61 protein-coding genes, 1 tRNA gene and 1 pseudogene (1 of these 63 only partly in view) are annotated in these 56,166 nt (G+C 48.9%); 32 read left to right on the top strand and 31 right to left on the bottom strand.

Features of this window, described 5'->3' with window-relative positions; all coding sequences use genetic code 11:
- Positions 1–894, bottom strand: the 5' portion of a protein-coding gene (locus IEW74_RS07100; RefSeq protein ID WP_188663191.1) for an HD domain-containing phosphohydrolase. Its footprint begins 249 nt before the window's first position; only the first 894 of its 1,143 coding nucleotides appear in the window; its start codon is at positions 892–894; its stop codon lies beyond the left edge, outside the window.
- Between the two features lie 154 nt (positions 895–1,048).
- A complete protein-coding gene (locus IEW74_RS07095) occupies positions 1,049–3,007 on the bottom strand; it encodes an acetoacetate--CoA ligase (protein ID WP_188663189.1) in 1,959 nt (652 codons plus the stop codon).
- A 169-nt stretch (positions 3,008–3,176) separates the two neighbouring features.
- Here IEW74_RS07095 and IEW74_RS07090 point away from each other — a divergent pair, with 169 nt between their 5' ends.
- On the top strand, positions 3,177–3,737 hold the full coding sequence (locus IEW74_RS07090) for a gamma-glutamylcyclotransferase (protein WP_188663187.1): 561 nt from the start codon (positions 3,177–3,179) through the stop codon (positions 3,735–3,737).
- A gap of 260 nt (positions 3,738–3,997) precedes the next feature.
- Here IEW74_RS07090 and IEW74_RS07085 read toward each other — a convergent pair whose 3' ends face one another.
- Complete coding sequence (locus IEW74_RS07085; RefSeq protein WP_188663185.1) at positions 3,998–4,984, bottom strand: 2-hydroxyacid dehydrogenase; 987 nt, start codon at positions 4,982–4,984, stop codon at positions 3,998–4,000.
- Positions 4,985–5,158: 174 nt separating this feature from the next.
- Here IEW74_RS07085 and IEW74_RS07080 point away from each other — a divergent pair, with 174 nt between their 5' ends.
- Positions 5,159–5,650 (top strand): SH3 domain-containing protein, encoded by a 492-nt coding sequence (locus IEW74_RS07080; protein WP_229734266.1) that lies wholly within the window; start codon positions 5,159–5,161, stop codon positions 5,648–5,650.
- Position 5,651: 1 nt separating this feature from the next.
- Here the strand turns inward: IEW74_RS07080 and IEW74_RS07075 are convergent, their stop codons facing one another.
- Positions 5,652–8,072, bottom strand: coding sequence for an ATP-binding protein (locus tag IEW74_RS07075; RefSeq protein WP_188663181.1), 2,421 nt, complete (start codon positions 8,070–8,072; stop codon positions 5,652–5,654).
- Between the two features lie 121 nt (positions 8,073–8,193).
- Here IEW74_RS07075 and IEW74_RS07070 point away from each other — a divergent pair, with 121 nt between their 5' ends.
- Entirely contained in the window at positions 8,194–8,454 is a 261-nt protein-coding gene (locus IEW74_RS07070) for a 4a-hydroxytetrahydrobiopterin dehydratase (RefSeq protein ID WP_188663179.1), read from the top strand.
- A gap of 16 nt (positions 8,455–8,470) precedes the next feature.
- Here the strand turns inward: IEW74_RS07070 and pap are convergent, their stop codons facing one another.
- Positions 8,471–10,009, bottom strand: a complete 1,539-nt coding sequence (gene pap, locus IEW74_RS07065; protein WP_188663177.1) for a polyphosphate:AMP phosphotransferase — start codon at positions 10,007–10,009, stop codon at positions 8,471–8,473.
- A gap of 83 nt (positions 10,010–10,092) precedes the next feature.
- Entirely contained in the window at positions 10,093–11,931 is a 1,839-nt protein-coding gene (locus IEW74_RS07060; RefSeq protein WP_188663175.1) for a GGDEF domain-containing protein, read from the bottom strand.
- Between the two features lie 203 nt (positions 11,932–12,134).
- Between IEW74_RS07060 and IEW74_RS07055 the strand changes: the two genes are divergently transcribed.
- Genes IEW74_RS07055 through IEW74_RS07025 form a run of 7 tightly spaced genes read left to right on the top strand, consistent with a single transcriptional unit; the run spans position 12,135 to position 18,830 of the window.
- Positions 12,135–13,907 carry a SpoIIE family protein phosphatase gene (locus tag IEW74_RS07055; protein WP_188663173.1) on the top strand — a complete coding sequence of 591 codons (1,773 nt, stop codon included), beginning with the start codon at positions 12,135–12,137 and terminating at the stop codon, positions 13,905–13,907.
- Complete coding sequence (locus IEW74_RS07050) at positions 13,904–14,239, top strand: STAS domain-containing protein (protein WP_188663171.1); 336 nt, start codon at positions 13,904–13,906, stop codon at positions 14,237–14,239. Before IEW74_RS07055 ends, IEW74_RS07050 begins: the two co-directional genes overlap by 4 nt.
- A 28-nt stretch (positions 14,240–14,267) precedes the next feature.
- The gene (locus IEW74_RS07045) at positions 14,268–15,086 is read left to right on the top strand and encodes an MlaE family ABC transporter permease (protein ID WP_188663169.1); all 819 of its coding nucleotides are present in this window, start codon (positions 14,268–14,270) and stop codon (positions 15,084–15,086) included.
- Positions 15,083–15,922, top strand: coding sequence for an ABC transporter ATP-binding protein (locus IEW74_RS07040; RefSeq protein WP_188663167.1), 840 nt, complete (start codon positions 15,083–15,085; stop codon positions 15,920–15,922). Before IEW74_RS07045 ends, IEW74_RS07040 begins: the two co-directional genes overlap by 4 nt.
- Entirely contained in the window at positions 15,909–16,877 is a 969-nt protein-coding gene (locus IEW74_RS07035) for an MlaD family protein (protein WP_188663165.1), read from the top strand. Before IEW74_RS07040 ends, IEW74_RS07035 begins: the two co-directional genes overlap by 14 nt.
- 21 nt (positions 16,878–16,898) lie before the next feature.
- Complete coding sequence (locus IEW74_RS07030) at positions 16,899–17,483, top strand: ABC-type transport auxiliary lipoprotein family protein (protein ID WP_188663163.1); 585 nt, start codon at positions 16,899–16,901, stop codon at positions 17,481–17,483.
- Positions 17,484–17,486: 3 nt separating this feature from the next.
- The gene (locus tag IEW74_RS07025) at positions 17,487–18,830 is read left to right on the top strand and encodes a class I SAM-dependent RNA methyltransferase (RefSeq protein WP_188663161.1); all 1,344 of its coding nucleotides are present in this window, start codon (positions 17,487–17,489) and stop codon (positions 18,828–18,830) included.
- Positions 18,831–18,875: 45 nt separating this feature from the next.
- Here IEW74_RS07025 and IEW74_RS07020 read toward each other — a convergent pair whose 3' ends face one another.
- Both IEW74_RS07020 and cimA read right to left on the bottom strand, forming a co-directional pair.
- Positions 18,876–19,688, bottom strand: a complete 813-nt coding sequence (locus tag IEW74_RS07020) for an RNA methyltransferase (protein ID WP_188663159.1) — start codon at positions 19,686–19,688, stop codon at positions 18,876–18,878.
- On the bottom strand, positions 19,675–21,285 hold the full coding sequence (gene cimA, locus IEW74_RS07015; RefSeq protein ID WP_188663157.1) for a citramalate synthase: 1,611 nt from the start codon (positions 21,283–21,285) through the stop codon (positions 19,675–19,677). The genes IEW74_RS07020 and cimA overlap by 14 nt, the downstream gene beginning before the upstream one ends.
- 202 nt (positions 21,286–21,487) lie before the next feature.
- On the opposite strand from cimA, the gene IEW74_RS07010 reads away from it, so the two are divergent.
- Positions 21,488–22,009 (top strand): hypothetical protein, encoded by a 522-nt coding sequence (locus tag IEW74_RS07010; RefSeq protein WP_188663154.1) that lies wholly within the window; start codon positions 21,488–21,490, stop codon positions 22,007–22,009.
- 113 nt (positions 22,010–22,122) lie between these two features.
- On the top strand, positions 22,123–24,126 hold the full coding sequence (locus IEW74_RS07005) for an adenylate/guanylate cyclase domain-containing protein (RefSeq protein ID WP_188663152.1): 2,004 nt from the start codon (positions 22,123–22,125) through the stop codon (positions 24,124–24,126).
- Here IEW74_RS07005 and IEW74_RS07000 read toward each other — a convergent pair.
- The 3 genes from IEW74_RS07000 to IEW74_RS06990 form a co-directional block, all read right to left on the bottom strand.
- Positions 24,123–24,950, bottom strand: a complete 828-nt coding sequence (locus IEW74_RS07000) for a carbon-nitrogen hydrolase family protein (RefSeq protein ID WP_188663150.1) — start codon at positions 24,948–24,950, stop codon at positions 24,123–24,125. The genes IEW74_RS07005 and IEW74_RS07000 overlap by 4 nt on opposite strands.
- A gap of 16 nt (positions 24,951–24,966) precedes the next feature.
- A complete protein-coding gene (gene grxC, locus IEW74_RS06995; protein ID WP_188663147.1) occupies positions 24,967–25,224 on the bottom strand; it encodes a glutaredoxin 3 in 258 nt (85 codons plus the stop codon).
- 109 nt (positions 25,225–25,333) lie between these two features.
- Positions 25,334–26,050 (bottom strand): ComF family protein, encoded by a 717-nt coding sequence (locus IEW74_RS06990; protein WP_188663145.1) that lies wholly within the window; start codon positions 26,048–26,050, stop codon positions 25,334–25,336.
- Between the two features lie 69 nt (positions 26,051–26,119).
- Here IEW74_RS06990 and IEW74_RS06985 point away from each other — a divergent pair, with 69 nt between their 5' ends.
- The 7 genes from IEW74_RS06985 to IEW74_RS06955 all read left to right on the top strand — a co-directional run bounded on the left by IEW74_RS06985 (position 26,120) and on the right by IEW74_RS06955 (position 30,633).
- A complete protein-coding gene (locus tag IEW74_RS06985) occupies positions 26,120–27,037 on the top strand; it encodes a methyltransferase domain-containing protein (RefSeq protein ID WP_188663143.1) in 918 nt (305 codons plus the stop codon).
- Positions 27,034–27,732: a DNA/RNA nuclease SfsA gene (gene sfsA, locus IEW74_RS06980; RefSeq protein ID WP_188663141.1), complete on the top strand. Its 699-nt coding sequence runs from the start codon at positions 27,034–27,036 to the stop codon at positions 27,730–27,732. The genes IEW74_RS06985 and sfsA overlap by 4 nt, the downstream gene beginning before the upstream one ends.
- Positions 27,733–27,803: 71 nt before the next feature.
- On the top strand, positions 27,804–28,598 hold the full coding sequence (map, locus tag IEW74_RS06975; RefSeq protein WP_188663139.1) for a type I methionyl aminopeptidase: 795 nt from the start codon (positions 27,804–27,806) through the stop codon (positions 28,596–28,598).
- A 79-nt stretch (positions 28,599–28,677) separates the two neighbouring features.
- Positions 28,678–29,358, top strand: coding sequence for a RadC family protein (gene radC / locus IEW74_RS06970; RefSeq protein ID WP_229734265.1), 681 nt, complete (start codon positions 28,678–28,680; stop codon positions 29,356–29,358).
- 12 nt (positions 29,359–29,370) lie between these two features.
- Complete coding sequence (locus IEW74_RS06965) at positions 29,371–29,691, top strand: hypothetical protein (RefSeq protein ID WP_188663136.1); 321 nt, start codon at positions 29,371–29,373, stop codon at positions 29,689–29,691.
- A gap of 74 nt (positions 29,692–29,765) precedes the next feature.
- A complete protein-coding gene (locus tag IEW74_RS06960) occupies positions 29,766–30,128 on the top strand; it encodes a DUF3887 domain-containing protein (protein WP_188663134.1) in 363 nt (120 codons plus the stop codon).
- Between the two features lie 82 nt (positions 30,129–30,210).
- On the top strand, positions 30,211–30,633 hold the full coding sequence (locus tag IEW74_RS06955; RefSeq protein ID WP_188663132.1) for a metal ABC transporter ATP-binding protein: 423 nt from the start codon (positions 30,211–30,213) through the stop codon (positions 30,631–30,633).
- Positions 30,634–30,640: 7 nt separating this feature from the next.
- On the opposite strand, the gene IEW74_RS06950 is transcribed toward IEW74_RS06955, so the two are convergent.
- Complete coding sequence (locus IEW74_RS06950) at positions 30,641–31,099, bottom strand: Lrp/AsnC family transcriptional regulator (RefSeq protein WP_188663130.1); 459 nt, start codon at positions 31,097–31,099, stop codon at positions 30,641–30,643.
- A gap of 291 nt (positions 31,100–31,390) precedes the next feature.
- Between IEW74_RS06950 and IEW74_RS06945 the strand changes: the two genes are divergently transcribed.
- The 6 genes and pseudogenes from IEW74_RS06945 to IEW74_RS06920 form a co-directional block, all read left to right on the top strand.
- Positions 31,391–31,756: an AtpZ/AtpI family protein gene (locus IEW74_RS06945; protein WP_188663128.1), complete on the top strand. Its 366-nt coding sequence runs from the start codon at positions 31,391–31,393 to the stop codon at positions 31,754–31,756.
- A gap of 26 nt (positions 31,757–31,782) precedes the next feature.
- Positions 31,783–32,511, top strand: a complete 729-nt coding sequence (locus IEW74_RS06940; protein WP_188663126.1) for a F0F1 ATP synthase subunit A — start codon at positions 31,783–31,785, stop codon at positions 32,509–32,511.
- 119 nt (positions 32,512–32,630) lie between these two features.
- Positions 32,631–32,855 (top strand): ATP synthase subunit C family protein, encoded by a 225-nt coding sequence (locus tag IEW74_RS06935; protein ID WP_069189405.1) that lies wholly within the window; start codon positions 32,631–32,633, stop codon positions 32,853–32,855.
- A gap of 74 nt (positions 32,856–32,929) precedes the next feature.
- Positions 32,930–33,418 (top strand): F0F1 ATP synthase subunit B family protein, encoded by a 489-nt coding sequence (locus IEW74_RS06930; RefSeq protein WP_188663124.1) that lies wholly within the window; start codon positions 32,930–32,932, stop codon positions 33,416–33,418.
- On the top strand, positions 33,418–33,957 hold the full coding sequence (locus IEW74_RS06925; protein ID WP_188663122.1) for a F0F1 ATP synthase subunit B family protein: 540 nt from the start codon (positions 33,418–33,420) through the stop codon (positions 33,955–33,957). Before IEW74_RS06930 ends, IEW74_RS06925 begins: the two co-directional genes overlap by 1 nt.
- Positions 33,958–34,274: 317 nt before the next feature.
- Positions 34,275–34,637: pseudogene (locus tag IEW74_RS06920) on the top strand (transposase); the annotation flags it as partial.
- Here the strand turns inward: IEW74_RS06920 and IEW74_RS06915 are convergent.
- Together IEW74_RS06915 and IEW74_RS06910 are read right to left on the bottom strand one after the other, a co-directional pair.
- On the bottom strand, positions 34,628–34,981 hold the full coding sequence (locus IEW74_RS06915) for a carboxymuconolactone decarboxylase family protein (protein WP_188663118.1): 354 nt from the start codon (positions 34,979–34,981) through the stop codon (positions 34,628–34,630). The pseudogene IEW74_RS06920 and the gene IEW74_RS06915 overlap by 10 nt on opposite strands.
- 77 nt (positions 34,982–35,058) lie before the next feature.
- The gene (locus tag IEW74_RS06910) at positions 35,059–36,096 is read right to left on the bottom strand and encodes a M23 family metallopeptidase (RefSeq protein ID WP_188663116.1); all 1,038 of its coding nucleotides are present in this window, start codon (positions 36,094–36,096) and stop codon (positions 35,059–35,061) included.
- Positions 36,097–36,220: 124 nt separating this feature from the next.
- Here IEW74_RS06910 and IEW74_RS06905 point away from each other — a divergent pair, with 124 nt between their 5' ends.
- On the top strand, positions 36,221–36,649 hold the full coding sequence (locus IEW74_RS06905) for a MaoC family dehydratase (protein WP_373283790.1): 429 nt from the start codon (positions 36,221–36,223) through the stop codon (positions 36,647–36,649).
- A 12-nt stretch (positions 36,650–36,661) separates the two neighbouring features.
- Positions 36,662–37,042 carry a hypothetical protein gene (locus tag IEW74_RS06900; protein ID WP_188663112.1) on the top strand — a complete coding sequence of 127 codons (381 nt, stop codon included), beginning with the start codon at positions 36,662–36,664 and terminating at the stop codon, positions 37,040–37,042.
- Here IEW74_RS06900 and IEW74_RS06895 read toward each other — a convergent pair.
- From IEW74_RS06895 to queC, 4 genes are all read right to left on the bottom strand, one after another.
- Positions 37,039–39,069, bottom strand: a complete 2,031-nt coding sequence (locus IEW74_RS06895) for a YgiQ family radical SAM protein (RefSeq protein ID WP_229734268.1) — start codon at positions 39,067–39,069, stop codon at positions 37,039–37,041. The two genes, IEW74_RS06900 and IEW74_RS06895, sit on opposite strands and share 4 nt — an antisense overlap.
- Positions 39,070–39,229: 160 nt before the next feature.
- Positions 39,230–39,943 (bottom strand): 7-carboxy-7-deazaguanine synthase QueE, encoded by a 714-nt coding sequence (queE, locus tag IEW74_RS06890; protein WP_229734264.1) that lies wholly within the window; start codon positions 39,941–39,943, stop codon positions 39,230–39,232.
- Positions 39,940–40,296 (bottom strand): 6-pyruvoyl trahydropterin synthase family protein, encoded by a 357-nt coding sequence (locus IEW74_RS06885; RefSeq protein ID WP_188663105.1) that lies wholly within the window; start codon positions 40,294–40,296, stop codon positions 39,940–39,942. The genes queE and IEW74_RS06885 overlap by 4 nt, the downstream gene beginning before the upstream one ends.
- Before the next feature lie 5 nt (positions 40,297–40,301).
- On the bottom strand, positions 40,302–41,009 hold the full coding sequence (queC, locus tag IEW74_RS06880; RefSeq protein WP_188663103.1) for a 7-cyano-7-deazaguanine synthase QueC: 708 nt from the start codon (positions 41,007–41,009) through the stop codon (positions 40,302–40,304).
- Positions 41,010–41,217: 208 nt separating this feature from the next.
- Between queC and IEW74_RS06875 the strand changes: the two genes are divergently transcribed.
- The 3 genes from IEW74_RS06875 to IEW74_RS06865 are packed head-to-tail and all read left to right on the top strand — an operon-like array spanning position 41,218 to position 44,296.
- Positions 41,218–42,177: a CorA family divalent cation transporter gene (locus tag IEW74_RS06875; protein WP_188663094.1), complete on the top strand. Its 960-nt coding sequence runs from the start codon at positions 41,218–41,220 to the stop codon at positions 42,175–42,177.
- Between the two features lies 1 nt (position 42,178).
- Positions 42,179–43,015: a mechanosensitive ion channel family protein gene (locus tag IEW74_RS06870; RefSeq protein WP_188663092.1), complete on the top strand. Its 837-nt coding sequence runs from the start codon at positions 42,179–42,181 to the stop codon at positions 43,013–43,015.
- 3 nt (positions 43,016–43,018) lie between these two features.
- Complete coding sequence (locus IEW74_RS06865) at positions 43,019–44,296, top strand: cation:proton antiporter domain-containing protein (RefSeq protein WP_188663090.1); 1,278 nt, start codon at positions 43,019–43,021, stop codon at positions 44,294–44,296.
- Here IEW74_RS06865 and IEW74_RS06860 read toward each other — a convergent pair.
- The 13 genes from IEW74_RS06860 to aroA form a co-directional block, all read right to left on the bottom strand.
- Positions 44,277–44,828 (bottom strand): GNAT family N-acetyltransferase, encoded by a 552-nt coding sequence (locus IEW74_RS06860; RefSeq protein ID WP_188663089.1) that lies wholly within the window; start codon positions 44,826–44,828, stop codon positions 44,277–44,279. The genes IEW74_RS06865 and IEW74_RS06860 overlap by 20 nt on opposite strands.
- Before the next feature lie 12 nt (positions 44,829–44,840).
- Positions 44,841–45,377 carry a hypothetical protein gene (locus tag IEW74_RS06855; protein ID WP_188663087.1) on the bottom strand — a complete coding sequence of 179 codons (537 nt, stop codon included), beginning with the start codon at positions 45,375–45,377 and terminating at the stop codon, positions 44,841–44,843.
- 80 nt (positions 45,378–45,457) lie between these two features.
- Positions 45,458–45,730 carry a hypothetical protein gene (locus tag IEW74_RS06850; RefSeq protein ID WP_188663086.1) on the bottom strand — a complete coding sequence of 91 codons (273 nt, stop codon included), beginning with the start codon at positions 45,728–45,730 and terminating at the stop codon, positions 45,458–45,460.
- 121 nt (positions 45,731–45,851) lie between these two features.
- Positions 45,852–46,298, bottom strand: coding sequence for a GNAT family N-acetyltransferase (locus tag IEW74_RS06845; protein ID WP_188663084.1), 447 nt, complete (start codon positions 46,296–46,298; stop codon positions 45,852–45,854).
- Positions 46,299–46,302: 4 nt separating this feature from the next.
- Entirely contained in the window at positions 46,303–47,757 is a 1,455-nt protein-coding gene (locus tag IEW74_RS06840; RefSeq protein ID WP_188663082.1) for a RimK family ATP-grasp domain-containing protein, read from the bottom strand.
- A 148-nt stretch (positions 47,758–47,905) separates the two neighbouring features.
- A complete protein-coding gene (locus IEW74_RS06835; protein WP_188663080.1) occupies positions 47,906–48,757 on the bottom strand; it encodes a LysR family transcriptional regulator in 852 nt (283 codons plus the stop codon).
- 34 nt (positions 48,758–48,791) lie between these two features.
- Entirely contained in the window at positions 48,792–49,139 is a 348-nt protein-coding gene (locus tag IEW74_RS06830) for a lipopolysaccharide assembly protein LapA domain-containing protein (RefSeq protein ID WP_188663079.1), read from the bottom strand.
- A gap of 102 nt (positions 49,140–49,241) precedes the next feature.
- Positions 49,242–49,520 (bottom strand): integration host factor subunit beta, encoded by a 279-nt coding sequence (gene ihfB, locus IEW74_RS06825; RefSeq protein ID WP_188663077.1) that lies wholly within the window; start codon positions 49,518–49,520, stop codon positions 49,242–49,244.
- A gap of 63 nt (positions 49,521–49,583) precedes the next feature.
- Entirely contained in the window at positions 49,584–50,495 is a 912-nt protein-coding gene (gene sppA, locus IEW74_RS06820) for a signal peptide peptidase SppA (RefSeq protein WP_188663075.1), read from the bottom strand.
- Between the two features lie 208 nt (positions 50,496–50,703).
- Positions 50,704–52,395: a 30S ribosomal protein S1 gene (gene rpsA, locus IEW74_RS06815; protein WP_188663073.1), complete on the bottom strand. Its 1,692-nt coding sequence runs from the start codon at positions 52,393–52,395 to the stop codon at positions 50,704–50,706.
- A 195-nt stretch (positions 52,396–52,590) separates the two neighbouring features.
- A complete protein-coding gene (gene cmk / locus IEW74_RS06810; RefSeq protein WP_188663071.1) occupies positions 52,591–53,229 on the bottom strand; it encodes a (d)CMP kinase in 639 nt (212 codons plus the stop codon).
- A 12-nt stretch (positions 53,230–53,241) separates the two neighbouring features.
- On the bottom strand, positions 53,242–53,970 hold the full coding sequence (locus IEW74_RS06805) for a methyltransferase domain-containing protein (protein ID WP_188663069.1): 729 nt from the start codon (positions 53,968–53,970) through the stop codon (positions 53,242–53,244).
- Position 53,971: 1 nt separating this feature from the next.
- Positions 53,972–55,303, bottom strand: coding sequence for a 3-phosphoshikimate 1-carboxyvinyltransferase (gene aroA / locus IEW74_RS06800; RefSeq protein ID WP_188663067.1), 1,332 nt, complete (start codon positions 55,301–55,303; stop codon positions 53,972–53,974).
- 261 nt (positions 55,304–55,564) lie between these two features.
- Here aroA and IEW74_RS06795 point away from each other — a divergent pair, with 261 nt between their 5' ends.
- Together IEW74_RS06795 and IEW74_RS06790 are read left to right on the top strand one after the other, a co-directional pair.
- Positions 55,565–55,915, top strand: a complete 351-nt coding sequence (locus IEW74_RS06795; protein ID WP_188663065.1) for an FYDLN acid domain-containing protein — start codon at positions 55,565–55,567, stop codon at positions 55,913–55,915.
- A 76-nt stretch (positions 55,916–55,991) separates the two neighbouring features.
- Positions 55,992–56,067 (top strand) — tRNA-Ala (locus IEW74_RS06790).
- Positions 56,068–56,166 lie beyond the last annotated feature (99 nt).

Below are 56,166 nucleotides of genomic sequence, written 5' to 3'. Positions count from 1 at the left end.
ATGGTGCTGGCCTGCGATAATCGCAACACCGCGTGGGATACCGTGGGTATTCTCCAAAAAACTGATGGTTTCCGTCACATGAGAGCGCATAACGACCAATTCATCATCATTCAATTTACCCGGTTTATTAAGTACCTGATGCGGGATCATCATTTTACCGACATCATGTAACACGCCCCCGGTCGCCAGAATCTTCATATCATCGCCTTTGATCCCCAGAAAATCGCCAAACAGGGTCAAAAATGTCGCCACACGTAAAGAATGAACGTAGGAATAGTTGTCATGCCCCTTCACCCCAGCCAGCAACTCTTTGTAACTGCCGCTTTGAATGGCCGTGACCAAAGGGGTGCAGCTATCCTGAATGTCATTATAGGGTAAGGGTTTTCCTTCTGCGATCAGGTCTGCAACCGAATTAAAAGACGATAACGTATTTTCCAACGCTGCCTTTTGCACAGGTTGCAAGGTTTCCCATTGCGACTCGACATGTGCATTCACCTGATCGGAAATGGCCTTCAACAAGGCACTGAACAGATAAGGTTTGACCAAAGTACGCACCAAGGGCATGGTCTTGCTGGCCTTGATTTGTTCCAGCGCCCCTTTGCGGGCTGTAAAAACAACCGGGATCAAGCTCAAAACCTTTACAGTTCGCAGACTTTGAATAAAGCGCAAACCACCACCACCGGATGCCAGTTCTTCATCCACAATAATCGCGGTCGGATGAAAAGCATGCAACGCTTCTGAAATCTCGTTCACATCCTGAAAGGCATGCACAATATAAAAGGACTTCAGTGCCTCACTCACATCACGCAGATGTTTGGTGTTGCCTGAAATAAGAAAGATATCGGTCTTATTGCTTTTTGCAATTCCCGCCCCTTCCTGAGTTGACATGTCCATATGCGCACCACGCCCTTAAATTCCGTTTATCGGAAAATAGTATATAGGTTTTCTCTTCTACATTTGAATCAGAAAAAATGAATTTTTCAACAAGAAACTAAAACCTGTAGTTTATATTCGTAAAAAGATTATAAAGGCGTGGTGTCGTCCGCAATTAGTCTTCCTGCAATTGAGCAATACCCTTGTAAAGATCCAACGCTTCCGGGTTTGCCAGTGCGGTTTTATTTTTGACCTCCCGCCCATGAACCACATCACGCACAGCCAATTCGGTAATTTTACCGGATTTTGTGCGCGGAATATCTTTCACCGGGATTACTTTGGCCGGGACATGTCGCGGGGTGCAGCCGGTTTTCACCTTGGACTTGATCGTTGTGATTAAGTCCTCAGTTAAAACGTTATCCCCTTTCATAACGACAAACAGGATAACACGCACGTCCCCTTTCCAGTCTTGCCCGATCACGATACTTTCCTGAATTTCTGGCAAGGCTTCGACCTGGCGATAAATTTCAGCCGTCCCAATACGAACGCCGCCCGGATTCAAGGTTGCATCCGATCGACCATAAATCACGATCCCGCCGGTTTCCTTATCAATCGAAACAAAATCGCCGTGGCACCAGATGTTGTCGTACTTTTCAAAATAGGCGGCTTTGTAACGCGCATTGTCCGGGTCGTTCCAAAACCCAATCGGCATGGACGGGAATGCTTTGGTACAGACCAGTTCGCCTTTATCACCTGTGATCGGCTTGCCATCATCATCAAACGTTTCAACCGCCATGCCTAACGCCCGGCATTGAATTTCACCACGATAAACCGGGGCAATCGGATTGCCCAAAACGAAACACCCTAAAATATCCGTCCCCCCGGAAATGGAGGCCAAATGCAAATCATCCTTGATTGCGTCATAAACATAATCAAAACTTTCCGCCACCAAAGGCGAGCCTGTCGATGTCATGGACAGAACACTGGAAAGATCGTGTGTTTCTTTGGGCTTCAAATCTGCTTTATTCAAGGCATCAATATATTTTGCAGACGTGCCAAACATGGTCATTTTTTCGGCATCGGCAAAATCAAACAAAATATTGCCGTTCGGATAAAACGGTGACCCATCATACAGCAGCAAGGTTGATCCGGCCGCCAAGCCCGCCACCAACCAGTTCCACATCATCCAACCGCATGTGGTGAAATAGAAAACACGCGACCCATCCCCATTATCACAATGCAGCAGATGTTCGCTGACCTGTTTCAGCAGGGTTCCGCCCGTTCCATGCACAATACACTTCGGCTTCCCTGTCGTGCCGGATGAAAACATAATGTAAAGTGGATGATTGAAATCCACATATTCAAATTCAATTTCTTTCGGGTCGAATTCAGCCACAAAATCATCCAGAAGAACGGCTTTATCAACCGCTGAAATATCCGGATTTTCCCGCGTATAAGGGACGATGACACAACGTTCCAATGTTGGGAGTTGATCAACAATTTCCTGAACTTTTGACAGGCAATCATGTGATTTAGCGTTGTAGTAATAGCTTTCAACCGCAACCAGAACAGTCGGTTCGATTTGACCGAAACGGTCCAAAACCCCGTTCACACCGAAATCAGGTGATGTAGACGACCATGTTGCCCCAATGGAGGTCGCCGCCAGCATGGCAACAATCGTTTCCGGCATATTGGGCATGAAAGCACAAACGCGATCGCCTTTTTTCACACCCATATGTCGCAAAGCTTGTGCAAAGACGGACACTTCTTCATTCAGGCTTTGCCAGCTTAAAGACCGTTTGACCTTATCTTCACCCCAGAACACCAGTGCTTCAGACCCATCATTTTTGCGCAACAGGTTCTCAGCAAAATTGATCTTTGCTTCCGGGAAGAACCGCGCCCCCGGCATCTTGTCACCATCGACAAGAACCCGCTCCCCCCATGTTTGGGCTTTTAGTCCTGCAAAATCCCGAATGCTTGTCCAGAATTTCTCCCGCTCGTTAATCGAAAAGGCATGCAAACTATCGTAATCTTGAAGATCAACGGACCAATCCTCATTTACACGTTGCATAAAGGCTTTCAGGTTTGAGGCATCGATACGATCCGCAGACGGGGTCCAAAGGCAGGCATTCATTGTAAAAGTCTCTCTGTTAAATGAAATTTTGGGCGTATGTTAGCAGAAAATGCGCCGACAGAAATTTAAGAAGTGTAAAATTATCATATTTGATTTCTTCCGAAACCATTTTCTAACCTTGCCTTTTCAGTCCACGCTCTTTAAGACCGAGGGAAAGGGGATACATCACATGCAGAAAGATTTTTGGGTTTTCGGCTATGGATCACTGATGTGGCGACCGGGCTTTTCATTTGAAAAAGCCGAACCCGCAACCCTGCACGGGTACAACCGGTCTTTTTGTGTCTATTCCCATTATTATCGCGGAACACCGGACCGCCCCGGCCTCGTCTTAGGACTGGACCCGCAAAAAGACGCCGATTGTCGCGGCGTTGCCTTTCGCATCAGCCTTGAACAAAAAGACGCCGTTGTCGCCTATCTGACAGAACGTGAACTTTGCGGCTATGCCTATCAGGCGGCAACTTTACCGGTCTTGCTTGATTGCGGTACAGAAATTGAGGCTTACACCTTCGTTGCCGACCCGAGCCACGCACTTTATGCCGGGGATCTGGGACTGGATAAAGCCGCCGAGGTTATTATGCAGGCAGAAGGCAAAACCGGCTTGAACCGCGACTATTTGATCAATAGCGTGCGCGAGCTTGAGGCCAACGGCTATGCCGATCCTCATCTGCATGAACTTTTGAAAAAAGTCGAATATCTCACCGGTATTATCGAAGCCGGTGCAGGGATTTAACCCCAGATCTGAAAAAAGCCCTCTCCGCATGGAAGAAGGTTTTCAGACTGCTGACAAAGTGTTTTGGATAACTTGCCAATCAAAAAATATCCCGCACTTGATGCGGGATACATTTAAAATCAATGGATTAGATGTTACTCATTGGACAAAGATGGATCCCCGATCAGGGTCGGGGATGACAGTTTGGAGGCTTTGTCAATAACCGGAAAGCCCTCTCCACAATGGAAGAGGGCTTTTTCTTTTATCACATCTCATAGAGATCAATAGAACGCATCGATCACACGGTCCGGCGGTGTATGACCATCAATAAATGTTTTCATATTGATGATGACTTTTTCGCCCATATCCAAGCGGCCTTCGATGGTGGCAGAGCCCATATGCGGCAGGAGAACCACATTTTTCATCTTGCGCAGTTTCGGATTGATCGCCGGTTCATTCTCAAACACGTCCAAGCCAGCCCCTGCCAGATCCCCTTTTTCCAGCATGCGGATCAAGGCCGGTTCATCAAGCACTTCGCCACGCGCGGTATTGATGATGTAAGCATGTTTTTGCATCAGCTTCAAACGACGGGCCGACAGCAGGTGATAGGTTGCCGGTGTATGCGGGCAGTTGACGGAGATGACATCCATACGGGCCAACATCTGATCCAGACTTTCCCAATAGGTCGCCTGTAATTCGTTTTCCAGATCCGGGTGAACGCGGTGCTGGTTGTGATAGTGGATGGACATGCCAAAGGCTTGCGCACGGCGGGCCACGGCCTGACCGATCCGGCCCATCCCGACGATGCCGAGACGTTTGCCATTAATCCGGTGCCCCAGCATGGAAGTCGGTGCCCAACCTTCCCATTCGTCACCCTCAATCAGTTGCACGCCTTCCACAATACGGCGCGGTACAGCCAAAATCAGCGCCATTGTCATATCGGCGGTATCTTCGGTCAAAACACCGGGCGTATTGGAAACGGTAATGCCGCGTTGGCGCGCCGATTTCAGGTCGATATGATCGATCCCTGTCCCGAAGTTTGCAATCAAGCGCAGATTCGGACCCGATTGCGCCAAAACGGAAGCATCGATTCGATCCGTCAGGGTGGGAACAAGGATATCGGCTTCTTTCACCGCTTCGATCAATTCTGTCTTGCTCATCGGTGTATCGTCCACGTTCAGACGGGCGTCAAACAGCTCCATCATGCGTGTTTCGACGGCATCCGGTAATTTACGTGTTACGATAACAACGGGTTTTTTTTGAACCATGGTTTCCTTCCCCTGGGAACTTTTTTCTAATTTGCCCTCAATTTTTAAGGGCCACGGCAATTTTTTTCAAGAACGTTTATAATACGTCAACTATTTCATTGGTACAGTGGACTCGTAACTTTTTCACCTTTTTTTCGACAAAAGAACGTTTTTACCATGAACAGCAAAAAACTAATGACTTCAATTCTGCTGATAAGCCTCATCGTATTGGGCGTTTCTTCTGCGGTTGCGCAGGCCAGAAGCGGCTCGGGGCTTCCCCTTCCCCGCTTTGTGACATTGCGCGCAGGCGAGGTTAATTTACGCGCCGGACCGGGTGTGCGTTATCCGGTGGAATGGGTTTATAAAAAACGCAACCTTCCTGTTGAAGTGGTTGCCGAATATGACACATGGCGCAAAATTCGCGATTGGCAAGGCACGCAAGGCTGGGTCCATCAAGGGATGCTGTCGGGAAAACGCAGCGTCATTGTGATGGGGGATTTACGCACCTTACGGCGCGAACCCAAAACATCAGCTTCGCCTTCAGCACGACTGGAAGAAGGCGTCATCGCACGCTTGCTGGAATGCCCGCAAGGCACAACCTGGTGCAAAATCGATGCGGATGGCTATGAAGGCTGGTTACGCAAAGCCGAATTCTGGGGTGTCTATTCCGAAGAAAGCCTCAAATAACTCAACCGGAACTGGCACGCGTCATTTCAAACCAGCGGCGGTTGAAGGTTTTTAACCGGACAGCCGCCAACCGATTAATCGTGCCGATTGGATATTGACCATTTTCATCCATCTCACCAGCCGGTATTCCGGTTAAAAGTTCGATCCCCTGATCGATGGTGTCCACCGGATAAATATGGAAATCGCCCCGTTCACATGCATCGACCACATCGGCGCGCAACATTAAATGTTTCACGTTATCTTGCGGGATCAAGACCCCTTGTTTACCATTTAATCCCCGCGCCATACAAACATCGAAAAATCCTTCGATCTTTTCATTCACCCCACCGATCGCCTGCACATGACCATATTGATCAACCGATCCGGTCACAGCCAAAGATTGACGAATCGGCACATCGGCCAAGGCAGATAGCAAACTGTAAAGCTCCGTCGATGAAGCACTGTCCCCGTCGATATTGGAATAGGATTGTTCAAACACGATATTGGCCGTCAAACTCAGTGGACGGTCTTTGGCAAAACGTTGTGCAAGGAAAGAGGTCAGGATCAAAACCCCTTTGGAATGAAGAGGGCCGGACAAGGCGACTTCGCGTTCGATATTCACAATCTCCCCACGTCCCATACGCACGGTGCAGGAAATACGCGATGGCCTGCCGAACATAAAATGATCCAACTGCAAAACAGCGAGACCGTTGATTTGTCCAACCACTTCGCCATCCGTATCAATATGAATGGTGCCGCGATGAATTTCATCCAGAATCCGTTCCCGAATACGATCGGACCGATAAACCTTGGCATCAATGGCCCGTTCCACATGCCTGCGCGAAATGACCTTGGCCCCATCTTCACGCATCCAGTAATCCGCCTCGCGGACCAGATCGACAATACTTGCCATGTGCGTGGTTAAGCGTTCGCTATCTTCACAAAAACGCGACCCTTGTTCAACAATGCGGGCAACGCCACTGGCGTCCAGCGGGGCAAGTCCTTCCTGACGGACATATGTCCCCAACAACTGGGCATAGGTTTTCATGCTGTTATCATTGCGTTCCATTTGATCGTCAAAATCAGCAGCAACCTTAAACAGTTCGTGGAAATCAGGATCCAGATGGTTCAGTAGATAATAAATTTGCGCATCCCCGATCATTACGACCTTTACATCCAGCGGGATCGGTTCCGGTTCCAGCATCATCGTCGGGCCAACACCATAACTTTCCGCCGCTGACTCAATACGGATACGCCCGGTATGGAGAATACGTTTCAAAGCCTCCCATGCAAAAGGCTGGGTCAGAATTTTATGGGCATCGACGATCAAATATCCCCCATTGGCTTTATGAAGCGCACCGGCCTTGATCAAGGTAAAATCAGTCATCGCCGTACCATACATAGAAACGGTTTCCACCCGTCCAACCATATTGGGCAGGGTCGGGTGGTCTTCTTCTACAATCGGGGCGCCTTCCACCACGTGGCAGCCTTTTTCATCACAGGTCGCATAATCAACGATGACATTGACCTCATAACGGCGAAAATCCCTTTGCCCGCCCCCCATTATTGCCGCCACGGCGGGGACTTGCGGGGCTTGTTCTTCCGGCAGAAAATCATCGGCATTTTCAATGACATCGGCTTCCACCGCATCCAGATAAGATTGCACACCATCGTGATCACAAAAGTTTTTGCGCAATTCCATAATCTGATGACGCACCGCAAATTGTGTGACCTCGCGATTTAAATCACGCACACTGACGCGATACTCTTTTTCCATACGCGGTAATTCTTCGACGATTTGTTCCAGTTCTTCCTGAAAGATATCAATTGCCTGCTTATGTTTCTCTTGCTCTTCCTCGCTCAATGCCTTGAACTCATCGGGCTTAAGAATTGTACCTTCTTTTAAGGGAACCAAGGCAAATCCGGTCGGGGTGCGCAATAAACCGACATTTTGTGCCTCGGCCCGTTCCTGAAAATCCCCAAACGCCTTGTCTTGAATTCCTTTGAACTTCGCTTCCAACGCATCACGGCGTTGACGATATTCGTCTTTTTCAAACGCCTGGGGGATCGTAGCTTTCAAATCATCGACCAATTGCACCATCGCATCGGCAAAGACACGCGCTTTACCCGCTTCAAACGCCAGCGCGCGCGGTTTATGCGGGGCATCAAAATTATTGACATAAACCCAGTCACGCGGCACGCCCATATTCTTGACACGTTCGTTCAACAGACGGCGCACCAAAGAACTTTTGCCTGTTCCATGTGGACCAAAGGCAAACAGATTATAACCACGCCCTTTCATCCCAAAGGCGAATTTAGCCGCCTGCAAGGCGCGATCCTGCCCCACGAAATGATCCAGATCGTCTAACTCATCTGTTGTTTCAAAATCAAACAGAGAAGGGTCGCAGACCCGATAAAGATCCTGACGTTTCAGTGCTTTCATCCTGCATCCCCTTTTATTTAAATTCAGCCTCAACGGCTTGTTTTTATGTAATTATAGTACTCTTTTTTTGCAAAGACGCAAAACAAACCCCATATAAAACCCATCAAGGAGGTCCATAATAATGCAGGATATTTCCGAACTTAAAAACTGGCAATACGTTGACGGGCGTGATGCTATTTCACGCTGCTTTCAATTTGATGATTTTATGAAAGCCTTTGCCTTTATGACCCAAGTTGCCCTTAAGGCCGAAAAAATGAACCATCACCCGGAATGGCTCAACGTCTATAACCGGGTCGAGGTGACACTCACCACCCACGATACGAACGGGGTCAGCAAAAAAGATATCGAATTGGCAAAATTTATGGACGGGCTCGTTGACTAGCCCGTCCACAAAGGTTCTATTTATCTTGCAGGCGCGCTTCCAACGCGTTGCAAACTGTGCGCAAGACCTTAAGACGGGCATGTTTTTTGTCATTGCCTTCCACCAAGGTCCACGGCGCATTCGATGTACTGGTTTTTTCAACCAGATCGTTGACCGCTTCCTCATATTGCGGCCATTTTTCCCGGTTGCGCCAGTCCTCATCCGTTAGCTTCCATTGTTTCCACGGCGTGACCTCGCGCGCCTTGAAACGCGCAAGCTGTTCGTCCGGGTCGATATGGATCCAGAACTTCAACAAGACCGTGCCATGATCAACAATTTGGTCTTCAAAATCGACAATTTCACCATAGGCACGGCGCCATTCATCCTCGCGCGCAAACCCTTCGCAACGTTCAACCAGAACCCGTCCATACCATGAACGATCAAAGATCGTCAGGCGACCGGCGCGAGACATATGACGCCAGAACCGCCACAAATAATGATGCGCCCGTTCTTCATCATTGGGCGCGGCAAAGGGCAAAACCTTATAACTGCGGGCATCCAGTGCCGAGATAATACGCCGGATATTGCCGCCTTTGCCTGCCGCATCTGATCCTTCAAAGACCAGAATGGTCGATACGCCGCGTTCCGTGGCCTTGCGCGCCAGTTGACTGAGGCGGCCCTGCAGGGATTTGAGTTCCGTCTTGTATGCCTCTTTTTCAACCGTCAAAGACATATCCAAGCGGCTGAGAACTGTTGGATAAGGCAAGGTTTCAATCGGGGCATCCTTGTTGATTTTTTCCTCAGGGGCTTTTTTTATCGCCTGATCCTTTTTCGCCAATTGAACCAAGGCTTCTTTTTGCGAAGTTCGCAGGGCGGCATGGCGAACAATCGCATCGCGAATTTGCTGCGCAACCGTCAACGACCCGTAACGGCCATCTGCCCCTTCCACAATCGACCAAGGTGCATGACCCTTGGATGTCCGCATGATCAGACGCTCGGCGCTGTCGATAAATTTATCGTACATGCGCCAATGTTCCCAGTCACTTTCATTGACCCGCCACGCCTGAAGTTCGTCTTTTTCCAATTTTTTAAGGCGCTTTTTCTGTGCATCCTTGCCCAAATGCATCCAGAATTTCAAAATCAACGCGCCATCATCGGCCAGTGTTTTTTCAAACGCTTTGATCCGGTCCAGTCTTTCGTCATATTCAGCTTTGCTAATTTTGTCATACACATGATCCAGAAACGGCGAACTGTACCAGGAGCTCAGGAAAATGCCGATCTTGCCTTTTGCCGGTAAATCGCGCCAATACCGCCAATAACGGGGACGCTCCGACTCTTCATCGCTATGGCGGACATAGGCATTGTTATCGATCCAGCGCGAATCCATCCATTCATTTAACAGATTAACCGTTGCCCCTTTGCCTGCGCCATCCACACCGGCCATGACAATAATGACGGGAAAGTCGTATTGTCGTAAATCCTGCTGGATCGCCAACAATTCAGTCCGTAAACTTTCAACTTGTTCTTCAAATTCCTTCTTCGGGATCGAACGTCCCAATTCAGCCGTTTCAAACATATGCCCCTCCGTTACCTCATAATTCCCTGTTCACGAAAAAAAGAGTAACGGATTGGACATACATGCGCAAATGATTGAATAGGCTAAAAGCGATAAAATGCGATATGACTATCGTTGCCTTTTGCTTCTTTCTTCAATTTTGCCAGAACAACATCCAGATTTTCAAAACTGGGGGTGTTTTCTTCACGCCCCGCCGTTAAATGCACCACGGCGGCACTGCAACTCATCAAGGGGAAACGCCGAACTTCCCCATGACGGTCCTTGCCTTCCAGAAAACCTTGTTCCCGGGCTTCTGCGTCATAGAAACTTTCCACATCGCGGGCAAAATTGGCCAAGAGATCGGCCACCTCCCGGTCTACATCTCCTGTGTAGGATTGTTCCGCACCGATAAAAAAATCATCGCCGCCGACATGACCGAGAAAAACATCGTCACGTTCGAATTTTTTGCGCATCAATTCCGCAAACAACATAATGGCACGGTCACCTTGACGGAACCCATAGGCGTCATTAAAGGCCTTAAAGTTATCCAAATCCAGATAAATAAGGACACTTTGGCTATTTTTATCACTACAGGCTTGTGTCACAAAATTGGCAATGGACGAATTCCCCGGCAGTTTTGTCAGCGGGCTGCTATCACGGGCCTGTGCCAAGTTCTTTTCATTAATCACACGCAATAAAGAGCCTGCCGATAGAAAACCAAGATAGCTGAATTCTTTCACCAGAATGATTCCGTCCGGGCTTTCCGACAGACTGAAATTTTCCAAAATCGTCTGTGTCCCAGATTGGACATCAGCCATCGGGCACGGACTGATAAACTTACGCAAGGTCAATCCGGTTCCCCGGTTCGCGATCAAATCCTTACCAAACGGGGAATAGGCATATTCCTTCAACATATGTTCCCGAATGATGCCCAGCGGACTGCCGCTTTCATCCACCACGGGGAAGAAGGTCATCTCCTTGTTACGGCGAAAGGCTTCAAAGACCGTATCCATTGTATCCGTCACCTTCAAAGGCGGGCGATATTCGATCTGTTCATAAATGATCTGTGTATCGTGATCTTTTTCCTGAGATTTTCGCCGCCCGACATGCACAAGACTGGTATATTGCAGTTTTAAAGAGCCGATTTCCGTTTGCGGTCTTTCCACATAATAGCCTTGCACCAAATCACAACCGATTTCCTTGCAAATCACAAGCTCGGCTTCGGTTTCCACCCCCTCGGCAATAACAAAAATCCCCAGCACATGAGCCAAGTCTACAATAGTCGCGACCATCAGCTTGCACTTTTTGTCTTTTTCAATGCCACTGATAAAGGATCGGTCGATCTTGATAAAATCCGGATGATGTTCATGCAGCAGTTTCAGTCCTGAATAACCGGCCCCAAAATCATCAATCGCCGTACTGTAGTCTTCATCATAATAAAGGGCGAGGTTTTGCGCCGCCTGTTTCATGGATACTTCATGACGTTCCGATATTTCCAGACAAAGGGCAGATGGCGGCAAACCGACTTCACGCAATAACGCCTTAGTTCCCCCCCTAAAATAATCAGGTGATGCGATAATGCGGTTATCCAAATTATAAAATAGTTTGGTTCGGCTGGAGCGGGGCAAAGCGGCATATTTCGTAATCGCAAGGGACCGCATCATCATATCGAAACGATGCAGGATTTTCAGTTCTTCTGCGCGATCAAAAACTTCAAAAATGCTGGAAACGCCAAGTTTTTCATGCCCGCGCAACAAGGCCTCATAACCAAACACAGTTCCGTTATTGATATCCACAATCGGTTGAAAAGCGTAATCAATCTCGCTTTTTGCAAGTTCCAAATATGCCTTTGCCTCAAAGGTAGGGTCTTCATGCCCCATAGGGGCAATATCGTCAAAATCAAACATCAGCGGTTCTGGGTTATGGTTATTTGTAAAGTCCAAGGGAGCCTCGTTAAGCCTTCTTCCATACCTGCAAAGAAAGCGATCTAGAAGCCAAGGTCAATTGCGTAACCCACGTTGTCACAGGACTATAATAAATCTGAAACAGAACAATCACGAGACTCGGACTTTACGTGCATAAAGGCCTTAAACTTATCCTTTGCGTTTACAAATAATCCGGTCATAGTATGCATATGGAAACGAAGTTGAACGAATCGATAGCTTTTAGCATCGACAGACAGGTCAGCCTGCTGGCCAACATGACTGCTCAATTCGCCAACACGCTGAATGTTGACGAAACCCTGCGCAATGCCCTGTGCGAAATTACGAATTATATGAATGCTGAAGGCGGCGCGGTCTTTCTCATGGACGAAGCCACCCAAATCATCACCTGTGTCGCCTGTTACGGTGCAACGGAAATCACCGGGCTTAAACTGGAATACGGTCAAGGGATCGTTGGAAAATCCGTTGCCAGCAACCAAGGTGCCTTGGTGCGCGATGTTAAAAACGACCCCGATTTTTATGGGGCGGTCGATGATCAAACCGGTTTCACAACCAAATCCATTCTCTGCGCACCCTTAAGCGTCAAAGACCGCTGCGTTGGCGCGATTGAACTGGTCAATAAGAAAAAAGCCGACGAGCTGTTCGATGAAACAGACCTGAAAGTCTTGGAAACCCTCGCCTCATCGGCTGCTCTTGCCGTTATCAACGCCCGCATGGCACGCGCCTTGGTCGAACAGGAACGGGTGAAACGCGAGCTGGAACTTGCCGCTGAAATTCAACGCCGTTTTCTCCCTGATGCGCACGAGGCAGGCGACACTATTTTCGGCATCAACAAGGCCGCACGTGGAGTTTCCGGTGATTTCTTTGATTATTTCAAGCTTCCCGATGGTCGTATTTATTTTGGACTGGGCGATGTCTCTGGCAAAGGGATTAATGCCGCCCTGCTGATGTCAAAAACAGCTTCGCTGTTTCGATGTCTGGGCAAAACGGTTCGTGATCCCGGTAAACTGTTGGGCCGCATCAACGCCGAACTTTGTGAAACGGCGACACATGGTATGTTCGTCACGATGGTTGCCGGTATTTATGATCCCCGCCCGGGGTGCGAAGGTTTAATCCGTCTGGCCAATGCCGGTCACGAACCCGTCCTGTTATTTCAGAACGACACCTTCAAAACCTATGGCGCAGATGGTCCGCCCTTGGGGATCGTTCCGCCCCTACCCGGCGAAGATGGTGCCTATGACGAGGTGCAAGTCTTCCCGCAAGGTGGATCGCTTTATATCTATACCGATGGATTGACCGAAGGCTACACCCTGACAGGACATCCCTTGGAAGCAGAAGGTGTGCAACACATCTTGCGACAATATGCCCATGAGAGTTTAACCACCCAATTGGACCGGCTAGTCGAAGCCGTTTCCCCTGACCCCAGCGCCCTGCGCGATGACGTGACCGTTCTCGCCCTGACCGATGCCTTGCGCCCCGTCCATGACAGCGAAACCAAGGTCGGACAAAACGAAACAGACCATGGCGCCGAACAAGACGGGGATTGGTTGATTGATTTCAAATTCCCCGCACGCCCCGGCTGGATGAAACTGGCCCGCGCTTGTGTGCGCGAATCCTGTCAAAAGGTCGGCTGTAACGAAACGGACACAAGCGATATCGTTTTAGCCGTCGATGAAGCCTGCCAAAATGTGATCCGCCATGCTTATGGTGGTCCCAGCGATGAAGAAATTGAACTGACGGTGCGTCAACGCCCCGGTCGGCTGGTCTTTCGCCTGCGTGATTTCGCACCTATGGTCCCGCCCGGTTTTATCAAACCGCGCAACTTGGAAGATATCCGCCCCGGCGGGCTGGGCACGCATCTTATTCAGGAAGTTATGGACGATGTCCAGTATTTACGCCCCACCCAAGGCGAGGGTAACTTGCTGAGACTGGTTAAAAATATCGATGTAAACAAAAAGGGCACATCCAAACAATGAAAATAGAGACAAAAGAAGTAAACGACATTGTCATTTTCGAACTGGACGGCGAAGTGGATCTGGAAACCTCGCCCACTTTGCGCAAAAATTTGTTGAAACACGTCAATGTCGGCAAATCCGTCATCGTCGGTATGAACGGCGTTGCCTATATCGACAGTTCCGGCATTGCCAGTCTGGTCGAAGCCTATCAAACCAGTCGGCGCAACAGCTCTGGTTTTGTTCTGGCCGCCATTTCAGACAGCGCCATGCGCGTTCTACAATTGGCACGACTGGATAAAGTCTTTACAATACAGGCGACAATTGACGATGCTGTACGTTCACTCAACAGCTAGAGGGCCGTCTTTTCGGGGATAATGAAACATGAGCGAACAAGAGGCTGAACAAAGCCCGGTTGCAAAAAAAATAGAGGATGTCGGACGGACCACCCTGATCGGTGTGTCCGAAATCGGCTATTGTGCCTCTTTGATCTGGGAAAGCCTCTATTGGGCCTTCATGGGAAAATCCATGGGCCAGCCCGTTCGCCTGCAATCCGTGTTCGCACAAATGATGGAAACCGGCATCCGCGCCATTCCCATTGTTGCCATGTTGGCGGTTACGGTTGGTATGATGCTGGCCATTCAGGGCATCTATACCATGCGGATTTTCGGGGCCGAAAGCCATGTCACCATCGGCATTGCTTTTTCCGTTGTGCGGGAATTTGCCCCCTTGATTACCGGAATTTTGGTGGCAGGACGATCCGGTTCGGCACTGGCCGCGCGCATCGGAATTATGAACATCAATCAGGAAGTCGATGCCCTTTCCGTCATGGGGATTAATCCTGTGCGCTTTCTTGTCGCACCGGCCTTACTGGCGATGGTGATCATGGTGCCTTGCCTGACGTTCTTTTCCGATGTGATCGGGTTATTGGGGGCCGGGATCTATGTCTCCCTTGATTTGGGGGTCAGCCTTGCCGCCTATTGGGATCAGGTCTTTGAATGGCTGCGCGTGGATGATGTTATGCATGGGCTGGGAAAAAGTGTGCTTTTTGCCATCTTGATCGCCGTCATCGGGGTCGCCAACGGCGCCGGGGTACGCGGCGGGGCCGAAGGGGTGGGCAAAGTCACCACCCGCGCGGTTGTTCAATCCATTTCAGCCATCGTTTTGACCGATATGCTGTTTGCCTTCATGGTGACACGATGACAAAACCGACAGAAGCAGAGTTACTCGCACGCCCCAAAGTCATCGAAGTGGAAGATCTCGTCACCCATTATGGCGAACGTATGATCCTCAAGGGGATTTCAATGGATGTGCGCGAAGGCGAGATCATGGTCATTATGGGGGGATCGGGTTCCGGTAAATCCACCTTGTTGCGCCATTTAATGAGTCTGGAACACGCCACATCCGGCACCATGAAACTTCTGGGAAAAAACATCGCCGATCTTGGTCTTAAAGACACTTATGCCCTGCGCAGAAAAATCGGCGTTGCCTTTCAGGGCGGTGCTTTATTCAGTTCCATGACCGTTGGCGAAAACATCAAACTGCCATTGCGCGAACATACCGATCTGGATGAATTCACAATGGACATCATGGCGCGTATGAAACTGGAAGTGGTCGATCTGGCGGGCTTTGAAGATTTGACCCCGAGCGAACTTTCCGGCGGAATGCTGAAACGCGCCGCCGTTGCCCGCGCCATTATTATGGACCCTAAATTATTATTTTTTGATGAACCCAGCGCAGGGCTTGACCCGGTTGTTGCCGCCCAGTTGGATGAATTAATCCTGCGTCTGCGCGATGCAATGGGCATGTCCATCGTCGTCGTCACCCACGAACTGGACAGCGCCTTTCGCATTGCCGATCGTATTACCATGCTGGATCACGGTCATATTTTGATGATTGATACACCGGAAAAAATGAAAAATTGCGACAATACCCGCATTCAAAATCTGCTTAATCGACGTATTGAGGAAGAAGAACTCGATCCCGACGCCTATCTTCGTCGCCTAACCGGAGAGGACAGACAACATGAGCGCCCTTAAAAACGCCAAGATGAACTATATGATCGTTGGCAGTTTTGTCATCGCCTGTATTGTGTCATTGATCATTGCCGTTGCCCTTTTAAGTGGTCGCACGGGGGTGGTCGATACCTACTACACCTATTACGCAAAAGTGCAGGGCCTGAAATTTGGCACGCAAGTCGTCTATGAAGGCTATCCGGTGGGGCAGATTGAACAAATCATTCCCGAAAAACACAACGGGCGGATGCGTTTTAAAATTGAAATGAGCATTGCTGAAGGTTGGGATATCCCGGATGACAGTATTGCCGCTGTATCCTCAGCCGGTTTACTCTCCGCCCTGACCATCAACATTCGTGCCGGCACCAGCAAAATACCGCTTAAGCCCGGGGATAATATCAGCGGTGTTGAAAATGCCGATCTTTTTGCCGCCATGTCCTCGCTTGCGGAACAAATCAGTTCCCTGATGGAAAGCGATGTCCGTCCCCTTTTGCTGAATTTGAACACCGCCGTCAACAGTGCTGCAATCTTGCTGGCAGAAGACGGCAATGACATGGCGAAACAGTTAAAAGGTATTCTTGATCAAATCGGCACACGCACGCCTGAAATTGCGGATAATCTGACCCGTTTCAGTCAGGATCTCAACAGTTCAGGCAATGAACTCACCCAGATTTTATCTGCATCCAATCGCGAAAAGATCAATCAAACCATCACCGAACTGGGTCAAATCGGATCATCCTTGCAAAAAGCCGATCATATGATGACCAATATGGATAGCATGGTGACCAACGGCAAACCGGAAATGGAAAAAGCCATTTCCGATTTGCGCTTTGTTATGGAAACGCTGGCCCGCCATATTGATACAATTTCACAGAACCTTGAAGGCACCAGCCGAAATATGTATGAATTCAGCCGTCATATCCGACAAAATCCGGGGTTATTGCTTGGGGGCACACCGCCCAAAGACCGGGCAGAATAAAAGGCAGGGGAGAAGATCATTATGAGAAAGCATTTTCTGACAGGCACGATCATCGGCGCAACCGCCCTGATCTTATCGGCCTGCACACAACCGGAACTGCCCCAGGATCATTATTACAGATTAGAAATAACCCCACCCAGCGCCGGTGAACTGAAACTCAACGGTGTGTTGGAAGTTGAACGATTTCGCGCGGATGGTCTGATTTCCGGTCGTCCGATTGCCTATAGCGAAGGTCATGGGCATCTGTCTGAATATCATTACCATTTCTGGGTGGAACCGCCGGTCGATCTTTTGCAGGACGCAATGGTTACTTTTTTGCGCAAGGCCGGTCTCGCCACCCATGTCGTCACACCGGAATTGCGCATGAATGAAGACTACCTTCTAACCGGCAAAATCAAACGGCTGGAACGCGACCTTTCCGGGGACCCCAAAGTCGTTGTTGAACTGGAAATCGGATTAAAACAAGTCGCCGACGATAAGATACTGGTTCTCAAGACCTACAAACGCGCGCTTGCACAAACCGGGGAAGGTGTGCATGGTAGCGTCGAAACGATCAATCGGGCCTTGTCCGATATCTATACGCAATTCCTCAATGATGTGAGATAACCTGTGCCCAAACCGCCCATTCAACGCCGCCGTGGACGTCATAGTGCCAAACCGCAAGGACCGTCCCTCCCTAAAGATCCGATGGAAGTTACCATCTTCGGCATCGGTACAAAAGGCGATGGGATGGGCAAAGACGACACCGGGCACGGTTATTACGTCCCCTATAGCGCAGAAGGCGATGTCTTAAAAGTCCGCATCACCGGTAAACGCGAAAATGACTATGTCGGTGAAATCAGCGAAATCATCACCCCAAGTGAACACCGCATTGAAGCCCCCTGCCCGCATTATACCAAATGTGGCGGCTGCAACCTGCAACATATCGACCCGGAAACCTACGCCCAGTGGAAAAGTCACAAAGTTGCCGATATCCTGAAACGCAGTCAAATCAGCATCAATCTGGATAAACCCGTTCTCGTTGGCCCCAATTGCCGCAGACGTGCCTCTTTCGCCGTTATGAAAAAAGGCAAAAAGATTATTTTTGGTTTCAATGCCAAAGGCAGCCACCGGATTGAAGAAATCGACCACTGTCTGTTACTAACCGATCCGTTGAATGCGCTGATCAGCGCCCTGCGCGATTTGATGCCCTTAATTATGAAACGTGAAGGTCGCGGCGATATCATCGTCAATTATCCCGGCGAAGCCGCCGATATCGTTCTTGCCTTGCCCGGCCCAATGGAATTAAAGGCCCATCAACATCTGGTAACATTTGCAGAAAAACACAATATTGGTCGCCTGTCCTGGCAACAAGACGGCAAAGGCACACCGGAAACCATCATCCAGCGTTGCGCAGTCACCACACAATTCGGCGATGCGTTGGTTGAACTGCCCACAAGTCCTTTCCTGCAACCCAGTAAAGAAGGCGAAGTCGCCCTTGTTGATTTTGCCTTATCCGCCCTAAGGAACGAGAAAAAAATTCTTGATCTTTATGCCGGGTGCGGCAGTTTCACCTTCGCCTTGGCAAAAGTCGGTATTGTGCATGCGGTTGAAAGTCACGCCCCCGCCCTGAAAGCACTGGAATTATCCGCCGGCCGCGCAGGTTTAGGCGGGCGCATCACAACAGAAGTCCGCGATCTGGATCGTCAGCCTTTAATGGGTAAGGAACTGTCCAAATTCGACGCAATCCTGTTTGATCCACCCCGTGCCGGTGCCCGTGAACAAGCCCGTTTTTTGGCCGAAAGCAACATTCCCGTCATCATCGCGATTTCCTGTAATCCGGCCACCTTCGGGCGGGATGCTGTCGCCCTGATCGAAGGTGGTTATACGCTTGAACGGGTGATGCCTGTTGATCAATTCACATGGTCGGATCACGTTGAAGTCGCGGCTATTTTCAGAAAAGCCCCCAAATAAAAAATCACCGCCATTCTCTTTACTCAAAAATGGCGGTGATATAGATCAGTCCTGATCTTTTTTCCCCGGACCGCCACTGCGCCCATTGGCTAAAAACGCGACAATCCCACGCAGGGTCTGGACTTCCTGCAAGGTCAAATCAATCCGGGCAAAGATATTGCGGATGTTGCGCACCATCGACGGGCGTTTGGCTTCAACCCGCAAAAAACCCGATGCATCCAGTTCACGTTCCAAGTGTTCATAAAAACCGATGACTTCATCCTTGGTTGCCGGACGGGCCGCTTTGCCCCGCCCTTGGGGGATATAGCGTCCTTCGGTCTCGTCATTCATGGTGAACCATTCATACCCGATCAGCAGAACAGCTTGCGCCAGATTTAACGAGGCAAAAGCCGGATTTAACGGCAAATGTAAAATCGCATCCGCCAAAGCCACATCGTCATTATGCAGGCCTTTGGCTTCTTTACCAAACAGCACCCCGGTCTTCAGCTTTCTTGTTGCCAGCTCCACCGATTCGGTGGCGGCTTGACGCGGGGTCACCATCGGCTTGACCATATCGCGCGGACGTGCCGTTGTCGCATAGACAATTTCGAGATCCGCAACCGCATCCGCAGTCGATGTATAAAAGCGCGCACGCTCCAGCACCATTGTCGCACCGGAACTGCTTTTTTCCGCTTTATCACGGTCCCAGCCTTCACGTGGATTAACGATCCGCAGATCAATTAAACCACAATTAAGCATGGCCCGTGCCACCATCCCGATATTTTCACCCAATTGGGGTTCTACCAGAATAATCGCCGGGGCATCCTCCCGACAAAAATCAGCCGCTTCGGATTTGCGGCGACGATCAGTTCCCGCCATAAGCTTTCACACCCGCTTTATACAATCTGTAAACCAAACTATCGCGCAAGGCCTCATAGGACGCATCAATTATGTTGGATGACATGCCAACTGTGGTCCATGTATTGCCTTCGCCATCAACACTTTCAATCATAACCCGCGTAATCGCCTCGGTTGCTTTGTCGCCATTCAGGATACGCACCTTAAAATCAACCAAATGCAGCTTTTCAAGCTGTGGATAAAACGGGATGAGAATTTTGCGCAAGGCCGCATCCAACGCATTGACCGGGCCGTTCCCTTCGGCAACATCCATGATCCGTTGATCACCGATATAAAGTTTCACGGTCGTTTCCGACATCTGTTTGACATGAACGTGTTTTTCATCCCATACCCGTTCGTCAATCACACGGAAAGATTCAAGATGGAAATAGTCCGGCACATTTTCCAGCTTGCGCCGCGCCAACAATTCAAAACTCGCGTCCGCCCCGTCATAGGAATAACCGTTGCTTTCCAGTTCTTTGATCTCATCCAGCAAGGCGTTCACCTTGGCATCTTTGGGATCGACCTCTAACCCAACCTCGCGGAATTTGGCCACTAGATTGGAGCGCCCCGCCTGATTGGACATAATGATTGTACGTTCGTTACCGACACTTTCCGGTGTGATATGTTCATAACAGCTTGGATCTTTTTCAATGGCAGAGACATGCAACCCGCCTTTATGCGCAAAGGCAGATTCCCCCACATAAGCCGCATTGCGGGCCGGAGCGCGATTAAGACGTTCATCCAGCATGCGCGACACATGCACCAGACGGGTCAATCCGTCTTTACTGACGCCCGTTTCAAAACCCATTTTCAACATCAGGGACGGCAGGATGGAAATCAGGTTTGCATTGCCACAACGTTCCCCAAGGCCATTTAATGTCCCCTGAATTTGACGAACCCCGGCGCGCACCGCCGCCAGCGAATTAGCGACCGCATTACCGGTATCATCATGGCAATGGATGCCCAGATGCGTCCCCGGAATATGTTTGGTTACCTCACCGACAATTTTCTCAATCTCATCCGGCAAGGTGCCGCCATTGGTATCGCACATAACGATCCAGCGCGCGCCCGCTTCATAAGCCGCCTTGCAGCATTGCAATGCAAATTCCGGGTTCGCCTTGTAACCGTCAAAGAAATGTTCCGCATCGAACATGGCCTCACCCGCCTTGTTTTTTACATAGGCGATTGAATCGGCGATCATGGCAACATTTTCACTGCGTTCGATTTCCAGGGCAACATCGACTTGAAAATCCCAACTTTTGCCCACCAGCGTTACGGTTTTAACGCCTGTATTCACCAGCCCGTTCAGCCCCGGATCATTATCCGCACTGCGCCCGGGGCGCCGCGTCATGCCAAAAGCAGACAGAATTGCTTTTTTCAGGACAGGCGGCTTGGCAAAAAATTTGTCATCGGTGGGGTTGGCACCGGGCCAGCCGCCTTCAATATAATCAATACCCAAACGATCCAGTTCAATCGCAATGGCAATTTTATCGGCTGTCGAAAAATCTACACCTTGCGTCTGTGCGCCATCGCGCAACGTGCTATCGTAGAGATAGACTCGGTTATCGTTGGTCATCTTTTTTGTCCTATTTTTATCGAAGACGGGGAGAATGCAAAATTATTGGCACTTTCTCAAGTGTTCCTTTGATTTTTCACCCATCTTTGCACTTTAAAACTTGTATGTTGTTTATACATTTGTATTTATAATAACGGTGGTTTAAAAAATAATTGAAGCAATAACCAGAGAATAATAAACGGATAACCGAGAGGACTAAAGAGTGACGGAGGGCTTGAGCCCAGAATTTGCGGCCTATCAGGAAAAGGTCAAGGGCACCAATATCAGTGAAGAAACACTGCTGGCGACAGATTATCTGAACCACTTCAACGAAGTTGTTATGATGATCGATATGTTGCCGGACATGCCCGATTGTCTGGATATGGTCAAAGAATGGCAACCCAAACCCTATAAAGATCATTTTCGCGACAGTACCATTGCGGATAAAGATCTCGCCATTGAAGTCTACGATCATGTTCCCCCGCTTTATAAACAAGCTTTTGAAGATACCATCGCCCTTGTCGATATGAATATTTTTCAGGCCATTGTAGATGCTGAAGAGGCACTGGCCACTGGCGATATGGAATATTTACGTTTTAAAGTCAGCGAATCGGCACAGGAAATTCACCGCCTTCAAGACCGCCTAAGCGCCATTATTCACGGCACCGCCGATCTCAGCGGGGAAACGGAAAACGAAAGTCAGGTTACGATGGATCAAAGCGATATCGATGCCTTGTTCAATTAGGCCAACCATCTTATATCCTTCAAACATTCAGCTTTTTCATACTTAAACGCATGTCAGTCTTTTCTTTCGGTGTTTCTTAGTCCATGCTACTAAAGTAGTAGCGAGGTTTCATAATGGGTACAAACGACAATCAGACCTATGAGGTCCAGATTTATATAAGCGGGCGCTGGCAAGTCCATGCCCGATACCCTTATCACGAACGCATCCTCGCCGTTCGCGAAGCCAAGGATTTGGGCCTTGAAAAAAAAGCCTATCCCGTGCGCGTTGTTCTGGAAGACTACAACCCCAGAACCGGACGTCACGAAGAACGCCTGATCTATAAAAATGGGATCAGCCCTTCCGATGTAGACAAAATTGCCAAAACCAAGCGTGCAAACAGTTGGGCCAATATTGCGGTTTCCAGTAACGGGCGTGTCGGATATCTGAATGAAGATATAGACATGTATCTGGACAGTTCCGAAGATCTGCAAACGGCCCCTAAGGCCAAAGTTTCCGCCCCGATGTTTCTGGGCATCTGGCTGACGATTATCGGCATCGGTGCCGGGGCCGGTGGGGCCGCAACGGCAATGTTATACCTGCTTATTCGCGCCTTTGATATTTCTCAGGCCGACAGTATTCAGAAATTCCTGCTGATGGGGATGTTCGCACTGGTGTTTATGATTGCGGCCAGTTCCAGCTATGCCCATTACACCAACCGTTTCGACCTGAATATTTTCAAAAAACGTATCCGCAAGGCAACACCACCGGAACCGACCAAGATTTCACGCGACATGGCCAAAGCGGCAGAAGCAATTGACAAGGTCAAACCTGTCGTCATCCTGCAGGAAACGGAAAAACAGGATGAAGAATTTAATATTTTTGACTTAAATCCTGCGACCGAAGAAACCGCCCCGCCGACACAGGGCGAAGTCGAATTATCACAAGAAGCCCAGCAACAGAAAATGTTTCTGATCAACTTTTTAGGAACCTGCCTCGGTGCCCTGAAAGGTCCGGACAGCGGTATGGAAAACCTGAACAGGTTCGGGCTCAACATGTTTATGACCGGAGCGGTTTTGCGGCTGGCCAAAGACCACAACCTGCGCGCAGACGAAACACAAGTCATCCTGCACCGTATTATCGAGATGTTAGGGGCCAAACCCGATCAGGCCCAACGGTTTGAAGAAGAATACGAAAAACACCTGCAACATCCCCGTCATTTGGCTTTGTTTGAAGCAAGCGGAAAAATCGCTGCCCGGTTCGCTGATGGTGATCAATCGGCACCGCTTTATATTCGCTCCGTCATGGAAGAATGGGTCAATTGGAAACCTGCTCAGGAAATGCCACAAAACCCCAATTTGTTAACCATTATGTTTACCGACATGGTCGGTTCCACCGATCTGGCCACAAAACATGGGGACTACGCGGCACAAGAAGCCTTGAGAAACCATGACCTTACCGTTCGAACCGCCCTGACCAATTTTGAAGGTAAGGAAGTCAAACATCTTGGGGACGGCATCATGGCATCGTTTCAGGATTGCGATCTGGCTTTACAAGCAGCCATCGAAATTCAAAAACGCGTAGAAGGCAATAACAACGCCAACCCGGAATTCCCCTTCCAACTGAGGATCGGCTTACATATGGGGGAACCGATTAAAAAGAATAACGACTTGTTTGGTTCTGCCGTTCAGTTGGCAGCACGCATTTGTAACAAAGCAGAAGGTAATCAGATTGCAATCTCCCAAGATCTAAAAGATGTCTTTGGTGATCAGCCGGTTTATACCTTTATGGATCAGGGCCTGCAAAAATTAAAAGGGTTTGAACAGCCGCAACCGATCTATCTGCTGGACTGGAAAGCACCGCCCCTTACCTATGAGGACATTCATCTAGAGGAAGTCATTCCCCCGCAAGAAGGTGAGACAGATGACGAAGAAAACTTTCCTGCGCACCTCAGCGCACCTGTCAGCATAGAAGGTATCGCCCCGGACATGAGCGTTCATGTCCTCAAGCCCGCTAAAAAACAGGACACGGGGTTCAATATGGGTTTTCCAATGACCCCGCCCAAGGCAAAACCGGCACAAACACCCGCAGACAACGCCCCTGCAGAACCTACGCCAGATAAAACAAAACAGGCAGATTAAGACCGATCCAATTGATAGGCACGATCATGTTTTAAGGATGGAATTTTCCCGCGCGTTGCCGCCACCGCATCCACATCAATATCGGCAATCAACACACATGGTTCATCTGCCCCTTCAGCCAAAACTTCGCCCCACGGGTTGATGATCAGCGAATGCCCGTATGTTTGGCGGCCCCCTTTATGCTCCCCACACTGCCCGGGTGCAATCACGTAGCAGCCTGTTTCAATGGCGCGTGCACGCAAAAGGACTTTCCAATGAGCCTCGCCCGTTTGCTTGGTGAAAGCGGCAGGAACCGTAATAATATTGGCCCCCGCCTGTGCATAATCGCGATAAAGATGAGGGAAACGGACATCGTAGCAAATGCTCATGCCCAGTGGACCCCACGGGGTTTGCGCCAGAACCGCACGATCCCCACCATCAAATGTGTTGGATTCCCGATAGCTTTCGCCACCGGCCAGATCCACATCGAACAGATGAATTTTATCGTATTGCCCGACAATTTCGCCCTGATCATTCAGCAAAAAACAGCGGTTGGCGACTTTGCCATTTTCCAAACGGACGGCGAGTGACCCGATTAAAATCCAGCTTTTCGTTTCAACGGCTAAATCACGAAAGGCACTCAGGCCGGGGTGTTCGGCTTGCGGATAAGATTTCGCAATAACGTTTTCACCGCCGAATTCCATCATGGCAACATTTTCCGGCAGGCAAATCAGGTGCGCGCCTTGCGCTGCTGCTTCGCGTACCATATCGCCAGCTTTGGCAATATTGGTATCCATATCATTGCTGGCATTTACCTGTACACAGGCGGCTTTGAATAACGTCATTTTCTTCATTCACCTTTTATGAGGCCAATTTCGGGTCCAGTTTTCCGGCGCGGTCCAATGCATACATTTCATCACACCCGCCGATATGTTCATCATTGATAAAAATCTGCGGAACGGTATAGCCCCCGTTGGCCCGCTTCATCATATCCTGTCGCAAATTCGGCGCGGAGTTTACATCAATTTCTTTATATCCCACACCCTTTTCCTGCAACAACGCCTTGGCGCGCAGGCAATAAGGACACGTGCGGGTCGTATATATTTCGATTTTAGTCATTCGTATCTCTGTATCTTGGTCTGTTTGTGTATCTGATATAGCATCATTGACAACTTTTGCCAGATCAAGTTCGCGTGATTGAAGAGATGCGAAAAGCGGTCCAGTTTGCTTAAACGGTTTTATTAGGAAGCACACGGGCCAATGTAACGACACGGACCTCCTTGGCCCCTGCCCCTAATAACGCTTTGGTACAGCCCAAAACGGTCGCACCCGTGGTCATAACATCATCGACCAGTAAAATACGCATCCCTTCGATATCACCAATGATCTGAAAAGCGCCTTGCAAATTTTTTTGCCGGGCCATCCGCGATAAATGACCCTGTACAGGGGTATGGCGGGTACGTTTTAAAAGGGCGGGTTCATAGATTAAAGCACTGCGTTTTGATATTTCAAGGGCCAGCAAGGCCGCCTGATTATATCGCCGTTTCAACAACCTGCGCCAATGCAGGGGAACCGGCACCACCACATCACATTCTTCGATCAAAGACGCCGCACTTTGTACCATCCAACCCGCAAAAGCCGGGGCCAAATCGGTCCGGTCACCATGTTTAAACGCCAAAATCAACCCCCGGGAAAAATCGTCATAGGGGAAAACTGATCGCGCCTGTGCAAATGGTGGCGCACATAATGCACAATCCAGGCACAGGGCACTGTCGGGAACGTCAAATTCAAACGGCAAGCCACAAATCCGGCAACAGGGGGCACTTAAAAAACAGGCCTGTTCCCAACAATCCTGACAAAGGGTATAAGGATCAAGGACGATTTTCTGACAGGAAATGCACCGGGGCGGCAAAAAAAGGTCTAAAACTTTTGAAAATGGTGCCATTTGGGTTTGACCTCACAGGTGTAGCTGCTTATGTGTTGCATTCTCTATGAACGCATGAGGGCTTTTTTTATGTCTGATCTCGAAATCATGAATGTTTTTGACCGCAAAATGGTGCGCGAACACCGCAACCGCGCGGCCCGCGCATGGCAGGATTTCGATTTTCTTCATAAAGAAGTTGCAGACCGCCTATGTGAACGTCTCGACGATGTGGTGCGCGATTTTCCGCTGGCACTGGATATCGGCTGTCATGGCGGTGAAATTGCCGAACTGATGAGCGGGCGCAGTAAAATCGGTCAGTTGATCCAATGCGATCTATCCGATGGCATGATTGGGCGCGCCAAGGACAAAGGCGCAACCTCCGTTGTTGCCGATGAAGAATTTCTTCCCTTTGCGGCTGGAAAGTTTGACCTGATCATGTCGAACCTCAGCCTGCATTGGGTCAATGACCTGCCCGGCACCTTGTTACAAATCAACCGTTGTTTAAAACCGGACGGCCTGTTTATCGGCACCATGTTCGGCATTGAATCTTTGCGCGAACTGCGCCAATCTCTCAGCGATGCGGAAATGGAGGTCGACGGCGGCCTTAGCCCGCGCATCTCGCCGTTTGCCGATGTCCGCGATGCGGGTATGTTGCTGCAACGCGCAGGCTTTACCCTGCCTGTGGTTGATGCCGATGCCATCACCGTTTCCTATGAAAACCCGCTCAAACTGATGAAAGATTTAAAAGGGATGGGCGAGAACAACAAGGTTCTGGAACGGCGCAAAAACCTGACCAAACGCAGCCTGATCTTTAAGGCGGCGCAACGTTATATGGACGAATTTCGTGACGCAGACGGACGTATTCCGGCAACTTTTCAGGTTATGTTTCTGACCGCATGGAAAGCAGACCCCAGCCAACCCCAGCCCCTTAAACCCGGTGCGGCAGCAACAAGTCTGGCAGATGCCCTTGGCGTGCCCGAACATGTTTTGACCGGAGAAACCAAATGAAGTTTGAAACAGACCTGATTAAAGGCAAACTGGTCAAGCGCTACAAACGTTTTATGGCGGATGTGGAACTGGAAAACGGCGATGTGGTTACCGCCCATTGTGCCAATTCCGGATCCATGCTTTCGGTCAAGGAGGCAGGTTCGACTGTTTGGTTGTCGCCCAGCAACAATCCCAAACGTAAACTGAAATATACCTGGGAAATTATCGAGGTGGACGGACAGAACGTTGGCATCAATACCGCCCATCCCAACAAAATTGTCGAAGAAGCCATTCTGGCGGGTCAAGTACAGGAACTTTCCGGTTACGCAACTCTGCGCCGCGAAGTCAAATACGGACAAAATTCCCGCATTGATATTTTGCTGGAAGATGACGCCAAACCAACCTGTTATGTCGAAGTCAAAAACGTCACCCTGCGACGCGGAGACAATGCTGACTTTCCCGATGCCGTGACCTCACGCGGGGCCAAACATCTGCGCGAACTGGGCGATATGGTTGAAGAAGGCCACCGCGCTGTTATGTTCTATCTGGTGCAACGCCCGGATTGTAAGATCATGGATATCGCACGTGATATCGACCCGACCTATGATGCAGAATTAAAGACGGCAATCAAACGCGGCGTCGAAGTTATTTGCTATCAATGTTGCGTTGAAACAGACGAGATTAAAGTGGATAGCCCCCTGCCGGTTGCCTTTTAACGCATTTTGGAATAAATAAAAGGCGAACCTCCATCCGTTTGGAAGAACGCCAGAGATAAAGGAAAAGCACATTGGCCCGTGGACCGATTAAAATTCATAAGCCCGAAGATTTCGAAGGCATGCGCAAGTCAGGCAAGCTGGCCGCTCAGACGCTCGACTTCATTACGCCTTACGTCAAACCGGGGGTGACCACCGGGGAACTGGACAAACTGTGCCATGATTTCATCACCGACCACGGCGCTGTTTGCGCACCGTTGAATTATCGTGGCTTTCCAAAATCCATCTGCACATCGATCAACCATGTGGTCTGCCACGGCATCCCGGGTGACAAAAAACTGATCGAAGGCGACATCGTCAATATTGATGTCACCACCATTCTGGACGGTTGGTACGGCGATACATCGCGCATGTTCCCCGTTGGAAAGACCAAGGTCAGGGCCAACAAACTGATTGATATCACCTATGAATGCCTCATGCTCGGTATCAAAGAAGTCAAACCGGGCGTGCCGCTGAACCGCATTGGACATGCCATCCAGATGCATGCCGAAGCCCAGCGATATTCGGTTGTGCGCGATTTTTGCGGGCATGGTCTGGGCCGCGTTTTCCATGATGCGCCCAATGTTTTACATTACGCCGATGGCAAACCCGATGATGGTCCTGTCCTGCAAGAAGGTATGTTCTTCACCATCGAGCCGATGATCAATGCCGGTAAATTCGATATCAAAATCCTGTCCGATGGCTGGACGGCTGTCACACGCGACCGTTCCCTGTCTGCACAGTTTGAACATTCCATCGGCGTGACCAAAGACGGGTGCGAAATCTTTACCTTGTCGGAAAAAGGCTGGGACAAACCGCCTTATCAATAAAAATCCCTCAAGACCGATCATAGGAAACGATGCGGAACAAAATTCGCATCGTTTTTTATGTCTGTTTGAGGTCTTTAAAGTGAGTGACAAGCCCCATTACATTGGTCATCGTAAACGCCTGCGTGCCCGTTTCCTGAAAACCGGCAGCGAAAGCCTGCACGATTATGAGCTCATTGAACTTCTGCTTTTTGGCGCAATTCCACGCGGTGATGTCAAGCCGCTTGCCAAACGATTGATCACCACATTCGGCAGTTTTGCCGAAGTCATCAGTGCTGATGCCCGCACACTGGGACTGGAAGACGGTTTGGGTGAGGCTGCCGTCTGCGCCCTTAAAATCGCACAAGCCGGTGCCATCCGATTGGCACAAGAACAGGTGATGAATAAGCCTGTTCTATCGTCATGGCAAATGCTGCTGGATTATTGCCGGGCTTCTATGGCCTATCACGGGGTGGAACAGTTTCGCCTGCTGTATCTTAATCGCAAAAACGTGCTGATTGCCGACGAATTGCAACAACGCGGCACCATTGACCATACCCCCGTCTACCCCCGTGAAGTCATAAAACGCGCTCTGGAGCTGGAGGCCTCCGCCCTCATCATGGTGCATAACCATCCCAGCGGGGATACATCTCCCTCCCCTGCCGATATCGACATGACCAAACGTATTAAATCCATTGCCCGACCTTTAAATATCGAAATCCACGACCATGTCATCGTCAGTCGAAAAGGGTATTACAGTTTCAAAAGTACAGGTCTGCTTTAAAAAGGAAAAGCCATGATGGATTCACTTGAAAAATTGATTGCCGCTGTTGTTTTATCTCAAAACACGCTGGACTCAGATCTCTTTATTTCGTTGTTTGACCCCACTTTGCGCGACAGTGTTGATCCTGAGAAAATTCGGGATTTTCAACAGGATCTGCAACAGGCATTTGGTCAGATGCAAGCCCCCGTCCCCTTGGCAAGCCTGTCAAAAAACGGCGCTCCGTGGCACTTATACACCGTGCGTTTCAGCGCCTCTCAAAGCGATTTTCTTTTGAGTATTCTTTTAAAAGATGCCTCCCCTTCCCCACAGGCCTTGGCCATTCACATCTCATAAATCAGGATTTCTCCTTGATTTCGATGCTCTCCCCCGTCATAGGTCTTGGAACAGATTAGAAAAGGATCAAATTTATGGAAAACAACTTTGGAAAACTAGGTGCCAACCAGATCGAAGCCTTGCAAAAAGCTCAACCTATTGTCGATGCTATCCTCAAAGCCCAAGATGACGGTGATTACGACACCTTTTGCAGCTATTTCGAAGGCGCCCTAAAGCAGAACATCACCAAAGACGACTTCCATAAAAACCAGCAAAACATCGAAAATTCAATGGGTAAAGTGATTAAAACCCACTTTGTCACATCATTGAAACGCGCAGGCTTGGTTGGTCTGGTCTATAAATGTAAATTCAGCAAAAGCGACGATGATTTTATGGTCACGATTACATTCAACGATAACTCAGACCCGCTTATGGCAACGGGCATTTGGATTAGCTAAAATTGTTAAACAGCAATTGTTATCTTGCAAACGTAAACACACTCTCTTATAAGTTGTTTTTTTGTTTAAGAGGTAGGTAACAATGAAGAAAGCTCTATTAGCCTTGGGAATCACGTCTTTTTTAACAGCATGCGCATCCCAACCTGATAAGATCAACACCGCTTATGTATCTGACATTCAATACAGAAATTATGACTGTGATCAATTGACAGAGGAAAGCAGGCGAATTTCTTACCGTGTCAATGAATTGTATGGAAATTTAAAAAATAAAGCCGATGCAGACACAGCCCAAATGGGTATCGGCCTTGTATTGTTCTGGCCCACACTATTTTTGCTGGAAGGCGGAGATGGCCCCGAGGCACAAGAGTATGCGCGCCTAAAAGGTGAACAAGAAGCAATTCAGAAAGTTGCTATTAAAAAGAAATGTTCAATCGATTTTACTCCATTAGACCCCAAAAGTGCTCAAGCTAAAAAAGAAGACGTAACGGGAACTGCTAAAAACTAAAATCACTTTATACATATTCTAGTGGTAACTCAGTGGTGCATTTTAGTTTTTCCATCGCGAAAGACGAAGAAACATCACTGAGTTGAACCTGTTCGATCAAACGCTTATAAACCCGGTCATAGGCCTGAATGTCGGGTACAACGACCTTCAGCAAATAATCTACATCACCGCTCATCCGATAAAATTCAACCACTTCATCAATGGAGGCTACAGCTTCGGAAAAAGCCTTAAACCATTCAAGGTCGTGTCGGGCGGTTTTTATCGTCACAAAAACCGTTGTCTTCAGATTTAACTGCGTTTCTTCCAACAAGGCAACCTGCCCTTTGATCACCCCCTGTTTTTCCAGATTTTGTATCCGGCGCCAACACGGTGTGGTGGATAGATTGACCTTTTCAGCCACCTCGCCAATCGATAACGAGGCATCTTTTTGCAACAGGCGTAATATTTTTTTATCTACGGCATCCATGAGGATAATTTTCTTTCAATTTACCAAATTCAGAAAAATCATATCATAGGAGAAATGGAATCCCAGAATCTTTCATTTCCCCTTTTTGACAGATTCCTTTCCCAACAAGAAAAACACAACTGGTATTTCCACTTTTTTCTTTTATTTTTCAATGAACTACAATCAGGTTTTCGCCCCTTGACAGAGAGGGTGCGCATATATATGTTGCGTTGCACTTCGGCTAATGAGTCGAGAAGTGGGGGAAGGCTTGTCTCTTGCGCGTTTTTCTTCTCTGTCTAATGGGAGACTTGAATGAGCGACGACGACAAAAAACTTTCCGAACTGGACCAGTTCGAAACCCGATTGAACGCAGCGCGTGGTAATTCCAAGGCGCCGCGCGGTTTGAAGGCAGCGACCAACGAACCGCCCAAGGGTTTAGGACTAGCCTTGCGTTGCGGTGCAGACCTTGTTTCTGGTTTGGCCGTTGGCGTTGGGATCGGTTATGCGCTGGACACCTATGTGTTCGATACAAAACCGTGGCTAATGGTCTTGTTTTTCTTCTTGGGCGCTGCCGCCGGAATTATGAACGTTTTTCGCACCGTTCAGAGTCTTGATATTGCCGTTGGCTATAAAGAAGATTTTGAAAAGCGCGAAAAGGACGACAATTTAAGGGATTAGCCCAATAGGGCAAAGATGAGGGCACTGTGTCGAACAATCCGCTACATCAGTTTCAAATCAACACCATCGTACCTGTAGAGTTCGCTGGTATTGACGCTTCTTTCACAAACTCCGCCGTTGCAATGGTTGCCACTGTTGCTGTGGTCAGCATTTTCTTGATCATGGGCATGGGCAGTCGCGCACTTGTACCGGGTCGCTGGCAGTCAATGGCTGAGCTGAGCTACTCCTTCGTAGCGGACATGGTCCGGGATAATGTCGGCAATGAAGGCCGCAAATATTTCCCGATCATCTTCTCACTGTTTATGTTCATTCTGTTTGGTAACTTCCTTGGTCTGTTGCCCTACAGCTTCACATTTACAAGTCATGTTGCCGTGACCTTTACCTTGGCGATGGCCGTTTTCATCGGTGTCACGCTGATCGGTATCGCGCGCCACGGCCTGCACTTCTTTACATTCTTCGTACCCGGTGGCGTTCCAGCTGTTATGTTGCCGCTGTTGGTGCCGATTGAAATCATTTCCTACCTGTCCCGTCCGGTTTCCCTGTCCATTCGTTTGTTTGCCAACATGACCGCTGGTCACACAATGATGAAAGTATTCGCTGCCTTCATCGTGCCGCTTGGCTTCCTCGGTGGGTGGGCGCCTTTCGCCGTTGACGTTGCCCTGACAGGTTTTGAGTTTTTGGTGGCGTTCCTGCAAGCCTACGTCTTTGCCGTACTGACTTGCATCTACTTGAACGACTCCATTCACCTGCACTAAGCCTAAGCAACTTGGTACAGGACCTTCGCAGACTTTAAGGGTTTGTTGACTTCAGGTGATGTCGAAGCTCGAACCCTTTAAAGTTTCACTTTTTTACTTTTCTTATAGGACTTAGATCTATGGAACTCGCTGCTGCTAAAATGATCGGTGCTGGTCTGGCTGTAATCGGCCTGTCTGGTGTTGGTGCTGGTATTGGTAACATCTTCTCTTCTCTGATCGGCTCTGTTGCGCGCAACCCTGCTGCCCGTTCACAAGTATTCGGCCTGGCTATGCTTGGCTTCGCACTTGTTGAAGCAGTTGCTTTGTACGCACTGCTCATCTCTTTCCTTATCCTCTTCACCTAAGAGTCGATAATCGAAGTTTCATAGGTCACTGAATTCTCGGTGACCTTTCGAACTTTTTTTGGAAGGAGCGCAATATGCCACAGTTAGATGTGACCACATTTGCCCCGCAAATCGTATGGCTCGTGATCACCTTCTTGGCGATGTATTTCATCATGGCCAAGGTGGCGCTGCCGCGCATTGCCGAGGTACTCGACGAGCGTCAAACACGCATCGACGACAACCTTGCAAAGGCTGCCGCTTTAAAAGTTGAAGCGGAACAAGCTGCTGCTGCTTATGAACAGTCTCTGGCAGAGGCTCGCTCGAAAGCTCAGGACGAAGTAAAAGTCGTGATCGATCAAGCGAACGCTGCTCAGGCCAAAGCTCAGGAAGAGCTGGCGGCCAAGCTGGACAAAAAGCTGGCAGAAGCTGAAGCCCGCATCGCGGACGCAAAAGACAAGGCGCTTGCAAACATCACAGAAGTATCCGCAGATGTCGCTAAGGCAACTGTTGAAAAACTGTCCGGTGTTTCCGTAGACGACGCAGCGGTTAACGCCGCTGTTGCCAAAGCAATGGAGCAAAACTGATGATTAGTGTTGCACACGCTGCCTCTGGTGCAGCTGAACACGCTGACGGCGGTATGCTTCACGATCCCACGTTCTGGGTTGCACTGGCATTCGTCGTTTTGATGGTCTTTGCAGCCAAACCAGTAGGTCGTATACTGGCCACGGCTCTGGACGATCGCGCCGATACGATTAAAGCACAGCTGGACGAAGCCGAAAAACTTCGTGAAGAAGCTCAGAAACTTCTGGCTTCTTACAAACGCAAGCAACAGGAAGCGGAAGAAGAAGCCGCAAAAATCCTGCAGCGTGCAAAAGACGAAGCGGCTCGACTGGAAGCTAAGTCGAAAACCGATCTGGAAAACGCCCTGAAGCGTCGCGAAGCCGCTGCTGAAGCTCGTATTGCACAAGCTGAAGCCTCTGCTATCGCTGAAATTCAGGATCTGGCAACACGTGTTGCAATCTCCGCTGCCGAACAACTGCTCGCAGAAGGGATTTCCGCACAGAAAGCCAATGCCATGATCGATGCTGCTATTGCCGAGTTGCCTTCGCAATTGAGCAACTAAGCATAGCCTTCATCGGCTAATCGCATCTTAAAAAAGAGTCTCCTGATTTATGGAGGCTTATACATTAAGAGGCACGAACATTCTTATGTGTTCGTGCCTCTTTTATTGTCATCAAGGTGTTGCAACACCCTGATGACGGAGTTGGAAGCAGTTGCAGCCACTGGCGGCGTGAACAGTAACGTTCGGAAAAAAGCATAACCCTTTCAACTCCTTTGAGGCTTAGTCGAACCGTTGATGGAGCTTAACGCTCGTGTATAAGAGAGACGAAGCCTATGACTTATACTACCTGTTTTGTCGGCATAAATAAAATTGATGCCTTTGTGCTTGCCGATCTACCTGAACTGGGGCAATTGGATAAAGGGCAAATCGCAAAGCTCGCAGGTGTGGCACCGCTTAATCGTGATGGCGGCACTATGCGAGGCAGAAGGATGATCTCGGGTGGGCGAATGCCGGTCCATAATGCGTTGTATCTGGCAACTCTGCCAGCTGTTCGTTTCAACCCGAAAATGAAAGAGTTTTATAACCGCTTAAGACAACAAGGAAAGCCGGGAAAGGTGGCTCTGATAGCTGTCGCCCGAAAGATGCTTTGCATCATGAAGCCAGAATGCGGGATTGTTATAGCAACGGTGCTTAACTGCAAACACCGTTGCTTTTTTTCCAATAAACGATCTTACTTCTGATATTTTTCGACAAACTGGTCGTAAGCTTCCAATGTTTGCGCGCCATAGATCATGGACGGGCCGCCGCCCATATAAACTGCCATCCCAACAGTTTCCGCCACTTCATCGCGGGTCGCCCCATGACGTAAGGCAGCCTTGACATGAAACGCAATACAACCGTCACAGCGCGTGGTAATCGCAATCGCAATCGCCAGCAATTCTTTGGTTTTCGGGTCGAGAACGCTATCGGCGCTGGCTTTTTCAGCCAGTTGTGTGAATGCGTTCATCGTATCCGGAATCGCTGTACGCAACGTTTTAATCGCGCCTGTCAAATCCTTGGCGATATCGGGATAATTTTTACCCATGATCTATAACTCCATCCGTTTTTAATTTTAGATAGTACTAATATTATGATTATTTGAGAAAATCAACGACAAGATCGTTATCGCAAAGAAATCGCGGCTTCCGATTCATAGATTCGACCCCCGTTTTCATCAGCCCGAACCAGCTTGATATAACCGTAATAGGTTCCTTCCTCCCAATAAAGGGCGGGACGGCGCACCCCGGCATGCAAGGTACGATAGGACTGGTCCTTTTCGATGACATTACTGTAATTCAGGATTTCGGCCCCCCCCGGTCCCTTGATCACATACGTCAGACGGTCACCCTTTTTCACATGCAGGAAGCGTCCCCATAAAAACAATCGTGGAGAACGTACAGACAGGGTTTCATCATCATAAAGCCCTTCGACCAATCCATCATATTTCGGTTGCGATGCAGAAAACCCCATATCAAATATTTCAACCGAACGATAGGGCAGCGCATCCATCACACTTTTTGACCAGAGAGCCTCATCGCCTGCCCGACAGGCATCTTTGCGCGCAATCCCGACGAATGGATCAACAATCGCGCCACGGCGCTTTCCCGATTTAGGATCGGCGTATTCGACTTTAAAATGGAGGTGTGGAAACATCGCACGGCCCGAATTTCCGACAAAACCAAGGATATCACCTTGTTTCACCCCATCGCCTTTTTTCACCCGCACGCTATTTTTGCGCAGATGGCAATATTGGGTAAACCAGCCCTCGCCATGATCAATGCGAACCCCGTTTCCGCATTCTTTATTTGCGATTTGTTCTTTTGGTAATTTACGAAAATCAATGTCTTTCATACGGTCACGAATACCAACGACCACACCATCCAGCGCGGAACGGACAAGGACACCGCCTTGCATGTCGCGAAAGTTACGGATCATAAAATCCGTGCCCTTGTGCCCGTTATAGGTCTGTTCCCCACAGGCATAATCCTTGGCTGTTTCATCACGGGCATGATCCACGTAATTGGCAATCCAGCAATTCCAGCCGATTTCGCATTCCACCGGTAGTATCATCTTGGCAGGCGGCTTGATTTCTCCCGCATAAAGCGGGCCGATCAAGAACAAAAACGTGCTGAGGAATATGTAAATTTTTCTGACTGGCATGATGGTTCGCATTATGAAACATTCTTTTCATTGAAGAAAAGGGGGAATTTTCACTTTAGGGCTTTTTTAGTTCCGTATATAGTGCAGCGCACAAGTTATAAATCAAATATAGGGAATGGAAACCATGGAAGAGCTTTACGGCTACTCATACGATGAAATCGATGTCGGCATGACCGATATTTTCTCTAAAACAGTTACAGAAGCCGATATTATGGCTTATGCAGGGGTTTCCGGCGATACCAACCCGGTGCATCTGAACGAAGAATTTGCTGCACAAACCATGTTCAAGACCCGAATCGCACATGGTATGCTCAGTTCCGGCTTTATCTCAGCCGTCTTTGGCACAAAACTGCCCGGCCCGGGCTGTATTTACATCGCACAAAACCTGAAATTCAAGGCCCCTGTCAAAATTGGCGATACGGTCGTTGCCCGCGTCACCGCCCTTGAAAAAGACGATGCCAAGAAAATGATCAAATTCGAAACCGTCTGTACCGTTGGAGACACCGCCGTAATCACAGGCGATGCCACTATTTTGATCCCGGATCGCGGTTAATCGGTCGGTTTGATGAAATTTCGTTTTTCATTTTTGGTCGGGGCCTGTTTCACGCTTATCGCGTGCGACGGCCCCACCGCAGCCGAAAACCAGACGGTAAACCCGTGGGTCAAAGCTGCACAAAACGGTGTGGAATTTCGCGGTATAGGCAACGAACCACCGTGGATTGTCGAACTTTCTGCCGGTAAAATGGTCTTGCTCACAGGGTATGACAAAAACCGCACAGAACAGCCCTATGTGGTCAATGGCCTGTCTTATTACACACAGGATTATACCATCACCAAAGGCCTTGGCCCCTGCCATGACAGTATGAGTGGCGAAGAATTTAAATTCAGCGTGACCATTCAGTCCGAGCATGAAACGTTAAAAGGCTGCGGACGCGATTTGCGTTAACCTTTGCTGCGAAGCGGGCTATTGCGCCGCCCTTTGCCGCTGTGCGTTGTCATAAACTTTTGCGTTTTGTGTTTTCGCCCGGTGCGTACACCTTCCCCGCCTTTATTGCCAGTGCCTTTCGGCTGCCAACTGGGGACAAGGTGTTTTTTGCCGTTTCCGATCAAATCAGCACGCCCCATATTTTTCAAAGCTTCGCGCAACAGGGGCCAATTTTCCGCATCATGGTAGCGCAAGAACGCCTTATGCAAGCGCCGTTGCTTCAACCCTTTGGCGGTATAAACCCGTTCGCCCCCTTCCCGGCGCACCGGTTTCATGGGGTTGCGTTCAGAATAATACATCGCTGTTGATAACGACATCGGTGTCGGTGTAAAGGCCTGTACCTGATCGGCGCGATATCCATTGCGCTTCAACCACAAGGCCAAATGCATCATATCTTCATCTGAACAACCGGGATGAGCCGCGATAAAGTAAGGGATAAGATACAATTCTTTCCCTGCCTTTTTCGCTGCCATATCAAACATTTGTTTGAATTTATCATAAGACCCGATCCCCGGTTTCATCATTTTGGACAACGGGGCATCTTCGGTATGTTCCGGTGCAATTTTCAGATAGCCGCCGACATGATGGGTGACCAGTTCCTTGACATAGGATGGGCTTTTCACCGCCAAATCGTAACGTAAACCCGATTGGATGGAGATTTTTTTCACCCCGCGCAAATCCCGCGCTTTTCGATAAAGTTCCGTCAGACTGTCATGGTTGGTATTCAGGTTTTTACAGATACTGGGATACACACAGGATAAGCGACGACAGCTTGCCTGAATATCATCATCTTTACAGGCCAAACGATACATATTGGCCGTCGGGCCGCCCAGATCGGAAACCTGTCCCTTAAAATCGGGCATCTTATCGCGCATATCCTCAATTTCTTGCAAAATCGATTCATGGCTGCGGTTTTGAACAATACGGCCCTCGTGTTCGGTAATGGAACAGAACGAACAGCCGCCGAAACAGCCGCGCATAATATTGACGGAAAATTTGATCATCTCCCACGCCGGAATACGCGCGTCCCCATACACAGGGTGCGGACTGCGGGCATAGGGTTGGCCAAAGACCCAATCCATTTCCTTGGTGCTTAAAGGCAAAGGCGGCGGCGTAATCCAGACATCACGTTCGCCATGTGCCTGTACAATCGGACGCGCATTATTGGGATTGCTTTCCACATGCAACACGCGCGAGGCTTGGGCATAAACTTCCTGATCGTCACGCACCGTTTCAAAAGACGGGATGCGCACAACGATTTTTTCATTTTCATGCTTATCACGCGGGGCCGTGTCATCGATGGACGTCATATCGATTTCCTGCCAGTCCGCCATCATGGATGCATCGCGCATCAAGGCACAACCGCGCACATCGAACATGGTTTTCGGATCATCCCCTTTGGCGATACGATGGGCAACCTCGATCAAGGCGCGTTCCGCATTCCCATACAACAGAATATCCGCTTTGCTATCGACCAGAACAGACCGACGGACCTTGTCCGACCAGTAATCAAAATGGGCAATACGGCGCAAAGATGCCTCAATCCCGCCAATCACAATTGGCACTTTTTTATAAGCTTCACGTACCCGTTGGGAATAGACGATCACCGCCCGGTCCGGGCGTTTGCCCCCTTCATCGTTCGGGGTATAACTGTCATTGGAACGGATACGACGATCTGCCGTATAACGGTTGACCAGACTGTCCATATTCCCTGCCGTAATCCCGAAAAACAGATTTGGCTTCCCCAAGACCTTGAACGGGTCCGGTCCCTGCCAGTCGGGCTGGGCGATAATACCAACGCGAAAGCCCTGTGCCTCCAACGTGCGACCAATGACCGCCATGCCAAAACTGGGATGATCGATATAGGCATCCCCGGTCACCAGAATAATGTCGCAACTGTCCCAGCCCAAAAGATCCATTTCTTCGCGCGACATCGGCAAAAACGGGGCCGTACCAAAACGGTGCGCCCAGTATTTGCGATAGCTCATCAGCTCTTTTGGTGTTTCACGAACAGGTGTATCGGGCATGGTTCAAACGCTTTTGTTCACAGGTAAGGGAATTCGCAGTCTTCTAACGCGAATGGTTCCAGACTTCCAGATAAATCCGACTAATCCCCTCGGTTTTCAAGAGGGGGGTGTTAAAAAAGTCTCACGCGCCGCGCATATTTCCCCATGCAAGCACATGAAGCTGCGGCAAAACACAGGCTGATTGCCAACGATCACTGGCAACTTTTTCCGCCAACCAGCGCAGACGATCCAGTACACCGGGGATATCGGCAGGCGCATTGCTATCGACCATATGATTTCCGGCTTGCAGATAAAGCGGTAATTGCGGATAACGGTTTTGCACCTTTTGGGCAAAGGCATAATCGGCATCGTCAAAGATCACAACCTTCATGCTTGCCTGCTTATATGGCTCGACAAGATCGACACAGGCGTCCAGAACATCCCAATCGGTTTTTACCCCGGCTGATGGACCTTTCGGGCTGAGCGTCAATTGATCCAGTTTTTTAAACCAGTCTCGCGCCAGACTGCCCTGAGTTTCCAACGCAAATTGATATCCCTTGGAATGGCCCAGATCGATCAGGTCTTCCAACGGTTGCATGGCCGGATTGCCACCGGACAAGGTCACATGCATCGGCGTTTGATCGCTCAAACGTTCAATTTCCGCCATGACCTCTTCGGTTGTCATTCTCTGCCATTGATCACTATGTTTGGGATCAACCGCATACATGGTATCACACCAACTGCACCGATAATCACATCCACCTGTGCGTACAAACAGGGTCGGGCGTCCCATCATGGCCCCTTCGCCCTGAATGGTCGGGCCGAAAATTTCACAGATATTCAGCTTTTTGCTCATGGTCGGTACTCCGCCCATGTTTTTGGTGTTTCACTGATGCGTACGGCGACAACTTCCGACCAGCGCGCATGCGACCAGTCATAAAGGTGTTTCGCCATCAATTCTGCGGTCGTGTTATTTTCCCCCAGAACATCGTTCAAATGGCGATGATCCAGTTCGTCATCAATATAATTCTTCAAATCGGAAAGTTCACGATAATCGCGCACAAACCCCACACTGTTTAATGTGTCCGATTGCAAAACAACTTCGCAAATATAATTATGCCCATGCAGACGCGAACAGGGATGATCCGCTGCCAAACCATGTAATTGGTGGGAGGCGGAAAAATGGAATTGTTTGGAAATGGTAAACATGATTTTTACGCCTTGTTTGCCTGATAGTCTGCACGTGCCTTGATCCAAAAATCGGGATCGGCGTATTCGGTTGGGTCTTCGACACCCGCAAGATGGAAGGCTTCGCGCCGTTCCACGCAGGTACCGCACCGCCCGCAATGTACCTCGCCCCCTTTATAACAGGACCATGTATCTTCATAAGGTACATTCAGTTTAACGCCCTCGCTGACAATCGCCTCCTTTGGAATATGCACGAACGGGGCATAAAGCTGCACGTTGGCATACCCATCCAGGGCTTGTGCCTGCATGGCATTGAAACTGTCGATAAAACCGGGGCGGCAATCGGGATAGATAAAATGATCCCCGCCATGAACGGCTGTTGCAACACAATCACAATTTTGTGCCGCCGCAGCGCCAAAGGCAATCGTCAACATAATGGCATTCCGGTTGGGAACAACGGTACTGCGCATGGTTTCTTCGGCATAATGACCGTCAGGGACAGCCACATCATCGGTTAAGGCAGACCCTGTTAACAAGGCCCCGATGGTGGTGATATCGACGATATCGTGGGCAACACCCAGTTTTTGCGCACACAAGGCGGCATAGGCGGTTTCTTTCTTATGGCGTTGACCATAATCGAAAGAGATCAGACGTTTCAGGTCACTTTCTGCTGCCATTTTATAGGCAAGCGTGACGGAATCGAGACCGCCTGAACAAATCACAATTGATTTCATTTCAGTTATCCTTGTTTTCTCCGGGTAGGCTGCGACCGGGATGAGCACCATTGCTCACGCGAAATGAGGGCGTTTTATTTCATACTCCACACGGGATTTCAAGGAAGGATATGGATAACGTATTTTACGAAATATCTGTTGAATTGCCCTTCAAAGCAGATAGATTCATAAGAGATTGTTTTCGCGCACAAATATTCGAGGTCGGACCATGTCGCAATTTGCTTACCATATCCGCCCCGGCGGTGATCACCAGCCGATCAAGCTTGAGAACCTGACAAGCGCGCCTCTACAGGATGGATTCCTTTGGGTCAATCTGGACCCGCAAGATGAAGCCTGTCCCTATCTTCTCAAGAAACTCGTTGAAATTGACAGTGCGACATCCGAGGCCCTGTTCAACAACAGCTTACGCCCGCGACTGGAACTCAACGAAGACGACATTTATCTTTCTGTGCGCGGTGTCAATTTGCGCGAAACAGATTGCCCCGAAGATATGGTGAATTTACGCATTCTCGTCACCCCGCACGCCCTTTTGACCTTTCACACCCGCGATTTGGTATCGGTGGCGACTTTAAAAAGCCAAATTGATAAAAAACAAACCTTTTCAAGCCAAAGCAGCCTTCTCGCCCGCCTGATTTCCCTGATGATTGAATTAATCGGTAATGAAATCGAAGATATCGCGGATCTTGTCACAAAAATGGAAGAACAATCCCTCAGTGATAACCTGGATGGATTACAGGATGATTTATCTCCGGTTCGGCGCAGTTTACTGGGGTTTCAAAAACATCTGCAACCTCAGGCCAATATCCTGCATCGCCTGTGCGAGGCGGACAGCAAGTGGGTAAAAAAACGCGAACGCACCCTACTTAAAAACATGGCCGAAAAGCTCAGTACCCAAGTCGGTGAACTGGACCATTTGCGCCAACGCACCACCGTCTTACAAGAAGAGATTAAAAGCGCACAAACAGAAAAAATGAACAACACCATGTATCGGTTGACCATTGTCGCGACCCTGATGTTGCCCCTCAGCCTGTTTGCCGGCCTGATGGGAGCCAATGTCGGTGGCATACCGTTTGCCGAAAACCCCTATGGGTTCTTCATTCTATGCCTGATTTCATTGGGGATCGGCCTTGGCGTCTATCTTGGTCTTAAGAAATTGAAGTGGATTTAAAATGTTTGAGCTGATCGAACAATTATCCGGCAACCAAATCATGGCATCCCTCATCTTCATGGCGGCGATGCTGGCGGTGCGTTTTATATCCAACAGTTGGCTGAACAGCCGTTCGAAAATGGAGGTCGAAGATCGACGAAGGATCAAATCCAATATTAAAAATGGCTTGTTCCTTGTTGTCTTGATCGCGCTGATTTTCATCTGGGCCCCGGCCTTGCGCACCTTTGCCTTGTCCTTAACCGCCTTTGCCGTTGCCATTATTTTGGCCACCAAAGAACTGATCCTGTGTATCAGCGGCTATATCCTGAAATCGACCAGCGGCTTAATCCGGGTCGGTGACTGGATCGAAATCGGCGATTTACGCGGGGAAGTCGTCGATCAAAACATTATGACCACATCCTTGGAAGAATTAGGCCACGGTCATAAAAAATATGAATATAGTGGACGTACCGTTTTGGTACCCAACAGCTTGTTTTTATCCACGACCGTCAAGAATGAACGGTTCAACAAGCGTTATACCTATCATAACTTCAACATTGTTCTGCATCCTGAAATCCCCCTCGGCCCGATCCGGGATAAATTATTGGGCATCCTGACAGAGGAAACAGAACAATATGCTGAAGTTGCCAAACGATACAAAGCCCTGATTGAAAAGCGTGCCGATATTCCGCTTTCCGATGCCTTTATCGACAGCCGTATCAGTTTTTTGGACGACACCCACGTCCGATTAACGTTTATCTGTTTTGTCCCGGTGGCCGAAGCAAGCCGCATTGAAAATAAAATAAAAACAATGGCCAGTGCCGAAATTGCCGACTGGTATGCCCGAAAGGCAGGTTAAACGATGCATATGGACCCCGCCCTTCCCCTCTTTTTAACGATCCTGCTTTTTCTGCTGGGGATATCGTTGGTTGGGGTCTTGAGTAAACAACCTGTGATTATTGCCTATCTCATCACAGGCATTACCATCGGTCCCGCAGGGTTTGCCTTAATCAGCGACCCGGACATGCTGGCGCGTATGGGGGCCGTGGGTGTTGTTCTTTTGCTTTTTTTCATCGGGATGGAAGTTTCCCCGACCAAAATTAAATCCAACCTCTGGCTGGCAGGTTTGGGAACGTTTGTTCAAATCTCCCTCACCGTTTTAATAATTGTCGGGATCGGCAAACTGTTCGGTTGGCCCTTAAACCGCAGCATCCTGCTGGGCTTTGTTGTGGCCCTCAGCAGTACGGCTGTCATCCTGAAATTGTTGGAAGATTGGGGCGAGTTGCAATCCAAAACCGGGCAGGATGTTCTGGCGATTTTGCTGGCACAGGATATCGCCGTTGTCCCGATGGTTCTGATTATCGGATACCTTGCCGGAACAAGCGAGGGCGGCAACAGTCATTTGTTGCTGCAAGGAACCGGGGCAATTTTACTGGTCTGTTTTGCCATCTATATTGTAACGCGCAAGAAAATCAACCTGCCCTTTGGGGATTTAATCCGGCGCAATCACGAACTTCAGGTGCTTAGTGCCCTGTTCATCTGTTTTGGATTAGCCCTTATTTCCGGCTTATTCGACCTGTCCACGGCCTTGGGTGCCTTCGTGGGCGGCATGTTGATCCATGCCACACGCGATACAAACTGGGTGGAACGCAGCCTGATGGGGTTCAAGGTGATTTTTATCGCCCTCTTTTTCGTATCCATCGGTTTGCTGGTTGATCTCACCTTCTTTCTGGACAACGCCGGAACGGTCTTGGGTTTGGCTTTCCTCGCCCTTTTGCTCAATACCGTCTTAAACACCTTGATCCTGAAATTATTCAAACGCAGTTGGGAAGAAAGCCTTTATGGCGGAGCGTTGCTGGCACAAATCGGGGAATTCAGTTTCGTTTTAGGAGAGCTTGGCTTTAAAAGTGGCGTGATTACGTCTTATGGTCATCAACTGATTACGTTGATCATCGCCTGTACCCTGCTGGTCAGCCCGGGCTGGATTATTTTATGTAAAAAGTTCTGCACAAAACACCTGACGCCCCTGGATGAACGTCAGGCTTTAATCGAACGTGAACGTCAATACGCCGCCCAAAATGCAGAAGAGGGAGAAAATCTTCCCCCTCCTCCTGTCTCAACTAACGAGACAAAATATTGAAATGATCTGCGTTCAGGGCTGACAATTCAATCTCTTCACTGGCAACGGGATGACGCAGATCGTAGACACCGTTCATCAAACGTTTGCGCATCTTCGTTCCATCGGAATGTTCCGGGATCATCACCAAAACATCACTGCATTCGTCATACCCGTTTTGTCTTAAAAGATGTGTCATCGCATCATTGTCAAACTGCACCTCTGCCCCAATTTGTGTGGCACCCGATTGCAGGGCTTCGATCTCCGCCCAATTCAACAGGCTTTCCCCGATCCCCTGCATACGCAGTCGTGGATGAACACACAAGGCATTGATGGTTGCCGTTTTCATATTGGGCGTAAAGACCGTCAATACATAACCAATCGGTTGGTCGTTCAGCTTCGCCACAATACAATGGGCAATCTGAGACAGGAAATATCGTTTCAATAACTTGCGGTAGGCTTTTTTCTTGCCAAAGCACAAGTCTTCCAGCAACAGTAAATCTGCCAAATCATCAGTTGTTGCATTTTGATACTGGATATGAACGATCTTGTTCATTTCTTTCTTTCCTTATAGAACATATTTAGTGACGGCATCTTGATCGGAACGAATGGATATCTGCTGCGTTTCCGTTTTAGGCAAACCTGCCGGATCATCAGACAGACCACCGATATTCAAGGCCTGTTTCAGGGTGACATTTTCCGCTTCCAGCCGGTCCAGACGCTTCAAGATATCAAAGACGCTAAAGGACAGGCTGTTGAATTCATGTGACAGATGCGCCAATTGGCTTTGCAGCACACGGACTTCGCTGTTTTGGGTTTCTGTGCGACGAAAACAAACCAAAGTCGCCGCCAGACTTTGTACATTGAACCGACCGGTCCCAATGGCACCGCGTTCTTGCAACAGGGGATGAATTTCTTCATCCGCCCAAACGTTGCGAAGGGCAATCGGCAACATACTGAAAATTTCGGTATCGCTGAGACCAACACACAAGCGCGTCCACATAGACAAATCAGCGTAACTTTGCCCTGCTTTGAATTTAGGATTGCTGCGAATGCAATCGCTAAGGGCTTGTGTAAATTTATTCGTTTTCACAATCGATGACATTTCGACACCTGTTGATTTGTGGGCGTGAACGGCGAATTTTTACGCCGTTCACTCTTCACAAAGGTTGCCGTAAACCGATATTAGTTTTCGACAACCAGTTTGCCTTCACTGATAATCACAGTGGAAGCTTCGTTGACTGAAATCGGCTCTTGCTCAGAACCGGATAATTGGACGCTGCATGCATCACAAAAACCTTGCAGTTCTGATTTTGCCTCGACCGGCACTTCCATATCACCATCAACAATGATGGTGTAGGACATGTCGTCTTCGTTGATTAAATCTGCTGCATGTGCATGAACAGCCCCAAAGATCATTGCAACGCCAAGGGCCAGAACAGATAAACCAGTCTTCATTTTTTTCTCCATTTAACAAGCCCACCAACTGGGCTGTAATCTCATATAGGGCCTGAATTACACATTTGAAAAGAGAATAATATTTATGCTTAAATTCAATTTTTTCGAATTTATAAAAGCTTTATAAACTTCGCTGCAAACGCCATGCATCTGCCCCGTCCCCATAATAAACGGGCAGATCTTCGATCTTGAGGAACCCGAATTTTTGGTAAAGCGCAACTGTGTCCGGGTCGTTTTTGCGCACTTCCAAACGCAAACGCCGATAGCCTTTTTGCGCCACATCAAGCACGACTTTTTCAATCAAGGCGCTGGCCAGACCTTTGCCACGATGGGATGGCAGCACCGCCAGCGAATGAAGCCGGGCCGGTCGATCATTGGGCGGACAAAGACACAAGGCATAGCCCACGACCTGTTCATCCACACAAGCAACGAAGACGGTATTTCTTATCCCGCGTAAATGATAGCGTAACTGGCGGCGCGACAAACGGTCGCTCAAAAAACAGCTTTCTTCAATAGCCTGCAAGGCATCCAGATCGGACAACCAGGCGCGTCGAAATATCGCTTCCATGACCTTAGCGCCCCCGTGTTTCCAGACGGCGCAAGAATTCCGCCATAATTTGCATATATAGTTCGTCCCCTAGATAGGCATCTTCGATCTTATGATCGATATTGGGATTATCGTTCACTTCCATCACGTAAGCCTTGCCATCGGCATACTTCAAATCCACACCGTACAAGCCATCCCCAACCACTTTGGCCGCCTTCAGGGCGGCATCCAATACAGGTTTGGGCACCTCGAAAGTCGGCAAGGTTTCAAAATCCCCGGAAAAATAACGCCGCGATTCGTGATTATAAATTTGCCAATGATTGCGCGCCATATAGTATCGACAGGCAAAGATCGCCCGGCCATTCAAGACACCGATGCGCCAGTCATATTCCGTAAACAGAAATTCCTGCGCCAGCACCAACGCGTTATCCTGAAACAACAATGTCAGCTTTTCACGCAATTGTTCCCGGTTCGTAACCTTGAATACCCCCAACGAAAAAGAGCCTTCCGGCATTTTTAAAATCAACGGATAGGATAATTGGCGTTCAATATCCATCAGTGTTTCGTCACTTTGATCACTGACGACCAGCGTCTTAAGACTCGGCACACCGTTATAATTAAAGGCATCGTGTAAGAACACCTTATTACAACAGCGCAGGATAGAGGCGGAATCGTCCATAACGATCAGGCCTGCAGCCTCTGCCTTATTGACCAAACGATAGGTATGATGATCGATCGCCGTTGCTTCGCGCACGAACAAGGCATCATACTGGTCAATATTTTGCAATTCACAGACCTGCAACGTCTGGGCGTTAATCCCCAGTTTTGCCGCCGCCTTTACAAAACGGGTAATCGCCTGTCTGTTGCTGGGTGGCACCTTTTCTTCCGGGTCGATCAAAATCGCCATGTCCCAACGCAAACGTTTGCCTTTCGCCCCACCGCGCCATACGGTTTGGGTAAAGGCATGCAAGGCCTGTAGAAAATCATCACGTTGATAAGGGCTCAGCACGGATGGTGATTCACGTTTTAAAGTAAAACCCAATTTGCCTTGTTCACGATACAGCGTCACCTTTAAGACCGGGGCCGGAAATTGTTGAAACAGCTTTCCCGCCAAACGCTCAATCCGTTTATCTGCACAGACACCGAAAAAAATAAAATGGTCCTGACGTTCCTTTAAGCTTTCCAGATCAGATACATCATTTTCCGCCAACCAATAGCTCTCGGCTTCCGCATGACGGTTGCGCAATGCATTTATTGTTTTCACACTTGGTAAAACACGATGGCAACGGGCCTCCGCCAACAAAGAACAGTAATATCCTTTGCTGAGATAATTTTCCGTATCACACAGGTTGATAATACGTGTTTTAGGCTCGTTTAATTTCGGATAATCATGCAGATATTTCTCAAAACTAATCAGGGTTGCTGCGGTTTCGAAAGGCCAATCCGCGCTGTCTTCCACAACAATCAATGTTTGCTGCATGAATACGGTTCTCTCATATAAACGAAGATGATCTTCAATTTTCAAAACAAAAAAGGAGGCAAGATGTTGCTTTATGCCTCTTCCACACTTTTGAAAAGCGAATAATATTTGAGTTTAAATTTGAAAAAATCGAATTTAATGGAGGGTTTTATTCTTCTTCCAGACTCGCGACATGATGCAAGCCTTCCAAGGCTTTTTCAAAACGGGTGCTATCATCATTTTCCATAAAGACGGAATAAACGGCACGTGCAAAAACCGGGGCTTTTTCGATCAGTTCCAGACGACCGTCTTCTAAAAAGGGGCGCACCATACGCATGGGCAGGTAGGCAGACCCCCCATTGGTCAGCAAATATTGTAAGGCCAACGGGCCATAATTGGTTGTCACCGGTGCCATATCACGTGCGGGAAATTCGCAGGCATGATCCATTTTATATTCCGGTCCCCAATCAACAAAAATATAATCCTTGTCACTGGGGCCAAAGGCGCGTGTGCTGTCGGAAACCAGCACGAGGCGTTCTTCCATTAATTTTTCAACAACCAAGCCACTGCGATTTTGCGGGGTATAAGTAATGACCAGATCCAACAAGCCATTGACCAATTGCTGCATCAACCATTCTGAAGAACCGACATCGGCCAAAATCGCATAATCCGGCACCGCTTTTTTAATCCACGGCAACCATTTCACCATTAGGCGTTCCCACAAGGTAAACTGAACGCCGACACTTAAGCGCGCTTCAAAGGCGGTTGGCAAGGCAACTTCTTGCCGGGCCTGTTCCCAGGTTTGAACGATTTTTTCCGCAAACGGGCGAAATTGTGCGCCCGCCGGGGTCAATGTCGTGCCGGATTTTGTGCGAATAAACAGGGTTTGTCCCAACAAATCTTCCAACTGTTTAATACGTGTGCTGATCGTTGATTGCGTGACATACAACTGATCGGCAGCTTTGGCAAAATTGCCCAGTTCGATAATTGCCAGAAATGTTTTCGCTAAGGTAATATCCATCCGACGCCCGCGCTCCTACGCTCAGCCCCGTTCGTCAGGCCGCATCCGTTTTGACAGCAGGCAAGACATCCTGTTTTGGTTTTGCGGCGGCTTCCATTTGTGTGATTTTTTGCTGAAGACGTGCGATTTCCTGCTCGGCATATTCCGTGTCTTTTTTGCGGCTGATGGCAATGACGCGCCATTTGGCAACCGACAGCCACGTCAATAACGCCCCAAAGAAAAATCCAAAGGCCAGTGTGCCGAGACTTAGTAAGTAAAGGGGAATATCCTGAGAAAAAGGCAGCGGCCAAAAATCAACTGCAATCGATCCCCGATTGGACACCGCAAAAATAACCACAACTAGTGCAAAGGGTATAAAAAGCAGCCAGGACAGGATTTTCATCACACGTAACTTTCAAAAAACACGAACGCACGCCAACTCCAAGCAAAGACGTCAACGTATTCGCCTGTCATACACTGAGGTACATACGCAAGGAAAGTGAAATCAGCCGTTCAGGCGTTCTCTCAATTTCTTTCCGGTCTTGAAGTATGGGACGGCCTTTTCGCCAACATCCACAGACTCACCGGTGCGTGGGTTACGACCAACGCGTGAGCCACGTGTTTTGACGGAAAATGCGCCGAAACCGCGTAATTCTACCCGGTCACCACTTGCCAACGCAGACGTAATTTCATCGAAAATGGTCGAAACAATTCGTTCCACGTCACGCTGGAAAAGGTGGGGGTTTGCTTCTGCCAAACGCGCAATCAGTTCCGATTTGGTCATTGGCACCTGCTCCTTATTTAAAATCGACCCGACGGTGGGCCTCCAATAGGCTTATTGCTTTTATTAAGGGTGCCAGACGGAAACCAAACCGTCAAGTCTAAGTCCTTCTGGAATCAACGTTTTATCAAAAAAACTTCCGAAAATTCGACTTTGTGTCTCCTGCCAAAAACTTTCTTCACCATATAAAGCGTCAAAAATCTCCAGATCTTTCGCCAGTTTCTTCTGTTCAACCAACCAGCGAATTGCCGTTGCCTCATTGCCAATGTCATCAATCAGACCGACTGTCTTTGCCTGTCGTCCCGTAAAGATACGCCCATCGGCCAAGGTCTTGGCTTTATCAATCGCCAGCCCACGGCGTTCAACCACCATAGCCAAAAACATCTGGTACATATCCATGATCACATTCTGCGTGACCTTTTCGGCTTCGGGTGTTAAATCTTCCATCGGATTCGGCGTGGCCTTCAAGGGCGAACTTTTGATCACAACCGGTTTCACGCCGATCTTATCCATCAGTTCTTTCACATTTGCCGATTGCATCAAAACACCGATGGAACCGGTTAACGTCCCTTCGCGCGCCACGATATGATCACTTGCCAACGCCGTCATATAAGCGGCAGAGGCCGCAACCTCCCCCATCACGGCGACCACGGGTTTCTTTGCGGCCAACGCCCGCAGGTTTTTATAAAGGGCCTCGCCGCCGACAACCGTTCCACCGGGGCTGTTGATGCGTACAATAACCGCCTTTACCTGATCATCACGGGCAAGTTCCGCAATCAGATCATCGCGTTCCACATCGTCACTGATGATGCCTTCCACCCAAAGACGTGCAATATGATCACCATGTGATAACATATCAAAACGTGCCGCCAAGGCTAAAACCACACCACAAAGCGCAAGAATGCCGATCCCCTGCCAAATCCGTAAACGGCGTTTCAGGCGTATCCGGTCCAGCAACCAATCCGAAGAAAATGTCATCAATACCCGCTTTCTCATTCACTCAGGCGTAAACGATCAGAATGTTTTCCATATTTGTGTACTGCCCATCGGCAACAACAACTTTGCGCCGCATATATAAAAGCAAAAACCCCTTCCCGTCAAAGCAGGAAGGGGTTTTTTTGTCTTCTTCAAAAGAAAGAGCTGAGCTTTCCCTTAATGTAAAACAATGTTTACATCAGGTTGGCAATTAGCCTTCTTTCTTTTGTTCCAGAGCGGCACCAAGAATGTCACCCAAAGACGCACCAGAGTCGGAAGAGCCGTATTCAGCCATCGCTTTCTTCTCTTCTTCAACTTCCAGAGCTTTCACAGACAGAGTAACCTTGCGGTTTTTCTTGTCGAACTGTGTCACTTTGGCGTCAACTTTGTCACCGGCATTGAAACGATCGGTGCGTTGATCACCACGATCACGGGCCAGATCACCACGACGGATGTAACCTGTCAGGCCGCCGTCGATTTCGACTTCCAGACCGTTTTCTTCAACACCAACAACTGTACAAGTAACCACTTGGTTTTTCTTGATGTCGCCAGCAGCAGATTCAAACGGATCTTCAGAAAGCTGCTTGATGCCGAGGGAGATACGCTCTTTCTCAACATCAACGTCGAGAACTTTCGCTTTCACAACATCGCCTTTGTTGAAGGAAGCCAGCGCTTCTTCCGGTGTGCCTTCCCATGCCAGATCAGACATGTGAACCATACCGTCAATCTCGCCATTCAAACCAATGAACAGACCGAATTCAGTGATGTTTTTGATTTCGCCTTCAACTTCAGACCCAGCCGGGTTTTCAGCCAGGAACGCATCCCACGGGTTGGACAGGCACTGTTTCAGACCCAAGGAGATACGGCGTTTGACCGGATCCACATCCAGAACCATAACTTCGACTTCTTGAGACGTAGAAACGATTTTGCCCGGGTGAACGTTCTTTTTCGTCCAAGACATTTCAGAAACGTGAACCAGACCTTCAACGCCCGGCTCCAGCTCAACGAATGCACCGTAGTCAGTGATATTGGTAACACGACCGGAGAATTTGCCGTCGATCGGGTATTTCGCGTCCACACCTTCCCACGGATCAGCTTCGAGCTGTTTCATGCCCAAAGAGATACGCTGCGTATCGGAGTTGAAGCGAATAACCTGTACTTTAACAGTTTCACCAATTTGCAGCGCCTCAGACGGGTGCGCAATACGGCGCCAAGCAATGTCGGTAACGTGCAGCAAGCCATCGATACCACCCAAATCGATAAACGCACCGTAATCGGTGATGTTCTTGACAACACCGTCGAGAACCTGACCTTCTTCCAGACCTTTAATGAGGTCGCCGCGCGCTTCCGCACGGGCTTCTTCCAGAACGGCACGACGCGAAACAACGATGTTGCCGCGCTGACGGTCCATTTTCAGGATTTGGAACGGTTGAGCATTGCCCATCAACGGTGTCACATCGCGAACCGGACGGATGTCAACTTGCGAACCCGGCAAGAAGGCAACAGCGCCGTTAAGGTCAACTGTGAAGCCGCCTTTAACGCGACCGAAAATAACGCCGTTAACGCGTTCTTGTGCTTCGAACTGCTTCTCAAGTTTCTTCCATGCTTCTTCACGTTTCGCTTTTTCACGAGACAGAACAACTGTACCGTCTTTGTTTTCATAGCGTTCCACAAAAACGTCAACATTGTCGCCAGAGGACAATTTTTGTGCTTCTTCGCCATAACCAAATTCTTTAAGCGGGATGCGGCCTTCGGATTTCAATCCGACATCGACCATAGCGAAATCGTTTTCTACACGGATGATCGTACCGGTAACGACTTGGCCTTCAAACAGGGCTTCTTCACCGAATGCTTCGTTAAAGAGGTCTTCAAAATTTTCTACAACAGGTGCTGCTTCAGTCATAATATCAATAGTCCTAATAATGTTGTTACATGCCAAACGGTTGATTCCGTTGGTCTGTCACCAGCCATTGCGTCGAAGACGGGTTGGTCGGGCTGCGCGGTGACTGACAGACGACCATCTTCATGGAAAGTGCAAAAAAGCCTCCACCGTCTCCTGTCTTTGGAAACGCTGCAAGCCTGTTTACAGACGTATATTTTAAGTTCGTTCAGAAATGATCGATTTGGCCTGCGCAATAACTTCTTCAATATCCAGATCGGATGTATCCAAAATTACAGCGTCGTCAGCTGCCTTTAACGGTGCGGCAGCTCGTTGGCTATCGCGCGCGTCACGGTCTTTCATATCCTTTAAAACCTGCGCGTATATAGCGTCAAGACCACGATCTTGCAACTCTTTTAGTCGTCTTTGTGCGCGGACCTCGGTTGAGGCGGTGACAAACAGCTTCACATCCGCATGGGGACAAACCACCGTCCCAATATCGCGACCATCCAAAACAGCCCCGTTTTTGCCCGCCGGCGGTTCTGCGGCAAAACGTCGCTGAAAAGCCAAAAGCTCATCTCTAACCGACTGAATTACCGCCACTTTTGAGGCAGCCTGCGCCGCTTCATCATGGCGTAATGCGTCATTTTCAAGGTCTGTCGGCTGCAAATTTTGCGCGGCTGCCAAAGCCAGGTTTTCATCACTCGGATCGCCCTGTTCTTGTAACACCGAAAAACCCGTTGCCCGATATAACAACCCGGTATCCAGATAGGCCAAATTCAAATCCTGTGCGACTCGACGCGCCAACGTGCCTTTACCCGCTGCGGCAGGACCATCAATGGCAACAACAATTGTCATAGTCTATTCTCTCTAAACTCTTTTCAGAAGGGATTTGCGCATGGCTTTTACTCCCATTCGAGACCATTTCCCAAATCCTGGATTTTCATAACGCAACTTACTGGCAAAAAGGTCTGGATGAATATAATTCTTGATCTCTTCAGGCTCTACGCTCTCAAACGATTGGAAGGAATCCATTTTTTCTTCTGAGACATAAAGAAAAGCATTTTGTTTATACCACCAAGCTACATTCTCTACATTCCAGAACCGTGAACGAATGATATCAAAACACTTATATCCATTACGCTTGAATTCAGCTGCCCAATAGCTTGGCCATTGTTCATTGATATGTCCAGCTCCTCCTTGACCTGGAATCGCCGCAGCAAAAAAAACAATCGGTGCAGCCTTACAAAGCTCGTCAACAAACAATGATGCTTTTCCCTCCGGCAAATGTTCCGCAACCTCCAAGCTCATTGACAGATCAAAATGATCTATAACATCGATTGGATTTGACATATCCGTTCGCAAGATCTCTTTAGCCTCAATTGCTAATAGTTCGTCAGGTACAAAAGGTCCGTCAATCCCTTGAATACGCTCAACCCCCTGCTCTTTGAATGTCTTGAGCCACCAAGCTGTTCCACAACCAAAATCGATCACGGACTTTGGTTCAATCAACGTCATCAAATATGGAACTATGGTTTCGCTCGACGGTAAAGCTGTATTTTCTAAATCACCATAAAATGCTTTATCATAATGTGTCATATTACGCCCCTTTCTTTTGAACTTTTGCCCCTAGGCCATTCATCAAGTCATTAAAACCGGGAAAGCTCGTATCAATCGGGGAGGCATCATCAATCCGAACGGGTTGAACTGAAGCCATTCCAAAAACAATAAAAGACATGGCAATGCGGTGATCCAAACGGGATTGGATTTCCCCGCCGCCTTGTGCCGGGGACCCATTGCCATTGACCACCAGATAATCGTCACCTTCTTCTAAATCGACCCCGCAAGCTGCCAGACTTTCCGCAACCACGGCCAAACGGTCACTTTCCTTGACGCGCAATTCTTCCAGACCGTTCATACGCGTTGTTCCCTTGGCAAAGGAAGCAGCAACCGCCAGAACCGGATATTCATCAATCATGCTGGGCGCGCGGCTCGCCGGGACATCCACACCTTGTAACTGGGAATATTCCACCACCAGATCGGCGACTTCTTCCCCCGCTTCAATCCGGCGGTTTTCTTCGCTGATCTTTGCGCCCATTTCTTTTAATGTCGTAAACAGGCCGGTGCGCAGCGGATTCATACCCACGGCTTCCACCGTAATTTTTGAACCGGGTACAAGTAAAGCCGCCACAACAGGGAACGCAGCCGAACTTGGATCCGTTGGCACAACCACATCACGGGCCACCAGTTCCGGCTGCCCTGTCAAGGTAATCACACGTGCGCCATTGTCTTGATGTACAACCTCAACCTCGGCGCCAAAATGAGTCAACATTTTCTCGGTATGGTCCCGGCTGGGATTGGGTTCAATCACCGTGGTTTTTCCCGGTGCATTTAACCCGGCCAACAACACTGCGGATTTCACCTGAGCAGACGCCACCGGTAATTCATATCGGATCGGCATGGGATTACTTGTCCCCTGAATCGCGATTGGCATGCGCCCTTTATCGCGTGAGACAAAATTCACACCAATTGGACGTAAGGGTTTCATCACCCGTTCCATCGGACGTGAACACAAGGACGCATCGCCCGTCATAAAGGTCGTAAACGGTTGCGTTGCCAAAATGCCCATTAATAAACGCGCAGCTGTCCCGGAATTTCCCATATCCAAAACACCGGTCGGTTCGCTAAACCCGCCGACACCACGCCCTTGTACCGTCCAGGTTCCATCCTCTTCGCGTTCCACCTTTGCGCCCAACGCGCGCATGGCAGAGGCCGTACATAAAACGTCTTCGCCTTCCAGCAAGCCACTGACCCGCGTTTCACCGACCGCCATTGCCCCAAACATCAGGGCACGATGGGAAATGGATTTATCGCCGGGGACACGAATGGTCCCGTTCAAAGGGGAACTTTGGTTCGAAATGACAGATTTCACGACGTTTTAAGCCTCCGATAGCAGAATTCCCCGGCACTTTCTTACAGTGGCCCAATGAAGTCAATCAAAGATCCATGTAAAAAAATGCAATTTGGCATCACTCTGAACAAGACATTTTGATTTTTTCATTATACAGTTTTTTAGAAACACCATGATAAATGGGGTGGTCAATTTCTCTTATTCGGTGGTTTCGCAGTCTTTAACACCATATAAACTGCGGATCTCCGGCCTTTGTTGAGCGTTGCGAAGGGAGGGTAACATATGAAACCTGAATGGGGCTCTAAACACGAATGCCCGGGATGCGGCGCGCATTTTTACGATATGCGCAAACCGGATGCAGCTTGCCCAAAATGCAGCACCCCGATTAATGACAAAGCTGCTTTAATGGCAAAAAAAGGCGCGGTCGAAAAAGCCCCGCCCCCGAAAATCAAGCGCAATGATCCCGACGATCTTGACGATTTCGACGATGTTGATGACGACGACGATCTCGCTATAGGCGACGATGACGACGACTTCATCGAAGACACCGATGATCTGGTCGGAAACGATGAGTCTGATATGTCGGAAATCATGGAACATATTGACGAGGATACGATAGACGAAAACATCTAGAAAAATATTTTGCACATCCATGCATTTTTATCTTGCATGACGCAAAAAAATAGCTAATTTTGCGCTACCTACTTACGGGGCTATAGCTCAGCTGGGAGAGCGCTACAATGGCATTGTAGAGGTCAGCGGTTCGATCCCGCTTAGCTCCACCATTACAGACGGACATTCATACGGTGACGTGGAATGTCCGTTTTGTTTTTACCCTTATATTCTACCGATTACAGACCCTTACAATGACGGTGCATGGGCGA

This window comes from Terasakiella brassicae, assembly GCF_014641495.1.
Taxonomy (GTDB): Bacteria; Pseudomonadota; Alphaproteobacteria; order Rhodospirillales; family Terasakiellaceae; genus Terasakiella; species Terasakiella brassicae.
This window is presented reverse-complemented; position numbering and strand designations above follow the sequence as displayed.

What these genes read in the sequence shown, in the direction of transcription:
- IEW74_RS06860 (WP_188663089.1), bottom strand. Translation starts at nt 44,828, where the DNA reads ATGAACAAGATCGTTCATATCCAGTATCAAAATGCAACAACTGATGAT.
- IEW74_RS06960 (WP_188663134.1), top strand. Translation starts at nt 29,766, where the DNA reads ATGGAAAACAACTTTGGAAAACTAGGTGCCAACCAGATCGAAGCCTTG.
- queE (WP_229734264.1), bottom strand. Translation starts at nt 39,943, where the DNA reads ATGAGCAAAAAGCTGAATATCTGTGAAATTTTCGGCCCGACCATTCAG.
- IEW74_RS06845 (WP_188663084.1), bottom strand. Translation starts at nt 46,298, where the DNA reads ATGGAAGCGATATTTCGACGCGCCTGGTTGTCCGATCTGGATGCCTTG.
- IEW74_RS06840 (WP_188663082.1), bottom strand. Translation starts at nt 47,757, where the DNA reads ATGCAGCAAACATTGATTGTTGTGGAAGACAGCGCGGATTGGCCTTTC.
- IEW74_RS07080 (WP_229734266.1), top strand. Translation starts at nt 5,159, where the DNA reads ATGACTTCAATTCTGCTGATAAGCCTCATCGTATTGGGCGTTTCTTCT.
- rpsA (WP_188663073.1), bottom strand. Translation starts at nt 52,395, where the DNA reads ATGACTGAAGCAGCACCTGTTGTAGAAAATTTTGAAGACCTCTTTAAC.
- IEW74_RS06855 (WP_188663087.1), bottom strand. Translation starts at nt 45,377, where the DNA reads ATGTCATCGATTGTGAAAACGAATAAATTTACACAAGCCCTTAGCGAT.
- IEW74_RS07075 (WP_188663181.1), bottom strand. Translation starts at nt 8,072, where the DNA reads ATGAAAGCACTGAAACGTCAGGATCTTTATCGGGTCTGCGACCCTTCT.
- IEW74_RS07000 (WP_188663150.1), bottom strand. Translation starts at nt 24,950, where the DNA reads ATGACGTTATTCAAAGCCGCCTGTGTACAGGTAAATGCCAGCAATGAT.
- IEW74_RS07030 (WP_188663163.1), top strand. Translation starts at nt 16,899, where the DNA reads ATGAGAAAGCATTTTCTGACAGGCACGATCATCGGCGCAACCGCCCTG.
- IEW74_RS06900 (WP_188663112.1), top strand. Translation starts at nt 36,662, where the DNA reads ATGAAATTTCGTTTTTCATTTTTGGTCGGGGCCTGTTTCACGCTTATC.
- IEW74_RS06870 (WP_188663092.1), top strand. Translation starts at nt 42,179, where the DNA reads ATGTTTGAGCTGATCGAACAATTATCCGGCAACCAAATCATGGCATCC.
- IEW74_RS06830 (WP_188663079.1), bottom strand. Translation starts at nt 49,139, where the DNA reads ATGAAAATCCTGTCCTGGCTGCTTTTTATACCCTTTGCACTAGTTGTG.
- IEW74_RS07090 (WP_188663187.1), top strand. Translation starts at nt 3,177, where the DNA reads ATGCAGAAAGATTTTTGGGTTTTCGGCTATGGATCACTGATGTGGCGA.
- IEW74_RS06965 (WP_188663136.1), top strand. Translation starts at nt 29,371, where the DNA reads ATGATGGATTCACTTGAAAAATTGATTGCCGCTGTTGTTTTATCTCAA.
- IEW74_RS07020 (WP_188663159.1), bottom strand. Translation starts at nt 19,688, where the DNA reads ATGGCGGGAACTGATCGTCGCCGCAAATCCGAAGCGGCTGATTTTTGT.
- IEW74_RS06865 (WP_188663090.1), top strand. Translation starts at nt 43,019, where the DNA reads ATGCATATGGACCCCGCCCTTCCCCTCTTTTTAACGATCCTGCTTTTT.
- IEW74_RS06905 (WP_373283790.1), top strand. Translation starts at nt 36,221, where the DNA reads ATGGAAGAGCTTTACGGCTACTCATACGATGAAATCGATGTCGGCATG.
- ihfB (WP_188663077.1), bottom strand. Translation starts at nt 49,520, where the DNA reads ATGACCAAATCGGAACTGATTGCGCGTTTGGCAGAAGCAAACCCCCAC.
- IEW74_RS06805 (WP_188663069.1), bottom strand. Translation starts at nt 53,970, where the DNA reads ATGACACATTATGATAAAGCATTTTATGGTGATTTAGAAAATACAGCT.
- IEW74_RS06930 (WP_188663124.1), top strand. Translation starts at nt 32,930, where the DNA reads ATGCCACAGTTAGATGTGACCACATTTGCCCCGCAAATCGTATGGCTC.
- IEW74_RS07035 (WP_188663165.1), top strand. Translation starts at nt 15,909, where the DNA reads ATGAGCGCCCTTAAAAACGCCAAGATGAACTATATGATCGTTGGCAGT.
- IEW74_RS06875 (WP_188663094.1), top strand. Translation starts at nt 41,218, where the DNA reads ATGTCGCAATTTGCTTACCATATCCGCCCCGGCGGTGATCACCAGCCG.
- IEW74_RS07040 (WP_188663167.1), top strand. Translation starts at nt 15,083, where the DNA reads ATGACAAAACCGACAGAAGCAGAGTTACTCGCACGCCCCAAAGTCATC.
- IEW74_RS07070 (WP_188663179.1), top strand. Translation starts at nt 8,194, where the DNA reads ATGCAGGATATTTCCGAACTTAAAAACTGGCAATACGTTGACGGGCGT.
- IEW74_RS07085 (WP_188663185.1), bottom strand. Translation starts at nt 4,984, where the DNA reads ATGGTTCAAAAAAAACCCGTTGTTATCGTAACACGTAAATTACCGGAT.
- sfsA (WP_188663141.1), top strand. Translation starts at nt 27,034, where the DNA reads ATGAAGTTTGAAACAGACCTGATTAAAGGCAAACTGGTCAAGCGCTAC.
- IEW74_RS06945 (WP_188663128.1), top strand. Translation starts at nt 31,391, where the DNA reads ATGAGCGACGACGACAAAAAACTTTCCGAACTGGACCAGTTCGAAACC.
- grxC (WP_188663147.1), bottom strand. Translation starts at nt 25,224, where the DNA reads ATGACTAAAATCGAAATATATACGACCCGCACGTGTCCTTATTGCCTG.
- cimA (WP_188663157.1), bottom strand. Translation starts at nt 21,285, where the DNA reads ATGACCAACGATAACCGAGTCTATCTCTACGATAGCACGTTGCGCGAT.
- IEW74_RS07050 (WP_188663171.1), top strand. Translation starts at nt 13,904, where the DNA reads ATGAAAATAGAGACAAAAGAAGTAAACGACATTGTCATTTTCGAACTG.
- IEW74_RS07045 (WP_188663169.1), top strand. Translation starts at nt 14,268, where the DNA reads ATGAGCGAACAAGAGGCTGAACAAAGCCCGGTTGCAAAAAAAATAGAG.
- IEW74_RS06990 (WP_188663145.1), bottom strand. Translation starts at nt 26,050, where the DNA reads ATGGCACCATTTTCAAAAGTTTTAGACCTTTTTTTGCCGCCCCGGTGC.
- IEW74_RS07095 (WP_188663189.1), bottom strand. Translation starts at nt 3,007, where the DNA reads ATGAATGCCTGCCTTTGGACCCCGTCTGCGGATCGTATCGATGCCTCA.
- pap (WP_188663177.1), bottom strand. Translation starts at nt 10,009, where the DNA reads ATGTTTGAAACGGCTGAATTGGGACGTTCGATCCCGAAGAAGGAATTT.
- IEW74_RS06910 (WP_188663116.1), bottom strand. Translation starts at nt 36,096, where the DNA reads ATGCCAGTCAGAAAAATTTACATATTCCTCAGCACGTTTTTGTTCTTG.
- IEW74_RS06795 (WP_188663065.1), top strand. Translation starts at nt 55,565, where the DNA reads ATGAAACCTGAATGGGGCTCTAAACACGAATGCCCGGGATGCGGCGCG.
- IEW74_RS06850 (WP_188663086.1), bottom strand. Translation starts at nt 45,730, where the DNA reads ATGAAGACTGGTTTATCTGTTCTGGCCCTTGGCGTTGCAATGATCTTT.
- IEW74_RS06950 (WP_188663130.1), bottom strand. Translation starts at nt 31,099, where the DNA reads ATGGATGCCGTAGATAAAAAAATATTACGCCTGTTGCAAAAAGATGCC.
- cmk (WP_188663071.1), bottom strand. Translation starts at nt 53,229, where the DNA reads ATGACAATTGTTGTTGCCATTGATGGTCCTGCCGCAGCGGGTAAAGGC.
- queC (WP_188663103.1), bottom strand. Translation starts at nt 41,009, where the DNA reads ATGAAATCAATTGTGATTTGTTCAGGCGGTCTCGATTCCGTCACGCTT.
- IEW74_RS06935 (WP_069189405.1), top strand. Translation starts at nt 32,631, where the DNA reads ATGGAACTCGCTGCTGCTAAAATGATCGGTGCTGGTCTGGCTGTAATC.
- IEW74_RS07005 (WP_188663152.1), top strand. Translation starts at nt 22,123, where the DNA reads ATGGGTACAAACGACAATCAGACCTATGAGGTCCAGATTTATATAAGC.
- sppA (WP_188663075.1), bottom strand. Translation starts at nt 50,495, where the DNA reads ATGACATTTTCTTCGGATTGGTTGCTGGACCGGATACGCCTGAAACGC.
- IEW74_RS06985 (WP_188663143.1), top strand. Translation starts at nt 26,120, where the DNA reads ATGTCTGATCTCGAAATCATGAATGTTTTTGACCGCAAAATGGTGCGC.
- IEW74_RS06955 (WP_188663132.1), top strand. Translation starts at nt 30,211, where the DNA reads ATGAAGAAAGCTCTATTAGCCTTGGGAATCACGTCTTTTTTAACAGCA.
- IEW74_RS06835 (WP_188663080.1), bottom strand. Translation starts at nt 48,757, where the DNA reads ATGGATATTACCTTAGCGAAAACATTTCTGGCAATTATCGAACTGGGC.
- IEW74_RS06925 (WP_188663122.1), top strand. Translation starts at nt 33,418, where the DNA reads ATGATTAGTGTTGCACACGCTGCCTCTGGTGCAGCTGAACACGCTGAC.
- IEW74_RS06915 (WP_188663118.1), bottom strand. Translation starts at nt 34,981, where the DNA reads ATGGGTAAAAATTATCCCGATATCGCCAAGGATTTGACAGGCGCGATT.
- IEW74_RS06885 (WP_188663105.1), bottom strand. Translation starts at nt 40,296, where the DNA reads ATGTTTACCATTTCCAAACAATTCCATTTTTCCGCCTCCCACCAATTA.
- IEW74_RS06895 (WP_229734268.1), bottom strand. Translation starts at nt 39,069, where the DNA reads ATGAGCTATCGCAAATACTGGGCGCACCGTTTTGGTACGGCCCCGTTT.